The sequence below is a fragment of the Bifidobacterium lemurum genome, from assembly GCF_014898175.1.
Taxonomy (GTDB): Bacteria; Actinomycetota; Actinomycetes; order Actinomycetales; family Bifidobacteriaceae; genus Bifidobacterium; species Bifidobacterium lemurum.
The window spans coordinates 288,358-344,549 of the sequence record NZ_CP062948.1 but is presented as its reverse complement, the minus strand read 5'-3'; the positions used below and the strand labels follow the sequence as shown (position 1 = coordinate 344,549).

Sequence of the window (56,192 nt, the reverse complement as noted above, 5' to 3'; positions counted from 1 at the left end):
GGACGCCGATCCAGGGACGCAGCCTGCGGATAAGGCCGAACTGAACAAGGTCATCGAGCAGGCAAAACGTATTGATGCCGACGGGTATACCTCCGAATCGTATGCGGCGCTCAAGGATTCGTTGACCAAGGCGGAGGCGATCCTCGCCAAGGATGATGCCAGTCAAGATGAGGTGGATGCCGCCGTCGCTGCTCTGCGTGACGGTATCGGAGGTCTGAAGGAGATCGTCTCAGGCTACGACGGACAGAGCGGTTCCGACACGTCGGATCTGGAGCGAGACGATCGTCGGAATCTCGGCGATACGGGAACGGCCGTCGCTGGAATCCTGTCAGTCGCGGTGGTCCTTATCGCATCTGGGACTGTGATGCTGCTCTGGCGCAAGCGCAGTGTGTGAGGTCGTCTGATGACACGGCCGCGAGTGGCGGGGCTGGGACTCATACGGCTCTATGGCTCGCGGCCATGTTAGGCATCTCCGCTCGGCCGACGGCGTAAGGCTGTCGGCTAACGGGTCGGACGATGCCTGTTGTGGTGTGCGGCGTGGCGGCGTCGCTCTGGGCGGAGCGCGTCCTTTTCCTTCAGGATGCAACTTACAACGAACGAGGTCCGCACGCCGTTGTGCGGACCTCGTTCTATGGGGTGTAAGTTTCAGCTTAGGAAGCGCCTCTTGGAAAGCGCGCTCGCCGATCAGTACTGGTTGGCGCCGGTGCCCTCCCACTTGACGGTGAATCCGCGGTGGTAGTGCAGGAACATGTTGGCGCCGTAGCGGTCGACCTCGCGGTGGGTGAAGAGCATGCGGATCGCGAACGCGGTCTGCACGTCCTCGGGCAGGGCGAGGAAGGCCTGATGGGCGTCCCAGTACGGAGTCATGGTGATGGCGGCGTCCGGCACGTAGGCGTAACCGTAGCCGTCCTCGTTCACATAGCCCATGAACGGCAGACCCCATGCGTTGTGCTTGGTGAGTTCGGCCTTGAAATCCTCGACCTTGGCGAGCGCCTCGTCGCTGATGCCGAATTCCTTGGCCACCTTGTTCGCGGCGGCGGTTTTGGCGGCGGCGTCCTTGCCGAACATCTCCAGATTCACGGTGATGGTCTTGTTGTCTGCCATGTCTGTCCCTCCTCATTGGATGGTGAAAACGAACATATTTCATGTTCTTTATAGTTGGTCGATGATGTTCGTTTTTTAGCTGATTGTTCTCTTGTATTTTGACGTTGTCGGAACGCCTGCGTTACAGCCTACCATTGTTAAAGCGGTGAAAATGACGGAAAATCAAGTTTTCTGGTCTGATTTGCGAAGTTGTTCGCAAACTGGGGCGTATTGTTGGCCTGTTTGGTATTCTGTTCGTTTTTCTGTTAAAACAAACAAACGTTTTGTTGACTCTTAAGAAAAAACGAACATGAATGTTCGTTTTCCGGCGTGTCGCGAGCCTGGTGTCCTGAGCGCTGGGTCGTCGGCGCGCGCTATGATAGTTAAATCGTCTAACTATCAAACTCCGATGAAGGAGGCGTGCGCCATGACCGAAGATCTCGAACGTCTGATCGACGAGGATGAGGATGTCCGACGGCTGTTCTCCGGGCGTCCCATGCAGTACCGCAAATCGCAGACGCTGCCGCAATACACCGCACAGGCGATGCGGGCATGCGCCGCCATCAACCGCATCTACTTCGACGATCCCGACGAGGCGTATCGCCTGTTCCACGAGCTCATTCCCGGCGCGGGGGAGGGCGTGCAGTTCACTCCGCCGTTCAACGTGGATTACGGCATCGGTCTGACCATCGGCAAGGGCACCTTCATCAACAAGGACTTCCTGATCGTCGGCGGCGGGTATATCGATATCGGCGAGAACTGCCTGATCGGCCCTCGCTGCTCCATCGCGACTCCCAACCACGCGCTCGATGCCGCCACCCGGCTGGAGGGGTGGGAGCATACCGCCCGCGTGAGCATCGGCAATAATGTATGGTTCGGCGTCAACGTCACCGTCTGTCCTGGTGTGACCATCGGCGACAACTCGATTATCGGCGCCGGCTCCGTCGTCACGCATGACATCCCCGCCGATTCCGTCGCGGTCGGCAATCCGTGCCGCGTGGTCAAATCGATTCCCGATTACGATCCCGCGTTCGCCGAGGTGGAGGGTCCTGGACCTGACGTCGAGTGACGCGTCCTCGCATCCGATTTCCGTATTCCCGAGTGGCCCGTCGTGCCCGGTTTTCTGCCGATTATATAATTTGCGCACTGAACTAAAGGGGTGTGATTTCGCAAGAAAAGTCCATTTTTTGCGACACGCAGATTGTTAAATCAAAAAACTATGTGCTATATTTTCCTCAGGTTCGACAGAGACTGTCGAATCTGCAAGGAAGAGGAACACTATTCCTGTCAATGATGAAAGGAATGACAATGAACAAGTGGACCAAGGCTATCGGTGTTGTTGCGGCCGCCGCTCTTATGATCCCGCTGGCTGCCTGCGGCAGCACCCGTGGCGAAACCAGCGGGGGGGGGGCTTCCGATGATGAGGTGAACGTCGGCATCTCCATGCCCGAGCAGATGCTCGAGCGTTGGAAGATCGACGGCGAGAACCTCAAGGAACAGCTTGAGGGATACGGATACAACGTCACCCTGCAGTATGCGGACGGCAAGACCGACCAGCAGACCTCACAAATTCAGAACATGGCCAACAACGGCATGGATTACGTGGTCATCGCCTCCATCGATGGTACCGCGACCGGCGCCGCGGCCGAACAGGTGGCCGCCAACGGCGGCACCGTCATCGCCTACGACCGTCTGATCATGAACACGGACGCGGTCGACTATTACGCAACCTTCTCCCTGACCGATGTCGGACGTATGCAGGGCGAGTACATCGAAGAGAAGCTCGGACTCAAGGACGGGGCGACCGGTCCGTTCAACGTCGAACTGATGGCCGGCTCGCCGACCGACAACAACGCCCGCTACTACTTCGAAGGCGCTTGGGAAGTGCTCGGACCGTACTTCGAGTCCGGCGTGCTGCAGTCCCAGTCCGGCAAGGTTCCGGCCTCCGTCGACGATTGGCAGTCCATCGGCATCGACAACTGGGACCGCCAGAAGGCCCAGAACGAGATGGAGAACCGCATCAACTCCTTCTACAACGACGGCACCAAGCTCGACGCGGTGCTCGCCCAGAACGACGCCGAGGCCACTGGCACCTACAACACCATCGAAGCCGCCGGTTGGGACTACTATCCGATCATCACCGGCCAGGACGCCGAAAAGGCCAACGTGCAGGCCATCGTTCAGGGCAAGCAGTCCATGACCGTCTATAAGGACACCCGTGAGCTCGCCAAGGCGACCGCCGAGATGATCAAGGCTCTGGTCGACGGCGACACCCCCGAGGCGCCCGACACCTTCAACAACGGCAACAAGGACGTTCCGTCCCAGCTGCTCACCCCGGTCACGGTTGATAAGGACAACATCCAGGAAGTCCTCATCGACGGTGGCTACATCTCCGCCGAAGACGCGGGTCTGTGATCCCGAATCTGACGACGTAGTCGATCGAGGGCGCCGCTCCGCCACAACCAGCGGTGCGGCGCCCTCGCCATGCACAGTGACATACAGACGGAGGAGGCAACTGTGGCTACCAACGATGACGTGATTCTTGAAATGCGTCATATCATCAAACGCTTCGGCCCGGTCACCGCATTGAACGATGTGAATATCACGGTCAAACGAGGCCAGATATTCTCGATCTGCGGTGAGAACGGAGCCGGCAAATCCACACTGATGAACGTGCTGTCGGGCGTTTATCCGTACGGCACCTACGAAGGCGACATCGTCTACAACGGCGACGTCAGCCAGTTCAAAACCATTCGTGATTCCGAGAGCCAAGGCATCGTGATTATCCATCAGGAGCTGGCGCTTGTGCCCTATATGTCCATCGAGGAGAACATCTTCCTGGGCAACCAGCACAGGAAAGGCATCGCCATCGACGCCGACGCGCAGCGCAAAATCGCTCTTGAGGTGATGAAGAAGGTCGGACTGGAGGAAAGCCCCGACACACTGATCGCCAACATCGGCGTCGGCAAGCAGCAACTCGTCGAAATCGCCAAGGCGCTGACCAAGAACGTGAAGCTGCTCATCCTCGACGAGCCCACCGCCGCTCTGAACGACGAGGACTCGTTCAAGCTGCTCAAGCTGGTCGACGACCTGCGCAGGAACGAAGGCGTCACCGCCATCATCATCTCGCACAAGCTCAACGAGATCGCCGCCTCCGCCGACGCGGTGCAGGTGATCCGCGACGGCCAGACCATCAGCCATATCGACATCGACGCCGAACATCCGCTCGATCAGGACGCGTTGATCAGGGATATGGTCGGCCGTCCGCTGACCAACCGCTATCCGGAGCATGAGTCCAACATCGGCAAGGAGATGTTCCGCATCGAGGATTGGAAGATGCACCATCCGCTCGACGAGTCCCGTCTCGTCGCCAAGAGCGTGAGCATCAACGTGCGCGCCGGCGAAATCGTCGGTCTGGCCGGCCTGATCGGCGCGGGCCGCACGGAAACCGCGATGAGCGTGTTCGGACGCCAGTACGGCACCCACGCCACCGGCAAGGTGTATATGGAGGGCAAGGAGGTCCAGTTCCCGACGGTCCGTGCCGCCATCGACCATGGCGTCGCCTACGCCACCGAGGATCGCAAGGTCTACGGCCTGAACCTGATGAAAACCATTCGGGAGAACACCTCGATGGCCAACCTCAAAGGCATGAGCAACCATGGCGTGATCGACGAGGCCAAGGAACGCAAAATCGCGGAGCAGTACCGCAAGGACTTCCGCACCAAGGCGCCGACCATCGAAATGCCCGCCGGCAACCTCTCCGGAGGCAACCAGCAGAAGGTCGTGCTCGCCAAGTGGATGGCCACCGATCCGAAGGTCCTGATTCTCGATGAACCCACCCGAGGCATCGATGTCGGCGCGAAATACGACATCTACGAGATCATCGACCAGCTGGCCGATTCCGGATCCGCGGTGATCGTGATCAGCTCCGAGCTGCCCGAGCTGCTCGGCATCTGCGATCGCATCTACACGATGAGCAACGGCGTCATCACCGCGAACCTCAACGCCAAGGAAACCAACCAGGAGGAGCTCATGCGCTACATGACCTCCGACGTCCCGCTCGCCGCCGACCAGGTCTACGCCTGAGTGCGGGCGACCCAAACCCTGTTTGTGAAAGGATAATCCAAAATGTCTACTGCAACCGCAACCCCCGCCGCCAAGAAGGGCGACGAGCAGAGTCTGAAGGACCTGCTGCTCGGCAACATGCGCTCCTACGGCATCTACCTCGCGTTGGTGCTGGTGATCGTCGTCTTCCAGATCCTGACCAGCGGCCGCTTGCTCAACCCCAATAACGTGGTCGCCCTGTTCCAGCAGAACGCCTACGTGCTGGTTGCCGCCATCGGCATGCTGATGGTCATCATCGCCACCCACATCGATCTGTCCGTGGGCTCCGTGGTCGCCTTCATCGGCGGCGTGGGCGCGTTGGCGATGAAAAGCGGGCTTCCGTGGTTCGCCGCGATCGCCATCATGATCGTCCTCGGCCTGCTCATCGGCGCATGGCATGGCTTCTGGGTCGCCTACGTCGGCGTCCCCGGCTTCGTGACCACGCTGGGCGGCATGCTGATCTTCCGCGGTCTGGCCACCGTGGTCGCCGGCGAATCCATCCCCGTGTCCGATTCCGCGTTCCGTGCGATCTCCGTGAACTACCTGCCCACCGTCTTCGTCGGCCCGTTCGCGCTCACCGCACTGGTGGTGGGCATCGTCGCCATCGTGTTGGTGATCTGGTCGCAGCTCAACAAGCGCGCCAAGGCCGTCAAGAACGGTCTGCAGGCCCAGCCGATGAGCTTCGTGATTCTGAAGTGCGTCGTCGCCACCCTTGCCATCGGCTACATCACCTACCTGCTGGCCTCCTCCGGCAACGCCACCCAGGGCGGCATTCCGATCGTGCTGGTCATCATCGGCGTGCTTGTCGGCGTGTACTACTTCGTGCTCAACCGCATGGTGTTCGGCCGTAACGTCTACGCCGTCGGCGGCAACCGCAAGGCCGCCATCCTCTCCGGTATCGACACCAAGAAGGTCGACTTCCAGATCTTCCTGAACATGGGCTTCCTGACCTCGGTCGCCGCCATCATCACCCTGTCCCGTCTGGCCTCCGCCTCGGCGCAGACCGGTATGGAGTTCGAGATGGACGCCATCGCCGCCTGCTTCATCGGCGGCACGGCCGTCACCGGCGGCGTCGGCACCATCCCCGGCGCCATGGTCGGCGCTCTGATCATGGGCGTGCTGAACCAGGGCCTGTCCATCATGGGTGTGGATGCCGCTTGGGTCAAGACCATCAAGGGTCTGGTCGTGATCGCAGCCGTCGCCTACGATCTGCTTTCCAAGCGCAAGAAGGGCTGATGCTCCACAACGTATCAGGCGGGTTCCGGCTGTCATCAAAGTGGTGATTCGATTTCCGCTTTCTTTGAAAGGGACGTCTCTTATGAGGCGTCCCTTTTTGTACTCGAGCGGATTCGCCGGTGTGCTGAATAAGTGGTATCGATGGCGGCTGGGGTTGGAATGCCTTGTGTGTCAGACAAGTGATGACCGCTGGCTCGTCTTTGTCGTCCGAGTGAAAGGTAAAACGGAAAAAATATCGTCAAAAGGATTTATTTCAAGAAAAAAAACTTGAAAAACCTATTAGTAACATGACATTAACTAAAAAAGCGGATTGAGAACACATATTCATCGTTCACTATATGAGTGACGCATCCAAATGATGGACTTTCCAGTCGGGAAAGGTGTCATGTCGGATGGGAGCGTACTGATCGTATGAAAGGTGAATGATGGTTAACGGCATTCGCAAGAAAGCTTTTTTGTGTGAGAAATACGTGTCGGGCAAAAGCATGGATCAGGTCATGGCCGATTATGGTCTGACCAGCGTTGTCAAACTTGGGTCAAACGAGAACATGTATGCCCCGTATCCGAACGCGCTCAAGGCCATGCGTGATCAAATAGACATGGTCAACATCTATCCAGAACGTGATTACATCCGGCTCAAGGAGCTGCTTGCCACGAAGTTCGGTGTTGCTGGCCCTGAATGGATTAGCTTGGGACATGGCGCGGGAAACGTGCTGGACTCGGTCGCCAAGACGCTGTTGGAGGAAGGCGATGAGGTGATTGTCCCCGAGCAGTCCTATCGCCTGTATCCGGAGATTTCCAAAATCATGGGTGCCAAGGTCGTCGAAGTGCCTCTGGACGCGACCTACACGATCAGCCTCAAGGCATTCGCCAAAGCGATGAACGACAAGACGAAGATTGTGTGGCTGTGCAATCCGAACAATCCCACTGGCACCGTTGTCAGCAAAGAGGACTTCGACTGGTTCGTGGATCAGATGCCCCAAAACTGCTGGCTTGTGGTGGATGAAGCTTATGCTGAATTCGCCGATGAAGGAGCTTTGCCCGATGTGGTCAGTTACATCAAGGCGGGGAAGCAAGTCATCGACATTCGCACTTTCTCGAAATACTATGGGCTGGCCGGTCAGCGTATCGGCTATCTGATCGCCGATCCAGATTTTATTAACTGGTATGACACCGTTTCCGAACCCTTCAATTCAAATCGACTTGGTCTGGCCGCCGCATGTGCCCTTCTTGAGCAAGATGCCGAGGAATGTGAACGCTGCAAGGCTCTGATGGTCAACGATCGCGAACGTATGAACAAGGAACTTGAGGCCATAGGCTGCGTTCCGGTGCATTCCGACGCGAATTTCGTGTTCTTCGAAATGCCGTACGACGCGGTTGAAGTGAGTGAATCGCTGTTGCGCCGTGGTGTAATCGTACGTCCGTGTGCAGGTTGGGGATATCGACGCCACATGCGCGTTTCAATCGGCACCACCGAGCAGAATAACGAATTCCTCAAACAGATACGCGCTGTTTTCGGTGAACTTGCAGCGAAATGACCCCCTCACCTTATCGCACGTAGCGAGCGCCGGATCGCCCAGTCGATGCGGTATCCAATCCAATCAGGCCGATAAGGCCACTGACAAGGAGAACATCATGAATTCCACAGCACGCAAATACTTGAGTCTGATTGTGCTCGGCTTTTCCGCCGGCGCGATTTACTGTCTGCCGTACATCAAGTATGTGTTCTATGACGCCATGCTCGACGTCATGCACATCACTAATGCGCAGTCCGGATTCCTGTTGTCGATGTACGCGTTCGTATGCATGTTCCTGTACATTCCAGGCGGCGTCCTAGCGGACAAGGTTTCGTCGAAGAAGGCGATCATCCTGTCTCTGCTGGGCACCGCGCTGGTCACTGTGATCTTCATGTTCACCTTCAGCTACCCAGTGGCGCTCGCCGTGTGGTTCCTGTTCGCCTTCGGCTCCGGCTTCGTGTTCTGGTCCGCGATTCTCAAGGCCGTGCGCATGATCGGCACCGAGAAGGAACAAGGGTCCATGTATGGCATTTACTATGCGGCCAACGGCACCGGTGGCGCGGTCACCAACGCAATCGCTCTGAAGGTCTTTGACGGGTTCGGCGATGACGTGCGATCTGGTATGTTCTGGGCGCTGGCCGTGATGATTGCCGCCATGGTTATTTCCGCAGCCTTGTTGCAGGTGCTGCTCAAGGAGCCGAGTCGCGAGGAATTGGTGACCACACCCGAGGAAGAGAAATTCCATTTCTCCGATCTGGGTACTGTGCTGAAGAATCCGGCGATCTGGCTGATTTCGGTGGTGTTCTTCTGCGTGTATGGCGTGTACAGCTGCAACTCCTTCTTCACTCCGTATCTGACCGATGTGATTGGCTTTGACTCCACCACCTCCGGATACCTTCAGATTGTGCGTTCCTATGTGGTCATGCTGGTGGCCGCGCCTCTGGGTGGTTTCATCGCGGACAAAGTGTGCAAATCGACTTTGAAGTGGTTCGTGGTCGGTGGATTGGTGCTTGGACTGTCCATTCTTGCGGTCATTCTCGTCGGCCCCGACGCCAACGGTTGGCTAGTCGCCATCCTTACCTTGATTCCCGGTTTGTTCGCCATGTGCCTGTATGGCGTGATGTTCTCTTCCATGCATGAGATCAACATCCCCGTGAAGGTTGCCGGCACCGCCATCGGCATCGCCTCGATCATCGGATACCTGCCCGATGTGATTCTTCAGCCGTTCTTCGGTGGTCTGATTGATACTGACGGCAACGCCGGATACCCGAAGATCTTCTGGTTCCTTGCGGCTTTCTGCCTGATCACCGTTGTGTTGAGCTTCCTGCTTTACCGGCGCTTCGCGACCAAGCAGGTTACGGCCGAAGCTGCTTCCGAGCAGGCTTGACCGCAGCGTTCGCTGTCTGCAATCTCGAAAGGGGGCCGTCATGGCTACTGTGTATCAAAATCTACTGGATGCCATCGTTGCATTGCGCGACGAGGCCTTCACCGTAACCGAATATCTGACGGCCCACCCCGAGACGGGCGGACGCGAGGAGCTTTCCAGCCGCTTCGTAACTGAGTTCCTTGAACGCCACGGCTACACCGTGGAGCATGATTACAAGGCCTACCGGTATGCCTTTCGCGCATACGATACCGACGATGATAGGCCGAAAGCCGCCATCATGTGTGAATACGATGCGCTGCCTGAAATCGGTCATGGATGTGGGCATTCTCTGAGTTGCGGCATCAGTGTATTAACCGCATTGTCGCTACGCGAAGCCTTTCCGGATTTCCCCTGGCAAATCGAATTGATTGGTACGCCGGCTGAGGAAACTGACGGTGCCAAGTGTCCTTTGGCGGTGAACGGCGCTTTCGATTGCTATGATTTCGCGGCCATGTGCCACATGGATCATCTGAATGCTCCTATCATGTGGAATTTGGCGTGCAACGACATGACGATCACGTTGCATGGCAAAACCGCGCATGCTTCGGCATCTCCATGGGAAGGCATCAACGCGATGGAGGCTGCCGAACTCATCATGCATGGAGTGTCCCTTCTTCGCGCCCGGTTCAAACCGTTCATGCAGGTGCATGGCATCGTGGAGGAAGGCGGGACGCTGCCTAACATTGTTCCAGACAAGGCGGTGCTCAACTACTACACCCGTGCGTTGAACCTTACTGAGTTAGCGGAACTTCGCCGTTGGGTGCGCCAGATTGTGCGCGGCGTGTCTGTTGCCACCGGTGTGACATATGAGATCACCCAGAAATATCCTACGTTTGCCGAACTGTATCGCAATCCCGTCGAACTGTCTGCGATTGAGGAAACCTTTGAAGATCTCGGCCGGCCGTACGGCAGATACGAGACGCCTGGTGCTTCGACTGACGCGGGTAACGTCGACATGCTCATTCCTACGATTCACATGGAGATTCAGGCTTCGGATCCGGACATCAGCTTGCATACGGCGGCGTTCGAATCCTTCATGCATGGCGATCGCGCCAAAGAGACGTTGCAGAACGGCGCCTCGGCGCTGGCCACGGTACTTGCTCGGCTGGGATATGAGGATGGTCTGTTCGACTCAATCAAAACTGAACATGATCGGTACAGGGACGAACAACGTGTGAAGTTGCGAATCGATACAGGATTGGTCGAATCCGGAGGACCCGAGGGGACGACCATGTCTCGCGATGAATAACGCGATGTCTTACGTCATAAGAAAGGAAAACAGAAATCATGAAAATCGCCATTTGTGATTATCCGGAACCGTTGAACCGTGACCTTGATATCGAGAGAGGCATCTTTCGCAAAGGGCTCGGCGATGATGTTGAGATTGACGTCTATGAACACCATGGCGACGTGGATGCGTTGAAGGCCGCCATCTCCGATGCGGATGGCGTGCTCACCTCGTATCTCGAGTTTCCAGCCGATGTGATTGAAAGCGCGCCGAAGCTCAAAGGTATCTCCATTGAGGCCACCGGCTACAACTTCGTGGATGCCGTCGCGGCTGAACGGCAGGGAACGGCGGTTGCGGTGATTGGCGAGTACTGTACGCAGGAGGTTGCCGACCATACGATGGCTCTTGCCTTGGGCATTTCAAAAAGTCTCAAACACTATGACCGCGAAATCGAAGTAAAACACCGGTATGACTGGAATTCCACTTCCGGTATGAAGCGGCTTGAGGAGTCCACCATCGGCATTATGGGGTTAGGTAAGATCGGCAAGGCTGTGGCTCGTCGCGCCCAAGGCTTCGGACTGACCGTCGTTGCCTACGATCCGTACTGCCCGCCCGAGGCCGCGGCGGCGGTGGATGTGCGACTTGTCGACAAGGAGGAATTGTTCCGCATCGCCGACATCATCACGCTCAATATGCTGCTTACCCCGGAAACCGAGCATATTCTCAACCGGGAGGCGTTTGCCATGATGGAACGTAAACCGGTTATCGTCAACGTGTCGCGCGGAGGCCTTATTGATGAAACCGCCCTGGTTGAAGCTCTGGATTCAGGCAGAGTATTTGGCGCTGGTCTTGACGTGCTCGTCGACGAAACGAATGAGGGAACGCTCGCCAATCCCCTTGTCGGCAGGGAGAACGTGATTCTTACTCCGCACAGCGCGTTCTATTCCGACAAGGCGCTGTACGAATGTCAGCGCATCGCCTCGGAAAACCTCGTACATATATTGCGTGGCGAACAGGCGGACGTGTTTCGCATGGTCAACAAGGTGAAAGTGGCCGGCGGCGGGGCATAAGACGACATGCCGGGCGTGTGACGTCAATCGGCAGGAATGAGCAACGGTGTGAGGAGTTCTGCAATGCATGTTCAGGTGAATGTTCCGTACAGTACCAGGCCGGCCATTCGTGAGAATCCGGCCCAGATTCTGGTGCGCGACGTGAGTAAATCCTATTCGGGAATCCGAGTGCTCGATGGTGTGAGTCTGGAGATTGAAAAAGGTGAGTTTGTCGTGCTCATTGGCCCATCCGGAGGCGGAAAGACCACACTGCTCAAACTGCTCAACAAGCTCATCCTCCCTGATTCAGGCAGCATCTACCTTGACGGCCATCTCACCGCGCCCGTGTCTGGAGACAAGCTGCGGCGCGGTATCGGATATGTCATTCAGGGCGGCGGGTTGTTTCCCCACATGACGGTCGCCGACAACATCTCGATTATGATGAAGGTTAAGGGAGCATCCGTGGCCGACATCGATGACCGGGTACGCGCAATGCTTTCCATGGTCGACCTCCCCATGTCCGTGATGGACGAATACCCCTGTCAGCTGTCTGGCGGACAACAGCAGCGGGTCGGCGTGGCACGGGCCTTCGCCACTGATCCCTCAATCATCCTTATGGATGAGCCGTTCAGTGCTCTTGATCCGCTAACCAGACAGGATTTGCAGGATCAGATTCTCGCGTTGCACCGCCAATCAGGTAAAACCATAGTGTTCGTCACGCACGATATGGACGAGGCGATCAAGCTTGCCGATCGTATCGCCATCATTCAGCATGGCAAGGTTATACAATACGACACCCCGGCCAATATTCTGGCCACTCCCGCCTCCGATTTCGTCACCCGATTCATCGGCCGGGCACAACGGGTTTCCGCGACTCTTGAGGCCGGCAGGCAGCAGATGGAAGAAGGGGGAGCGTCATGATGGATGTTATTCAATCCTTTGTCGTTGTTTTCTTGGAACGACGTGAGGAACTCGCATCGTTGCTTCTCGAACACATGCAGATGACTTCGTCGGCGGTGTTGCTTTCTCTGATCATCGGTGTGCCGTTGGGGTTGGCCATCACCGGTTCCAAAGGTTGGAGTACTTTTGTGATTGGGTTGGCCAACATCACCCAATCGATACCGAGTCTAGGTCTGCTTGCCTTTCTTGTGCCGATTGTCGGTATCGGCAAGCCCTCGGCTGTGCTGATGGTGATTGTCTATGCGTTACTACCCATCGTTAAGAACACTTACATCGGCATCACGTCCATTGACCAGTCCACCATCGAATCGGCCAGAGGCATTGGCTTGTCCGATGGGCGAATCATGCTCAAAATCAAACTGCCGCTGGCCATCGCCACCATTATGGGAGGCGTGCGTATTTCCGCTGTCACCGCCGTGGGAACCGTCACCATTGGAGCTTTCGCCGGTGCCGGTGGACTGGGCTGGATGATCAACCTTGGACTAAACGCCAATGACGTGAATCTGGTATTGCTCGGTGCCATTCCCGCTTGCATGCTTGCACTTGCTGTGGACGCTGTGCTTGCGATGGTCGAGCGCATACTAACGCCTGAGGGACTCAAATCTCCGGATAAAATCGTGCATCTTTCCAAGCCTCATCGCGTTCTGCGTACGGCGGCGGCCGCCATTGCCGCGTTTGCGGTGTTGGTCGCTCCGCTGCTATCGATGATACCGGAGGCTGTCGGTCATGATGATGAAATCGTCGTTGGCTCGGAGAACTTCACCGAGGCGCTGATTCTTGGCAATATCTACAGCCAGCTCATCCAGCGCAACACGAACCTGAAAGTCGACGAGAAATTCAATCTCGACGGCACCTTGGTGACTATGAACGCTTTCGATTCGGGCGATATCGACATGTTCACTGACTATACGGGCGTTTTGGCTCCTAACGTGCTTGACCTTGACGTTTCCACTGATGTGGATCAGGTGTATGAAGAGGTCAGGGATGGCATGGCGCAGAATCATGGGGCCAAGGTCTCGTTGCCGTTGGGATTCTCGAACACGTATGTGTTGGCGATGAGTCGTGAAGCCTCCGAGCGTACTGGCATCACCACGCTTTCCGAATTGGTGGAGCAATCTGGGACACTTCGCCTCGGTTGTACTGTCGCGTTCTCGCAGCGGCCGGATTTGCTGCCCAAGATGGAATCCGAATTAGGGGTTGCGTTCCTCTCTGTGGAAGGACTTGAGGGCAATATCCGATATCAGGCAATTGCCTCGGGACAGATTGACGTGACTGATGCCTATGAAACTGACGCGATGGTCAAGAAGATGGACCTTGTGGAGCTCGAGGATGATATCGCATTCTTCCCGCCTTACCAAGCAATTTCGATTGCGCGCAGTGATACTCTTGCGACGTATCCCGAACTCGAGCCGTTGATGGCCAAACTCGAAGGTGCGATTAGCGGTGAGGATATGATGGAAATGAACTATCAGGTGGATATCGAAGGGCGTACGCCGCGCGACGTGGCGGTAGAGTTCCTTCAATCGAAAGGTCTGGCGTGACGGAAACGGTGCAATCTACGGTGAAGGTGCAGGGCGGGGCTCCCAATGACGGGCGTGCTGCCATGATTGCCGCGGGCATGGATGAGACCGATGCGACGATTGTTTCGGCACTGCGCATAAACGGTCGGGCCACCTTGTCGAAGCTTTCTTGCTTGACGGGGATGTCGGCTTCGGCGGTGCAGTCGCGCATTCAAAAACTGGAACGCAGGGGAGTGATCACCGCGTACCGGGCTGAAGTGGATTATGAGCATGTAGGACTGCCGATCTCTGCGTTCATCTCCGTTATTCCACTTGAATATTCACAGGAAATGGACATGCCTGAACGACTCAAACAGCTTGAGGGAGTCGTGTCTTGTTATTCGGTGACCGGGGAGGCGAGCTACATGCTGTTGGTGCGCGTCGCTTCGCCTGCCGCATTGGAGGATTTGATCGGTAAGATTCATCAGGCGGTGCCTGTTTCCACGCGCAGCCAGGTGATTCTAAAACCTTATTTTGAAAATCTGTTCTGAAACTATGCAGAACGGCATAAGTGCCGCTCCATCCACGCCTGGCATCGTGATGAGTCGCAGCCGACGGCCGTGGCGCTTAAGAGGAGATGGGAATGCGGGAAGGTCAGCGACGCTTGGCGCGTTTGGACTCCGCCTTGGGTTCGAAGAACGGCCATGTGCGCATGGCCCATGCGTGGATGGTGGGGATCTTGCCGAGCCCGAAGCCGATGACCAGTCCGATGACGATGGCGTAGGTCGGCATATCGTAGCCCGCAAGCAGCAGTCCGATGAACACCAGCGCGATGATGAAGGTCAGCATCTGCGAGGCCTTGGACTGCTTGCTGGTCATATTGTCGGCCTTCATCGGCACGAAGGCGAGGAACGAGCCGGCGGGGACGCAGACGAGTCCCAGAATGATGGAAATAACGAGCAGTACGGTGTCGGCGTTCATTGATGTGATCCTTGTGGTATGGGCGGTGGACTGTGCGCGAATGGGTGGTCCGCTTCATCGTAGACGATGGCGCGGGCTAGGGCGGGAGCCGCCGGCGGCGACTTTATTCCTATCTTTCCTCATGCATTCAATGCGCGTATACGTTTTATATGTCTTAAGCGTGGAGTTCGGCGGAATCATCTGGTTCGTTCCCGGCCGAGACCTCGCCGTCGGAGGCTGTTTCGATTTCAGTCTTGTCGGTCTCGATGTTGGTTTTGGTCTTGCCATCGGTGTCGAGGCCAGTCTCGGCATCGTCGCCGGCCCTGACGTCGGAGTGGGCCCCAACGGAGGTTTCATCGGCTTTGCCGGTACCGGCTTCCTCATTGTCATCCTGCCTCCACCACAGCATCAGCGCGTTGCCGGCGCAGTAGATAGCGGCGATGCCGATGCAGACCAGGAAGATGATGGTGGGGGCGCTGGCCAGCGTGCCGTCCTGCATGGACTCGCGCACGGATTGCCAGATCCACACCACGCATGCGAGTGCGGTCAGTGTGTACAGCGTCATACGGGAACGATTGTTCATCGGAGTCTCCAAACGAGGGGCGGCATGGGGAAGCTGCGAGCGGGTCGATTATATCGGCGATGCCGATACATCCCAGTGGGGTGGCGGATAGGATGAGGCAAGGCCGCCAGACTGAACCTCCGAGAGGAATCAATCTGGCGGCCGCTGCGTTAGATTACGGAAGCATCATCGAACGACGTCGCTTGATTCGCGGAACAAACGGCTTTCATGAACATGATGCCTCCGATGGGGCTTTCGCGGTCGGCTGTGATCAGCCGCGCGCCGCCGCATAGGCCTCATACACCGCGGGCGTGGGCTCGGCGGTGTCGGTGCCTTCGATGTTGAGCTGCCACGCCGGCGGTTCCATTTCGCCGGAGAGCACCCACGCCGCCTGTCGGGCGGCGCCGATGGCCACATACTCGTCGGTTTCGGGGCGGGTCACATCCATGCCGAGAATCGCCGGGGCGAGTGTGCGGATGGCCACGGACTTCGCGCCGCCGCCGATGAGCAGGATGCGGTTGATTTCGGCGCCGAGCGCGCGGATCAGCTCGAGGCAGTCGCGCTGCGAGCACAGCAGGCCTTCGACGAAGGCGCGGGCCAGATTCGCCTTGGTGGTGTTCTTCAGGGTCAGTCCGGTGAGGGATGCGGTCGCGTCCGGGCGGTTCGGCGTGCGCTCGCCGTCGAAATACGGCACCAGCGTGATGCCGCCGGCGCCCGGCTCGGCCTGGAACGCCAGTTCGGCCAGCTCGTCGTAATCCACGCCGAGCGCGGCGCGGCCCGCGTCGAGGATGCGCGATCCGTTGATGGTGCAGGCGAGCGGCAGGTAATGGCCGGTGCAGTCGGCGAATCCGGAGATCGCGCCGGTCAGGTCGTAGACGGGGTTCTGGGCGATCGCGGCGGCCACGCCGGAGGTGCCCAGCGAGACGGACACGTCGCCGACGGCCATGCCCAGGCCCAGCGCGGCCATCGCATTGTCTCCGCCGCCGGGGCCGAGGAGACATCCGCCTTCGATGTTCTTGCCGGCGACGGTGGGGGAGGCCTTCACCGCGGCCGCGTCGCGCGGTCCCAGCACGGTGGGCAGCACGATCGATTCGGCGGCGGTCTTCGCGGCGGCCGCGTCTCCCCAAGCCGCCTCGAGCACCATGGCGATCAGATCGCGACGGTAGGTGTCGGTGGCGGCGTCGTAGTAGATGGTGCCGGAGGCGTCGGAACGGTCGGTGAACAGCGCTTCCAGATGGGCGTCCTCACCTTCGGCCACGGGGCCGTAGCCGGCGATGCGCCAGCTCAGCCAGTCGTGGGGCAGGCAGACGGCGGCGATCCTCTTGGCGTTCTCGGGCTCGTTCTCGGCCACCCAGGCCACCTTGGTCAGTGTGAAGGAGGCGACGGGGGAGGATCCGACGGCCTTGACCCAGCGCTGCTTGCCGCGCACGGTCGCATCCTCGCTTTCGCCGTCCTGGGCGGGCGCCTCGCCGAGCTTGTCGATCAGGGCGGCGGCCTGCGGGGCGGAGCTGACGTCGTTCCACAACATGGCGTCGCGGATCACATTGCCCTGCTTGTCGAGGATCACCATGCCATGCTGCTGGCCGCCGACGGCCAGTGCGGCGACGTCGTCAAGACCGCCGGCCTGCGCCGCGGCCTCCTGGAAGGCGGTCCACCAGAATTCGGGGTTCACGCTGGTGCCGTCGGGATGTTTGGCCTGTCCGAAACGGACCGTTTCGCCGGTTGCGGCGTCGGTGACACGCACTTTTGTTGATTGGGTTGACGTATCGATGCCAGCCACGAGAATTCTCGCCATGTGTTCCTCCTCGGTGAGGGCCCGCCGCTGTGCCTCGGCGCGCCGCGAGCAATATAGTTAGACGAATAAACTATACTGTATTCCAACGGCAAAACGCAACCGAAACGCGTCGATGGAGCGCGTCGAATTGTCGAGGGAGCCGGTCAAGGTGGACGAATTGACCGCTGGAAGCGTTCACTGAGCGGAAGGAGGCCAGCGATATGGGTGTTTTACGCAGGATCAATCAGGACGATCTACGCAACCACAATCTGTCCGTCACGCTGGACACGCTGCTGCGCGCTCAGGAACCGATGAGCCGGGCGGATCTGGCCAAGACCACGGGCCTGACCAAGGCGACCATGTCGCTGCTGGTCTCCATGCTGCTTGAGCACGGCGTCATCGAAGAGGGGACGCCCGCGGCGTCGGCCGCCTTCGGCCGCCCCAGCACGCCGCTGGTGGTGCGGGGCGGACGGTTCTGCGGCATCGGCCTGCAGATCAACACCGATGGATACGGCTGTCTGGCGTTGGATCTGAACGGCGACACCCTCGGCCGGGAATGGGTGAGCGCCGACATGACCGGCACCGATCCCTACGACATCTTCGCCAAGCTCGACGCGATGACCTTTCCTCTCGAAAGCCGGTTGAAACGACGCGGCTGCACGGTGGTCGGCTCCGGGCTCGCCCTGCCCGGCCTCGTCACCGAGGATATGCGGCTGCTGGTGGCCCGCAACCTCGACTGGGAGAACATCGACCTCACCCGCTTCAATGTGGTGCGTCGTCTTGACGCGATGGGCGGCAACGAGGCGAAGATGGCCGCGCTGGCGCAGATCCCCGGATACGCCACCGAGCGCGCGAACTTCCTGAACGTCGTGAACCGCACGGATTCCTTCATCTACCTGTCCACCGACATCGGCATCGGCGGCGCCGTGGTGCGCGACGGTGAGGTCGTGTCCGGAGTGCAGGGATTCGCCGGTGAGGTCGGCCATATATCGGTGTCGATGGATGGCCCGGTATGCGGCTGCGGGCGGCATGGCTGCCTTGAATGCTTCGCCGGACGGCGCGCCATGATCGAAGCCGCGGGTCTGGCCGAAGGGGACGCGGTCACCGGAAGCGAGGCTCTCGAACGGTTCCTGCAGGGTTGGCGCGGCGGCGACCCCGTGGTGGCGGGCGTGGTGGACCGCGCCGTGGACGCGCTGGTGTCGGCCATCGCCTCGGCCATCAACCTGTGCGATATCGACACCGTGCTGCTGGGCGGACTGTGGACGTATTTCGGCGACGAGCTCGCCAGCGTGCTCGGCGGCCGTCTGCGCTCCGAAGTGCTGGGTTCTCCCGAACGGCAGGTGCGCGTGTTCGTGCCGCCGGTCGCCGAACATCCCGCCTTGTATGGTGCCGCGGAAATGGGTTTGCGCCGTTTCATCGACGACCCGCTGCATTTCATGCCCGAAGCCTGACGCACGCCTCTCGGCGTGTCCCATGTGTTATTCCGGGCACGGACGGGGAATTCACGCACGGACATGACAGGGTTCCCTCCGAGAGGATTATGTGGAACCCATAATCCGCCGGTCCAGGGTCCAAGGCCGCCGGTCCGTGCGTCTCGCCGTGTCTGTCTGGGCGGCTGATACACTAGGCGAGTTGGCTGTTTCACACGGCCGACGTGGGGCTGTAGCTCAGTCGGTTAGAGCATCGGACTCATAATCCGCCGGTCCCGGGTTCAAGCCCCGGTGGCCCCACAAACCATCCGCAACGAGACCGTTCGGCTCCAGGAACTTAGCCGGCGCAATTCCAAGGAATTGCCCGGCTTTTTCCATATCCGCGATGGTCCAGGATGTGACACCGCGCATCTTCTGCGATATGAGCGTGCGCGACACGCCGAATGCGCGAGATAAGTCAGATTGATTTTTGTTGCGTAGTGCAAGTGCAATTCGCATGTTTACGCTGATTACGTCTTCGAGTGAAACCGTTGTGGCTGTTGTGCTTATCGTTTGTGTAGTCATGCTTCACAGTATACAGCATGTAAAGCGTGACTACTCATATTCCGTCTATTTGAGCTCATAGAGTGTAAAGGCTAGCTTCTCAATGTGTATTATGTGAAGCATGACTTCTCAAATTGTCGCAAATGGTGCATGTGAAGCGGTAGACCTTCTGTGCCGTGAAAACAACGTGAGCCGTGCTGAGCTTGCCCGTGAGCTGCATATCACCAGATCGGCCATGTCTCAGAAGATGACCGGCAGAACCGTTTTTACGTTGCATCAAATCAGAAAGATTGCCGACTACTTCGGCGTGTCCGTGGACTCCCTGCTCGGCCGCGAGCCGTTGGAGGTGGCGTGATGGATTGGTCGGTTCTGCTTGTGGCCCCGTTAGCGTTGTGCGTCATAGTGGCCCTGCTGTTCGGGATTATCGACGGGCTTTACTCGATGATCGAGTCGTTTTTTGACTTCGATTGGTTTGGCCTGTTGCTGGGGAGCCTACTGTTTCTGTTTTCGCTGGGTGTTCCACTCGCTTTGTTGTACGGGTGGTTGCATCAATGAGATCATTAGCATATCCCGTTTCGGATGGCGCGGTATCCGTTTTTGCTGAGCCATCTTTCGGCGTTGTCCATTCCGTCTCCGTCTTTGGGGCGATTGGTTGTTTTGACTGTGCGTCGCTGTGGCGCTATGTCAGTGAATTTGCCGAACAGTTCGCCGCTTTTGTACTGCATTCGCTTACGAGTTTTGCGGTCGGGCTTGACGTAGGTTCTGATCCGGTTGGCGACCACGCCGAGCGCGTCGATACGGAATCGTTCGATGTGCCGGACATTGACGTTGTTGTGGGTCGTGTAGGACACCACGACGTCCTCGGCCCCGGTCAGGTAGAGGTTGAAGCTCTCGCCGGGCATGAGCACGTTGCTGGGTGTTTCAGAGCCGGTTGGAATCATTTTCGCCGATGCCGGCGGTTTGATGAACACGAATTGTATGAGCAGGCCGCATCCGCCGACGTTCTGGAACCGCACCATGCTGGTACCGTCCACGTCGCAGACCTTGCCGACGTTGAGCAGGCCATCCATGACGCGGGAGCGGTTGAGGTTCCAGGACGCTACCGCTGCAGCAAACGATATGCACGTGACCACGGACGCGGCGAGACCAATCCAATCCATCACTTCGTTCATGCCAATAAATCTACCAATGGAGGTGCTGATGCCGTATTTGAGTCCTGAGTCGAATCGCGACACGTTCGACGTGTCCTGCAACCTGGCCGGCCGCGCCGGCAACCCCTACAGGTTCCGTGTCGTCGCTTTTGTGCGCGGCCAGTTGTGGGATGTGGATGGGTTGTCGATGGGTGAGTTGGTGACGATCAACCGCGAGATCGCGCGGTCCATCAGGGAGGCCAGGCATGCGTGCGCTTTATAAGGGGTTCATGTGTTTCTGTGCCATATTCTGCGCTCTGATCCTCGCAGCTGTCGGCTTCTGGAGCGTCATGGGTGTGGCGCTGCTGTGTGGCGCGATGGTGGTCGCTGATGTGCCCGAGCGCGTGTCCGCCCGTGTGAATCAGGGTCGCGAATGAGGGGCGTGCGCAGGGTGTGCCAGTTTCTGGCGTTGCTGGTGGTGTCGCCGCTGGTGTTGCTGGCGTTCGGTGTCGCCATCGTGTTCGTTGGTTTGGATGATTTTCTGGGATGGAGCGACTGATGAGCGATGATAAGCCGCATTACGAGTTCGCGTCGGCCAAGACCTCGGCCGGCGCGCTGGCCCTGTTCATCACGCCCGTCATTGGACGGCGCCGGTTGCATACGCGGTCTTACGTTCTGCTGCCTGACGAGGTGCGCGCCCTGATCGCCTGCCTCGACATCCTGCCCGACCCAGACCCCGTGCCCGAGTAGGGCGAATCATGCCCGGTAATGGGCGAACGGCTGTGATGGGGCGTATCGGCTACCCCTAGCCATGCGAATTGCCCGGTTGAGCACGGGAAGTCGAGCCGCCTTACCTCGGCGGTATCTGCGAGACGAAAATGAGGTCACCGACCCAGCGAGTCGCCGGTTAAGGCGGAATCGGGCGGCATATCCGCGCTTTGAGTGTGTGCGTGGGGCTCGTTTGGGGACCATTCCCGGCGGCTTCGGCCGCTCTTGCGTTTCGATGGCTCGGCTCCGACCGAAACATGTGCGAGACCCGACCATGAGGCTTCTAGACCGAGACTGATTCCCTCGCGCCCCGGTCTGGAGGCTTCTTGGGTCTTGACCTCTCCAGCTCTCACCAACCGAAACCTACAAGAGAAACCAAGGAAGGACAAAGGATATGACGGGTGAGAACGCACAGCAACGCTACGAACACATGATGCGCACCGCCATCGCCAGGAACCTGCACAAGCTCTCGGCGTTCGTTGAATCGGGCGGCAAATGGGTCAGCCGTGAGGTGATGTGCAACTGGTGCGGCATGCAGGATCGTGAATTGCAGTACTGCTTCACCGCCGCGAACGTGCCCCGTTACGACCACAAACAGTTCCGCACCAAGATGTACGACGCTTCGGCCGCGTTGAAGGCACTGGCGTTGTGGTCGGGCATGAGGCAGTGGGCCTAATCATGGCTTCGCGCGTCAAACCCGGCATCGAGGAGGCGTTGAGCGTGTGGGCCGACCCATACGACGCCATGACCCTGCTGACGGACATCGCCGGCAGGGTCAAGGCCATGAGCGCGCAGGTCGGTTTGCAGGTCCTCCAACCGCAGGAGGCGCTCAAACCGTTGGGCCTTAAACGAGCCGTCGAGCTGGCCGCGCTGGCCGCCCAGTGGCCGGATATGGGCGTGGTCAAGTCCGGCGGCGCATGGTGTCTGGACGCGCGACAGTTTGGTTTGTGGGCCGAGGCTCGCGTGTCGGTGTTGAGGCGCAGGTGCGGCGGCCAGCCGTCCGCGCCGGCACCGCAGTCGCGGGCGTTGTATTAGGGAGGATTGCATGGCATCGAGTTACCTGACCCGTGCCGAGGTCGCCAGATTGCTGAATGTGAGCGTGGCGACGTTTGACCGCATGAGGGCGGATGGGCGGTTCGACGTGCATCCGGCCATGTGGGGCGGCGTGAGGTTGTACTACCTCAAGAGCGACGTGATCGGCTGGATGGGGAGGAATCGCAAATGAGCACCAGACGCAGGCAGATACCCGCCTCGGTCAGGGAGACGGTATTCAGGGCATACGGATCATCGTGCTGGCTGCGGTTTCCCGGATGCGACATAAGGGCCGACACGCTCGACCACATCTATCCCGACCGGTTGGACGGATCGGACATGCCGCGCAACCTGCGTCCCGCATGCCGGCACTGCAACTCGGCGCGCCACGACCGCCTGATCCAGGGGCGAGGCATCATGGCCGCCATCCACCTCACCACGCCATACGAGGACGGTGTGGCCGTGCCCGACGGCGCGCTGTTGCTGGACTGGAGGGACTGCTGGAGGATGGTCGGCGTGGACGGCAACACGGGCTGGATATTGATGCAGGGCATGTGGAGAGGCCTGGTCTACGAGGCGTTGCGCACGCCGAACATGATGCCGCTCGTGCTCGCGCCGCCGCCGGACACGACGGCATCGCAGGTGCGCGAATGGATACGACTCGGCTACCAGGTCGAGTGCGGGCCTATCGGCAAGCACACCGTGCGGGCCAGCTCGTGCGAGGCCGAGGCGAGGGCGTGGCAGTCGTGGCGGCGCTCGTGGCTCGGCCAGACCACCATCGACCGGCTCATGATCGAGCGCGAGGCCGACTGGCGTCGCTTCGGGCTGGTTTTTTAGAGACGCGCGCGCATCGAAATTAGCCCGCGCCTCTTTCGGTATCTCTCCGAACGGAGACAAAAAAATTCCGCGAACCGGCAAAGCACGCGGAATCATTGGGTTTGTTCACGATTGACTATCACATGATCGGAGGACAACCATGCCTGTTTTCGATGGGATGGAGGACGCCGGACGCGTCGTCGGCTACCAGGAACGGGCGATCGACGAGTTCACGGCCAAGTTCAGGGACGAACACGACGAGCTCGACGGCTATTCCAAGCTCCTGCTCTCTTCACTGAAATCAATCGCGCAGAATATCGACGTGCAGAACCGCAAGGGCCGTGAGATAAGCCGCAACGTCGCGAGCATGCTCGACCTGATCCGCCAACTGCACGAATGGGACGCCAAGGCCGCGACGGAGACAGGAGAGCTGCCCGACGAGACCAAGCGGCTGCTGGAGGCCATGAGCCTATGAGACACGAGGCCGAACCGAGATATCTGACGCCGCGGGACGAGTCGTTGGACACGGACGGCGGCGCGGTCGCGGCGGTGTCCGAGGCGTTGGGACACCCGCTGTTGCCGTGGCAGCGGCTCGTCGCGGACATCGCCGGCGAGTACCGCGTCGAGGACGGCAGGAAGATACTCACGCATCCGCGCGTGATCGTGACCGTGCCCCGCCAGGCGGGCAAGACCACGCTCGACGAGGCTAGGCATATACGCTCCCTGCTCATGGGCCCGAACCGCATGGGCTGGTACATCGCCCAGCGCGGCATGGACGCGACCGCGAGGTTCAAGCAGGTCGTGAAGGACATCCAGAAATCGCCCGCGCTGGCACCCTTGTTGGCCGATGTGAAATACTCGGCCGGCGACATGGGCCTGACGTTGGCCAACGGCAGCGTGTTCCGCCCCTCTCCGCCGACCGACAGCGCCGGCCATGGCTTCCAGGGCGACATGATCACGTTGGACGAGGCGTGGGCGTTCGACGCCAAGACGGGTCAGGCGCTGCTCCAGGCGTTCGTTCCGACCACCATCACCCGTCTACAGCTCATGGGACAGCAGCCGCAGCTGGTCATCATGAGCACCGAGGGCACGGCCGACAGCACGTTTCTGAACCCCATGCTGACGGAATGCCGTCGCGGCCTTGCCCCGAAAAGCTGGGCGTTCATCGACTACGGGCTCGGACTGGACGACGACCCCGAGGACTTGGACGCGGTGTGGCGCAGCCATCCGGGGGCCGGCCACCTGTTCAACCGCCGGCAATTGCAGGGGTTCCGCGACGAGTTCAAGGGCTCCCCGACCGGTTGGCGGCGAGCGTTCTGCAACATCCGCGACGACGGCAGCAATGAGCGCGTGTACACGCAGGACCTCTGGGACATCTCCTCGTGCGAGCCCATAGACCTTGACGGTTTGGAGCCGGGGACGTTCGCGTTCGGCGTCGCTGTGGACATCGACCAGTCCGCCACCAGCGTCGCCGTCGCCCACAACGGCAAGGACGGACTGCGCGCCGGCATGGTGCGCGTCCTGCCCGGCACGGCCGGCGCGCTCGAACTGCTGGCCGACCTGTCCGACCGCTACCACGCGCCCATAGCGCTCGACCCCAAGGGGCCCACAGCGCCGCTGGCCGACCGTCTGCGCCATGACGGCGTCTGCCGACTGGCCGACCTGCCCGCGACTGAACTGGGTATGACCGGCCTGACCTATCTCGAGATGCTGCGCCAGGGCACCGCGTTCCACGCGCCCGACGAGCGGCTCGACCAGAGCGTGGCCGTGGCCGTGCGCCGCTGGGCGGGCGACACCTGGTACCTCGACCGCCGCCAGTCGCCCGGCGACGTGAGTCCCATCGAGGCCGTCCAGCTCGCCGCTTGGGCGGCGCTGCACCCGCCCAAGCGCGTCCGTATGATGCTGTTCTGACGTGAGGACGTTTGAGGACGTTTGATGAGCTTTGAGGACGTTTGAGGACAGCCGGTTTGCCTCGGCGGCGCGCGGGCGCGCATCATGCGTGGCATGGGATTCAGAGACCGTTTCGCCAGCCTCATGGCCAGAAGCATGCCGGCCGTGACCGCCGCGCGGCGGGAAACGCCCGCGCCTCCGTCGCTCCCGGCCCGCATGCCCGCCGACCATGAGCCGACCGGCCTTATCCAGGTGTTCCGCGCCGTGCAGGTCCTCGAGACCGCCGTGAGCGCCCTGCCGATCGTGCAGCTCGACCGCGCCGGCCGCCAATCCATAGCCGACGGCATCGTCAACTCGCCCTCGCTGGATATGACGCGCCGCGAACTGGTGTCCTACCTCGTCGCCTGTCTCGCGACCGACGGCAACCTGTTCCTGCTCAAACGCCGCGTGGGCGACAAGGTCATCGACGTTATGCCGCTTCCGCCGCGCGAGGTAGCCGTCACCGACATGTCGGCCGACCCCCGACGCTCCGACATCCGCTACTCGTGGCGCGGTCTCACGTTCGGCCGCGAGGACGTGATCCACAAGCGGCTCGTGGCCGTCCCCGGCCGTCTGCGAGGGCTCGGCCCGATCGGCTCGTGCCGCGTCGAGCTGGAGGGCATGGCCGACACGCGCGATTTCGCCGCGAACTGGCGTGAGGAGGCTGGCGTGCCGTCCGGCATCTACACGACCGAGGTCGAAATCAGCGACGAGGAGGCCGACGACGCCAAACGGCGCATCATGTCTGCTAAAAGCGGCCAGCCGCTGGTCCTGGGAAAGAACGTGCGCTACGCGCGCACCCTGCTCAGCCCCGAGGACATGCAGTTCGTGCAATCGCGCCAGTTCGACGGCGTCCAGGTGGCCCGACTGTTCGGCATCCCCGCCAACCTCATGCTCACCGGCACCGACGGCTCCAGCCTGACCTACACCAACATCGAACAATCTTGGATCGAGTTCAGCTCGTACACGCTCGCCGCGTACGCCGACCCGATCTGCGAGGCCCTGGGCGAGCTCCTGCCCGGACGGCGCGCGGTCGCCATGGACTGGGACAGCTCCCGCCGCTCGGACACCGGCACCCGGTACGCCGCCTACAAGACCGCGCTCGAGGCCGGATTCCTGACCGTCGGCGAGGTGCGCGCCCGCGAGGGCCTCGCCCCGCTCGAAACCCAACCAGACAAGGAGACCAGCAATGCCCAATGACCTCATGGCCCGCCGCGAGCTCACCATAGGAGGCCTGTCCCTACGCGCATCCGATGCGAGCGGCGACGGACGCACCATCGAGGGCGTGGCCGTGCCGTTCAACACGCGCTACAAGCTTTGGGGCGACTACGCCGAGGTGTTCGATCCCGACACCGACTTCGGCTCGCGCCAGAGCGTCAAAATCAGCCGAGGACACGGCGACCTCATCGGCAAGGTGACCGACATGCGCGCCGAACCCGACGGACTGCACATCACCGCCCGCCTGTCCGACACCCCGAGCGCACGCGAGACGGCCCAGCTCATCCGCGACGGCGTCTACGACGGCCTATCTGTAGGCTTCGCCCCGGTCGAGAACCGCACGGAATACACCGACGACGGCATCACCGAGGTTCACCGGCGCAAGGTCGACCTATTCGAGGTCGCCGTGACCGGCATCCCCGCCTACCCCGACGCGGCCATCACCGGCCAGCGCGACGCGACCAACACGCAAACCACAACCACCACCACTGAAAGGAACACCACCATGAACATCGAGGACATCCTCGAGAAAATCCAGACCATGGACGAGCAGACGCGCTCGGCATTGGCCGACCTGTCCGCCCGCGTCGACAGGCCCGCGCCGTCCGCGCTCGGCTCCCAGTGGCGCTCGGCCGGCGACTACCTCAAAGCCCTTGAGGCGGGCGACGAGCAGGCCGTCGAATTCCAGCGCGACGCGCGCGACCTCATCACCAGCCCCGACGCGCACAACGCGAACGTGTGGGTCGCCGACCAGATCAGGCTCGTGCAGTCCCGCCGCAGCGTGGCCAACATGTTCGTCCACCAGGCGCTCCCCGCAAGCGGCATGACCGTGGAATACCTGACCCTGGGCACCGACACCATGAAGGTCGCCAAGCAGGCAACCGAAGGCGACGCCCTCGCGTTCGGCAAGGTCACGCTCAGCTCGCAGACCTCCAACGTCGAGACCTACGGCGGCTACACCACGCTGAGCCGCCAGGTCATCGAACGCTCGACCGCGCCCGCCCTGTCAACCGCGTTGCGCGCCATGACCATCGCCTACGCGACCGCGACCGAGACCGCCGCACGCGACTACCTCGCCTCCGCGATCGCCGGGGCCACGGCCAACCAGATCACCACCCCCGCCGCGCCGTCCTCACTGACGGCCGACCAGTGGATAGGCGTCATCATAGACGCGGCCGAGGCCGTCGACGCGCGAGGCGCGCAGATTGGCACACTCGCAGTCGGCAAGGACGTGTTCACCGCCATGGCCAAGCTCACCCGCTCAGGAAACGCCCTCATGGACGTGTCCGGCCGCGGCTCGGACACCATCGGCACCATGGACCTGAGCGACGTGACCGGCCAGGTGTTCCGCGTCGGCGTGCGCATGCTCCCCGGAGCCGCAGCGGACACCGCCGCGTTCATCGACCCCGAGGCATTGACCATGTGGGAGGCCGGCGGCCCCTTCCAGCTCCAGCAGATGAACGCGCGCGCCCTGACCGACGACTACGCCGTGTACGGCTACGCCGCGTTCGGCACCACGTTCCCCGGCGGCATCGCCCCGCTCGCCTCCGCCTGATCGCGAGACCGACCATGGCCGACGAACAGCAGAAGGACGAGCTGACCGAACGCCTCACGGCGTTCGTCGACGCCACCGACTTCGACGCGGACGCCATCGCGGACAGCCTCGAGACGGCCCGCGCCTACCTCGTCGCACGGTTCCCCACACGGTTCGAACAACTCGCCAAGCCCATCCGCGACGACATCGTCGTCACCGTCGCCGCGGACCTGTACGGGCAGAAGGACGCGAGAAGCGGCGTGATGGCCGTCGCCAGCACGGACAGCGTCCAACCGTTCCGCGTCAGCGGCGACCCCCTGCGCGCCGCGTGGCCGAAACTTCGGGCGGCCGGGCTCGCCGTCGGACTGGGGATCGCATGATCGCGGACGAAATCAGGGCACTGGCCGCCCAGCTCGAACACGCGGACATCATCGACCGCGCGGTGACCGACGCCGCGCAGGTCAAACCCGCGCAGGGCAGGGTCACCGCGCTCATCGGCCCGCCATCCATCCAATGGGAGCAATGGGACGAGCACGCCACGAGCTTCGACGTGTGGCTCATCGCCGGCACCATGGGCTCGCAGGCCGACGCGCTCGACTCCATCTACACAGCCATCGACCAGCTCGAAACCCTCCAGGAGGCGAACCTAATCCAAGCCGAGCCCGCCGGCTTCAAACGACCCAACGGCGACACGCTCGCCGCATACAAACTCCAAATCAACCGAGAGGAATAGATTATGCCAACCAAGAACAGGACGCTCGGCCCCGGCTCGCTCACCATCGGCGACACCGGCACCCCCAAGGACTTCAGCGGCGACTGCACCAACGTCACCGTGACCCCCGACACGAGCACCGACGACGACATCACCTACCTCGACGGCGGCACCGAAGGAGGCGCGCAGACCACCAGCTGGAAACTCGAGGGCACCCTCAAGGAGGACTACAGCGCCGACGGCCTCCAGGCATGGTGCCTCGAACACGCCGGAGAGACCCTGCCGTTCGTGTTCGTCCCCTCCGACAAGGGCACGCTCGAAATCAACGGCAACACCACCATCGCGCCCGTCGCGTTCGGCGGCGACGTGAAGTCCAAGAACGACATCGACTTCAGCTTCGCCGCGACCGATATCGCCACGGCGGCCAAGGCCTGACATGGGCGACTTCCGGCTCAGCCTGGACGCGCGAGGCCTCTCACGCCTCGCCCGCACCCTCAAACAGGCCGGCGCGGACATGCAGGACCTCAAGGCCGCCTACAAGCGGGCCAGCGACGCCGTCAAGCCACGCATCCAACAGGCCTCGCCATCACGGTCGGGCCGTCTGCGCTCCAGCATCCGCTCGGGAGCGACCCAACGGGCCGGCGTGGTGCGCGCCGGATCGAAACGCGTCCCCTACGCGGGACCAATCAACTTCGGCTGGCCGGGACACAACATCACCGGACAGCACTTCATGGGCGAGGGACTCGACGCCTCACGCGACGAGGTCGACGACATCTTCGCCCAGGCCATCGAAAAGGCGTTGAGCCAAGTGAAAGGAGAATAGCCATGGCCAAGACACGACCCATGACCATCACCATGGACGACGGCACCGAACACAAGGTGCCCATCACCGCGTTCGCGCAGATGAAAGCCGAGGACAAGGCCCAACGCGAGGGCTGGGCCGGAGGCTTCCAGAGCCTCAGGGCCACCATGTACGCCGCCTACTGGATGCTGCGGTCACGCCACCAGGTCACGGACGGCTTCGAGCGTTGGGCGTCGCACGTCGACGGCATCGCCGCACCCGCACCGGACGACGACACCGACGCCAACGACGACGGCGAGGACGACGACCCAAAATCCTAGACGCATGGCCCCAGGGGAGCCTGTGCGAGCTGAGCTGCGTGCTCGCGGCGCGCTTCGGCGGCACCCCATGGCAATGGCGCGCCCATGCCGACGAACGCGACTGGGGCACCGCCATGGCCCTCCTGGAAACAGAACAGGAACAGCTCGAGGAAACGGAACGCAAGACGGGGAGGTGAACGATTGGCATCGAAAAGCACGACCATCAAGGTCAACATCACCGGCGACGCGAGGGACGCGCTCAAGGCCATCAACCAGACCACCGGCGAGATGATGACCATGCAGCAGAAGACCAGCACAGCCGTCTCCGGCATGGCCAACGCCATCGCCTCGTCGGCCGTGGTCGGCAAGATCACCGAGATCGGCAAAGCCGCCATCGACGCGGCGGCCGACCTCGAACAGAGCATCGGCGGCGTGGACACCGTGTTCAAGGACGTGTCCGCGCAGGTGCACGCCTGGGCCGAGGACGCCGCCCAGACCCTCGGCCTGAGCCAGAACAGCTACAACGAGCTCGCCACCGTCATCGGCTCGCAGCTCAAGAACGCCGGCATGAGCATGGACGATGTCGCCGGCAAGACCAACGACCTCATCACCCTCGGCGCCGACCTCAGCTCGATGTTCGGTGGCACGACCACACAGGCCGTCGAGGCGTTGAGCTCCGCGCTCAAGGGAGAGATGGACCCCATCGAGGCGTACGGTGTGAGCCTCAACGACGCCACATTGAAGGCGCAGGCCGCCTCGATGGGACTGGGAGACCTGTACGCGGCAGGCGACCGCAACGCCAAAATGCAGGCCACCCTGGCCGCGATCACCCAGCAGACCGGCGACGCTACCGGCAACTTCGGCAAAGAGGCCGACACCGCCCAAGGCCAGCAGCAGCGGCTCAACGCCATGTGGGAGAACGCGCAGGCCGCGCTCGGCCAACAGCTCCTGCCCGTCGTGACCGCAGTCACCCAGAAACTCACCGAAATGGTCTCATGGGTGCAACAGAACAGCGCATGGCTCACCCCATTGGCGGTCGTGGTCGGCGTGGTCGCCGCCGCGATCATCGGAGTCAACGCCGCCATGAGCGCATACGCGGCCGTCGCCGCCATCGTCGCCGTCGCCCAGGGAGCCGTCAACGTGGCGTTCCTGCCCGTCGCTGCCATCATCGCTGCCATAGTCGCGGCGATCGTCCTGCTCGCCGCCAACTGGGAGACCGTCAAGAGCGTGGCCATGAGGTGCGCGCAGGCCATCAGCGACAAATGGAACGAGTTCAAAACATGGTTCGGCGGCATCGTGGACAGCATCGCCAACACGGGCAAGGCCGTGTGGGACAAGATAGCCGCGCCGGCCAAGACCGCCGTCGACAGGATCGGAGGATTCTTCAACGGCCTCAAGGATTCCGTGCTCGGAGTGTTCGACGACATCGTGGGAGCCATCAAGGGCGCATGGGACTGGGTCACCGGCCTATGGGACAAAATCACCGGCGCGTCCAACGCCGCAGCGTCCGTGTCCGCGCAGGCATCGGGCGCGAGCATGGAGCCCGTCGCGTACGCCGCCTACCAGCCCGCAAGGGCGGTCAGCCTCATGTCACGCACGCGCCCCGCCGGCGTCGCCTCGCGCGCCGTGGCCGCATGGTCAGCAAGCTCGCAAACCCGGCCGACCGTCCGCGAGGACCATGTGACCATCAACGTGCGGTTCGACGGACTCGTGACCGACCCCGAGGCCGTCGCCAGGGAAATCAGGAAAATCACCCGCGACTACGACCGCAAGCGAGGCAACCGATAATGCAGCTTCCCTACATGTATCTCGAAATAGGCGGCGTGCTGACCGACATCACCGACCACGACAACGCCATCGCGTCGCTCGCCTCGTTTTCCGTCGATTGGGGCACGGACTCGCCCGACAGCCAGCCCGAACCGAGCGTGCTGACCTTCAGCCTGCGTGACCGGACCGGCGCGCTGGCGGGCCGTGCGACCGAGCTCATGGGCTCGCGCGTGGTGCTCTACCTGACCGCGCCTCCCACCTGGGCGGACATGACGCGGATGGGCGCGTGGGCCGACCAAGGCACGGCCACGTTGGCCACGCTGCACCAGCGGTACCGTCCCATGTCCGCCGTCCAGCCGGACCCGCTCATGCCGGTCGTGTTCGCCGGCGAGATCCAATCCGGCGGCACCGTCACCCAACGCGCCGACGACAAGGGCTGGCTTATCGAATTGAGCGCGTCGAGCCAGCTGATCACATGGAAACGCATGCAGAAGCAGGGGCCGGTATCCTCGGCGGCGAAATACGAGGGCCAGCATTGGGTCGGCACGCCCGCCAGCCGGTTGGAGACCCTCAACACGAGGGCCTCCGAGGCTGGAGCGCCGACCGCCAGCACAGGGGACCTCTCCCTGCCCAACGCCGTCGCCGCGTACGAGACGAACAGCAGTCCGAGCCAGCTCGACCTCCTGCACAGGCTGTTCGCGCACGACCACCGTCTGCCCCTGTGGTATGAGCGTCCCCGGTGGACGCGCTCGACCATCGAGCCGACGGACCTAACTACGCCGGTCACGCTCACGGCGACATCGGACGGGCGCATGCTCGCCGTCCGGGGCGACCGGACGGGCGTGTGCCTCGACGCGGGCAAGGTCACCGCCGACGCGAGCCTGGAGATCAGCGAGCCCGTCACTCAGGTCACCGTCACCGCCAAAGCGGCCAAAGCGTCGGACGGCAAGCTCGAATGGGAGGAATCGGAATTAATCTACGGCGGCCGAGGCCGCCTGCCCGATAATCTGACCCGCCTGCAATCCAGCGTCACCAAGGAGTCGGACGCGGTGGTGGCGGACGAATCGGGCGGACTGCTCGACGGGGGTACGACCGCGCTCACCGACGCGCAACGCGAGCAGGCGGCCGCGTGGCTCGCCGCCTGGGACACCCGCCTGAAACCTGAGACCGTGACCATCGACGCGCTCGACATCGACCCAGCCAACCAGCCCGACCTCTACCGGTGCTATCCGCCCCCGCCCATCACGTTCGACGGCAGTCGATTCCACCGGCTCTCCGCCGGCGACGGCCAGCCTGCCTTCTCGGCCGCGTGGCTCGCCATCGGCGGACTGCTCGGCTTCGACTGGGTGGGCGGCCGTCCCCGCCTGCGCCACGAACTGACCATCATCCCCCTGCCCCACGCGGCGGCCACCAGTCCGATCCCATGGTCCGGGCTCGACGGCTGGACCGCCCAATGGCAGTCGGTCCGCTACTCGTGGACCGAGCTCGCCGCCATCAGCACCGTCACCAAAACCAAGGAAGGATAAATCATGTCCACCACGTCACTCTATGGCCTCTACTCGCCCGACCCCAGCGACCTCGTGTCCGAAGCGCCCGAGCAATTCGCGCAGATGTGCCAAAGCATCGAAACCGCATTGCACGAGATCGACCAGCGGGCCACGCCCGAAGGGACCGCGCCCGTGATTGCGCAGACCTACGAGGCGCTGGCCGGCATGACCGGCGTGATCGGGCAGACGGGCTACGTCACCGCCGACGCGACCGAGTCGCTCAACGGCCCCTACGTGTGGTCCGGGAGTGTGTGGACCCGTGTGTGGACGCGCGCGGACGCGGACACCGACATGTCTCCCGTGGACTGCGTGCCCTCGAACCTCGCGTCGTACGGCACCTGCACCGTCGTGAAGAAGCAGGGATGGGTGCATATGGCGCTCAACTGGAAATCGAGCGCGTCCGCCTCGTGGGGGTCGGGCGACATCGGGACCGTGCCCGAGGGGTACCGGCCGCCGTGGCGCGTCGAGTTCTCGCCCGTGGTGTCGAACGAGGTCAACAACAAGATGGTCTACATCACCACGGACGGCAAGATCGGCTACTCGAACCGCGGCGGCGCGCAGGACAGCACCGGGTTCAGCGGCAACTTCAGCTGGCCTCTCGCATAACCAATACAGGAGAAAGGAAACCCATCATGGACAAGACGGAGATCGCGGCGCTGGCCGTGGTCGGCGTGCTCATCTGCCTCGACTACCTCACCGGTCTGATGAAGGCCGCCATGCGGCACGACATCTCATCGGAGAAGATGCGCGAGGGCCTGTGGCACAAGAGCGGGCTCGTGCTGGTCATGGTATTGGCCATGGTCATCGAGCACGCCCAGCAGGTCATCGACCTCGGCTTCGCCGTGCCTTTGGTCGTGCCGGCCGGCGTGTACATCGCCCTGACCGAGACGGCCAGCATCCTCGAGAACCTCGCGACCATCAACCCCGAACTCGCCGACAGTCCCGTGCTGAAACTGTTCCGGTCCAGCAAGGAGGCGGAATGAGCGTCATCAAGAAGGCAATCGTCAGCCAGGGCAGCGGGCCGCTGAACCCGTCCTACTTCTGCGTCCACTCGACCGCGAACCCCGGGGCCACGGCCGCGAACCACGTCACCTACTGGTCGCGCAACCCGACCATCCCCATGGCCCACCTCGTGTCTGACTGGACCGAGGCGTACCACACCGTGCCCTACGACCGGCTCGTGGCCCACGTGGGCAACGGCAACAGCCTGTGCGAGGGCCTCGAGATATGCGAGGCGACCAACGAGACGGACTTCCAGCGCGGCATCCAGATCGCCGCGCAGGTCGTGCGCGAACGGCTCGCCGCGCGCGGCTGGGACACGGGCCGGCTCATCTGCCACGACGAGGCCTGCCGCATGTGGGGCGGCACCGACCACACAGACCCTATTCCCTACTTCACCAAGTGGGGATACTCATGGGACCAATTCAAACAACTAGTGCAAGGAGGAACCGACATGGCAATCACCACCGACGAGGCCAAGCAGATCGCGGCCGAGGTCTGGAGCTACCAATACGACCCCAACCAACCCAACATGTACAACGCCGTCCAATACGAGATGGGCGGCAAAATCTGGGGCTACGACTACAAGAAGAGCGCCCCGGGCGGCAACGTGTACAACACGCTCGTGTACGAGACACAGGGCCAGCTCAAGGAGCTCAAGACCATGGTCACCGCCCAGACCGCCGCCATCGAGGCCCTGTCCAAAAGCATGGGAGCCGATCCCCAGCAGATCGCCAAGGCCGTCCAGGACGCCGTCAAGGCCAAACTCGACGCGCTGGAGATCACCGTCACCGCCACCGACGGCGACTAACCAGCCAGCGTGACCGCACCCAGGGCGGCACGCAACCGTGAGTCGGGCATGGCCACGTACGCCATCGTCGTCTTGACGCTCGCATGCCCCAGCAAGCGAGAGACAAGATAGATGTCGTGCGTGGCCTCGTACGTTGTGGTCGCGTACCGATGTCGCAGGCTGTGCGCGGTCCATGGCCCGCCCAGCAGTCGCGTCAAATGATTGCTGACATAGCTGACCTCGACGTGGCCTTGCCAGCGTCCCGGCAGCAACCATCCGTCGCGCGACGCGATTTCGCGGGCGAGGTCGTCGGCTATGGGCACGATGCGTTGCACGTCGCCTTTGCCGCGCACAATCAATGATTTGCCGATTAGGTCGTCCATCACGTCATCGCTATGCACGCGCGCGATTTCGCATCGCCTTAGACCGCATTCCGCGCCCAACCGCAGCATAATCACTTCGTCCGGTGTCGCTCTGCCGAGTGCAGCCAGGATGACCTTATCGGGACATGGATGTGGGTGTGGGCGCGGTTGTTTGATGTGGGGGAGCGACGTTGTCGGATCCTCGGAGATGATGCCTCGACCGGCCGCCCATTGGAAATAGCCGGCCAGCGTTGCTCTGATTCCTTTGCGGGTCTCGGCCGCCAAGCCGTCCCGCCCCAACCACATCTCGCAATCCTCGACCGTCACGCGGGCCGGCGGCTTGCCCACCCAAGCCGCGAAACTCCTAAGTTTGCGCCGCCTTGTACTGATAGTCGACTCGGCCCGTCCCGCCGCCCTCAGCGACACCAGCCATGCCTCGGCCGAAACCGTCCAGTCGGACGGGAACTTGAATTGTTTCATTGCCATAATGACCACCTCCTTGTGGTCATGTCCTAATTAGGCGGCGAGTGTGAGATAGTCAATAATGCGGGAGCGCAGGGGCTTGGACCCTGGACCCGCCGGTCCAGGGTCCAAGCCCCTGCAGCCCCACTCGTTCCTTCGCGCCTCGCGTAAATCTTGAGGTGGGCGTACAATCCCATAGGTTCCGGTTCACGCCTGCCACAGGGGCATGGCGACCCGGGTCCCCCGAATCCCTTAGGAGACACACCATGAAGCAGGGTATCCATCCCGATTATCATGCCGTCGAGGTTCTGTGCTCGTGCGGCAACACCTTCGTCACCCGTTCCACCGCCAATGGCGATCATATGACGGCCGACGTGTGCTCGAAGTGCCACCCCTTCTACACCGGCAAGCAGAAGATCCTCGACACCGGCGGCCGCGTCGCCCGTTTCGAGAAGCGCTACGGCAAGAAGACCAAGTAGCATACTTCACGCCAGTCCGCTCGGTAAGGCGCGCGTCCGCGCGTCTGGACAGCCGAACAACGGACTGGCGTTTTTGTATATTCAAGACCTCATCCGACAATCCCGCCAAGCCCCGCGCATCGGGGCGGAAAGAACAACGGCATGGCAAACGAACAGTTTCCCGCGGCGCTGACCGCTTTGGAGGAATACCGTTCCATCGAACAACAGATGGCCGACCCGCAGATCGTGTCCGATCCGGACCAGCTGCGCAAACTCGGACGGCGCCACGCCGAACTGGGCTCCATCGTCGCCGCGTACACGGCCTACACGCAGGTGCGCGACGACCTTGAGGCGGCCCGGGAGATGGCCGCCGACGATCCCGACTTCGCCGACGAGGCCAAGCGCCTGGAAGCCGAGCTGCCGGGGGTGGAAGAGAAGCTGCGCACCGCGCTGATCCCGCGCGATCCGGACGACGCGCGCGACACGATCATGGAGATCAAGGCCGGCACCGGCGGCGAGGAGGCGGCGCTGTTCGCCGGCGACCTGCTGCGCATGTACACGCGCTACGCCGAAAAGCGTGGATGGACCGTCAACATCCAATCCGAGAACACCACCGAGCTTGGCGGCGTCAAGGACGTGCAGGTGGCGATCCGCGCCAAGGGCACTCCCGCTCCCGAGGACGGCGTGTGGGCGAGCCTGAAATACGAGGGCGGCGTGCACCGCGTGCAGCGCGTGCCCGTCACCGAATCGCAGGGTCGCATCCAGACCTCCGCGGCCGGCGTGATCGTGTTCCCCGAAGCCGATGAGGACGACGATGAGATCGAGATCGACGCCAAAGACCTCAAAATCGACATCTTCATGAGCTCCGGCCCGGGCGGCCAGTCCGTGAACACCACGTATTCCGCGGTTCGTATGACGCATATCCCCACCGGCATCGTGGTGAGCATGCAGGACGAGAAGTCGCAGATCCAGAACCGCGCGGCCGCGCTGCGTGTGCTCAAAAGCCGCCTGCTGGCCATGAAGCATGAGCAGGAGGCCGCCGAGGCCGCCGACATGCGCCACTCCCAGGTGCGCTCCCTCGACCGCTCCGAACGCATCCGCACCTACAACTTCCCGGAGAACCGCATCGTCGACCATCGCACGAACTACAAGGCGTACAACCTCGACGCCGTGCTCGACGGCGACCTGCAGGCCGTGATCGACTCCGACATCCAGGCCGATGAGGCCGAGCGTCTCGCCAGCCAGCAATGATCGATCCGACCAATACGTCGCGGCCGGTCGCCGACACCATCCGCGGAGCCGCGCGAACCTTGGATGAGGCGGGAATCGAAACCGCCGAGCATGACGCCAAACTCCTGCTGGCCGAAGCCTACGGACGCGAACCGCGCGACGTGGACAAAGCCAGGCTGATGGGGGAGCGCTGGAACGACGCCGCCGCCGACCGGCGTTTCGCGTCGTTCGTCGCCAGACGCGCCGCGCGCGAACCCCTGCAGCACATCACGGGGCACGCGCCGTTCCGCTATCTCGACCTGAAAGTCGGGCCGGGCGTGTTCATCCCGCGTCCGGAAACCGAAACCGTGGTGCAGGCCGGCCTCGACTGGATCACCCAGCAGGGGTTGTACAGCCCCCGCGTGGTGGACCTGTGCGCGGGCAGCGGCGCCATCGGCCTGTCCGTCGTCACGGAAGTGCCCGGCAGCCAGGTATGGGCGGTGGAACTGAGCGATCGCACGGCCGAATGGACCCGGCGCAACCTCGCCGACACGGCGAAACAATACCCCTCCATCGCCTCCAACTATCAGCTGGAGGTCGCCGACGCCACCGACGCGACCACCCTCGCGCATCTCGACGGCACCATCGACCTCGTGATCACCAATCCGCCGTACGTGCCGTTGTCGGCGGTCCCCGAACAGCCCGAAGTGCGCGACCACGATCCGCATCTGGCGCTGTACGGCGGTTCGGCGGACGGCACGCTGATTCCCGAGCGCATCATCGAACGCTCCTGGCGGCTGCTGCGCGAGGGCGGCGCGCTGGTGATGGAGCATGACGTCAGCCAAGGCGACCAGCTGGCCGGATACGCACGCTCCGTGGGATTCGGCGAATCCCACACCGAACGTGACTGGACCGGGCGGGATCGGTATCTTTTCGCGATTCGCTAGCGGCGCGTGTCGGGAGAGAATGGACCGTGTTTCCCGCCGCATGTGCCGTTTTCGGGGAGTGTCGCACGCATGCGCGGCCCCACGCTGGTAGGTTGGATAAATGGATTCGCCGCGTCCGGCGCGACGGCCGGACGGACGGCAGGCGGATATGACTGATATCGACGGACAACAGAGGTAAGGAGCGGGCAGGAATGACGAGCGAACCCCGCATTCGAGGAATCGACGACGACTCGCTCGCCCTGGCGGCCGACCTGGTGCGCGCGGGCGAACTCATCGTGATGCCGACCGACACGGTATACGGCGTGGCCTGCGATCCACGCAATCCGGAGGCCATCGCACGCATCTTCGCCATCAAACAGCGCCCCCGCTTCAAATCCCTGCAAGTGCTGCTGCATTCCATCGACCAGCTTGACGGGCTCGGGCTGGAGCTGCCCGCCCCGCTCAACCGACTCGCCGCGCAGTTCCTGCCCGGCGCGTTCTCTCCGATCGCTCTGGCCCGTGAGGACTGCACCCTGAGCACATTGGCGCGCACCTCGACCGGCGCGTCCACACAAGGCATCCGCATCCCCAATTCCGCGGCGGCGCTCGCCATCCTGCGGGCGACCGGCCCGCTGGCGGCATCCAGCGCGAACCTGTCCGGCCAAGACAGCGCTCAGAGCGTGCGGGAGGCCGTGGGCGCGCTGGGCGATCAGGTGGCGCTGTATCTGGACGGCGGCCCGACCCAAGGGCATGTGGCCAGCACGGTGGTCGCCGCCGATCCGCATGGACGCGACGGCATCGAGATCCTGCGCGAGGGCGTGATCGCCTCGCATGTGATCCGCAAAGCGTTGCACATGAACGGCGGGGGGCTCGGCGCATGAGAATCTATCTGCTGCTTGCGGCCATCGCCGGAGGCGTGACCTATCTGGTGACGCCGCTGATTCGGCATATCGCCATCGAGATCGGCGCGGTGGGTGAGGTGCGCGCCCGTGACGTGCACACCATCCCCACGCCCCGACTGGGCGGTTTGGGCATGCTGATCGGCTTCGCGGCTGCGATGGTGTTCGCCAGCCATCTGCCGTTCCTGTCGGGACTGTTCACGAACAACCACCAACCGTGGGTGGTGCTCGCCGGCGCGGTGATGATCAGTCTGCTCGGCATGGCCGACGACCTGTGGGATCTCGACTGGATGCTCAAACTCGCGGGGCAGCTGCTCATCTCCGTGTTCGTGGCATGGGGCGGACTGCAGATCATCTCGCTGCCGTTGGGATCGCTGGTCACCGCCTCGCCCAGCCTGTCCATGGCGATCACCGCGATTCTGATCGTCGCCTCGATCAACGCGGTGAATTTCGTCGACGGACTGGACGGCCTGTCGTCGGGCATCGTGGCCATCGGCGGCATCGCATTCGCCATCTACTCGTACATCATCGCCCGTTCCTCGCCCAGCTACGCCTCCCTGGCCACGCTGATCGACGTGGCGCTGGTCGGCATCTGCGTGGGATTCCTGCTGCACAACTGGCATCCGGCGAAACTGTTCATGGGGGATTCCGGCTCCATGCTGCTCGGCTATCTCATCACCTGCGCTTCGATCGTGATGACCGGCCGCCTCGACCCAGCCACCATCCACGCCAGCATCTACCTGCCGGCCTTCATGCCGATCCTGCTGCCGATCCTCGTGCTGTTCCTGCCGGTGCTCGACATGTGCCTGGCGATTGTGCGGCGTTTGAGCCACGGACAATCGCCGATGCATCCGGACCGCATGCACCTGCACCACCGCATGCTCAAAATCGGTCATAGCGTGCGCGGCGCGGTGCTCATCCTGTGGGGATGGGCAGCGCTGATCGCCTTCGGGTCGCTGACGATTCTGTTTTTCCCGATCGGCTATGTGCTCGTCGGCATGGCGGTCGCGGTCGCGCTGCTGAGCGCGGCCACGCTGTTCCCGTATCTCAAACGCCGTCTGCCCGACATCCGGGAGGAGAACGCGCAGTTCGCCGCCGCCAAACGGCAGGGCAAAGGCGACGCGGAGGGCGATGACGGCTCGGCCGGCGTCTGATTCGCGGGGCGGCCGCGTGGACCGCGCATGATTGTTGCGTGATCGCCTCTTGATTCCGCCTGGTTCGGCATGATTCTCGCCTGACTCTCGTGTGGTCCGCGTATGGGCTGCGCCCGCCTCCGATGGCCGACGTGTGTCGCTCGTCAGGGCGCATTCATATAGTGGGTACATGGCTACAACTGATATGAATAATCAATCCGCGTATGCTCCCCTCCCTCCGATTTTCGCCCAGCTGGGCCTCGCCTATGACGATGTGCTGCTGCTGCCCAACGAGACGGATGTGATTCCGTCCGAAGTGGACACCACCACGCATCTGACCCGCGAGATCACGATGAAGGTGCCCGCCATCTCCGCCGCCATGGACACCGTCACCGAATCCGAAATGGCCATCGCCATGGCCCGCAACGGCGGCATCGGCGTGCTGCACCGCAACCTCTCCATCGACGACCAGGCCGCCCAGGTCGATATCGTCAAGCGTTCCGAGTCCGGCATGATCACCGACCCGCTCACCGTGAACCCCGAGGTGTCGCTGGCCGACCTCGACAAGCTGTGCGGCCGCTTCCACATCTCCGGCCTGCCGGTGGTCGACAAGGACAACAAGCTCGTCGGCATCATCACCAACCGCGACATGCGTTTCATCGCCTCCGAGGACTACGACCATCTGAAGGTCAAGGACGTGATGACCCGCGAGAACCTCATCACCGGCCCCTCCGACATCTCCAAGGAGGACGCCCACGACCTGCTGGCCAAGCATAAGGTCGAGAAGCTTCCGCTGGTCGATGGCGAAGGCCGACTGACCGGCCTGATCACCGTGAAGGACTTCGTCAAAACCGAGCAGTACCCGGACGCCACCAAGGACGAGCAGGGACGCCTGCGCGTGGCCGCCGGCGTGGGCTTCCTCGGCGACGCCTGGCAGCGCGCCTCCGCCCTGATGGAGGCCGGCGTGGACGTGCTCGTGGTCGACACCGCCAACGGCGAGGCCCGACTGGCGCTCGACATGATCAGCCGCATCAAGCACGACTCCGCCTTCAACGGCGTGCAGATCATCGGCGGCAACATCGCCACCCGTTCCGGCGCGCAGGCCATGATCGATGCCGGCGTCGACGCCGTCAAGGTCGGCGTGGGCCCCGGCTCCATCTGCACCACCCGTGTGGTCGCCGGCGTCGGCGTGCCGCAGCTCACCGCCGTGTACGAAGCCGCCCAGGCCTGCAAGGCCGCCGGCGTGCCGTGCATCGCCGACGGTGGCATCCACTACTCCGGCGACATCGCCAAGGCCCTGGTGGCCGGCGCCTCGTCCGTGATGCTCGGCGGCACGCTCGCCGGCTGCGAGGAGGCCCCGGGCGAGAAGGTGCTGCTGCACGGCAAGCAGTACAAGCTCTACCGCGGCATGGGCTCGCTGGGCGCGATGGCCCCGCGCGGCAAGAAGTCCTACTCCAAGGACCGCTACTTCCAGGCCGACGTGACCAGCAGCGACAAGGTCGTGCCGGAAGGCGTCGAAGGCGAAGTGCCGTATCGCGGTCCGCTCAACGCCGTGCTCTACCAGATGATCGGCGGCCTGCACCAGTCGATGTTCTACATCGGCGCGCACAACATCCCCGAGATGAGCGAGAAAGGCCGCTTCATCCGCATCACCGACGCCGGCCTGCGCGAATCGCATCCGCACGACATCGTGATGACCTCTGAGGCGCCGAACTACTCCGGTTTCCACGGCAACTAAACCATCGGCACTTCATTGAGGAGATCAGTCGCACTTCATTGAGGAACAAGGGCGCGCCGACCGCATCGCGGGGCGCGCCCTTTTCCGTTCCCGGGTCCTTCCGTCATGCAGGGCGTAGCGCGGCGACGATACCACCGCGGAGCGTGGGACCGGGGCGTTGTCATATCGGCGATATAGTCTGAACTGTTCGTCATACAAAGGAAACGAGGCAAACGATGGTGGACAGCCACGACGGGGAAACCTACACGGCGCAGGACTCGCGCCTGATCTGGATCGACTGCGAGATGACGGGACTCGACATCTTCGGCGGCGACGAACTGGTGGAGATCTCGGTGGTGCCGACCGACTTCGACCTCAATGTGCTTGACGAGGGAGTCGACTACGTGATCAAGCCCTCGGCCGCGGCGGTCGAGCATATGAACGACTTCGTGCGCGGCATGCACACCCGCTCCGGACTCATCAACGAGTGGGAGAACGGTCTGTCCCTTGAGGAGGCGCAGGCCAAGGTGATCGACTACGTCAAGCGTTTCACCCCGGAAGGCGTGCGGCCGCTGCTCGCCGGCAACTCCATCGGCTCCGACAAGAAATTCCTCGACCGCTACATGCCCGAACTGATGGAACACCTGCACTATCGCGTGGTCGACGTGAGCACCTTGAAGGAGCTGGCCCGCCGCTGGTATCCGGCGGTCTACGAGCATCGCCCGGCCAAGAACGGCGGCCACCGCGCGCTCGCCGACATCATCGAATCCTTGGACGAATTGCGTTATTATCGGGCGGCTTTCATGGCGCCCGCCCCCGGCCCGGATGCGGCCCAGGCCCAAGCGGTCGCCGCCGAAGTGGCGGCGACCAGCCTGCTTCGCACGAACTGACCGGAAGCGGTCGTCCGTGCGACCCTCAAACGGCCTGCAATCGAACATGAAAACGGCTGTTTCGTTGGAATCCCGCCAATCAGTCCGATGTGCGATTGTTGGATTCGTGTGCGGAAAAGTCGCACGGGCGGGCCTCGGGCATCCGTCCGTGCGAACCCGGAAGGAGACGACATGCGCCAATCCGAAGCCCTGGCGATTCTGAACGCCGGCGCGAACGTGTTCCTGACGGGCGCTCCCGGCGCGGGCAAGACTTACGTGCTCAACGAGTTCGTCCGCCAGGCGCGGGCGGACGGGGCGGATATCGCCGTCACCGCCTCCACCGGCATCGCATCCACACATATCAACGGACAGACGATCCATTCCTGGAGCGGCGTGGGCGTGGCCACCAGCCTGACCCCCAGTCTGCTGAAAACCATCAAAGCCCGACGCAAACGCCGCATCCAAGCCGCCGACATCCTCATCATCGACGAGGTGTCGATGATGCACGCCTGGTTGTTCGACATGGTCGACCAGGTATGCCGCGAGGTGCGTCGCGATCCACGCCCTTTCGGCGGCATCCAAGTGGTGCTGTCGGGTGATTTCTTCCAATTGCCGCCCGTGAGCGTGTCCGGGCGCAACAACGATATGATCGCCCCCACGCCGGAATTCCTGGAATCCCGCGAACGGTACGCGCGCGCCGGCAGGAATCCGGAAGGATTCGTCACCGAATCCCTGGTGTGGGAACGGCTTAATCCGGCCGTGTGCTACCTGACCGAACAGCACCGTCAGGACACCGGCGAACTGCTCACCGTGCTCACCGACATCCGCGAAGGGACCGTCACCCAGCGGGACCGCGACGTGCTCGTCACCCGGTTGGGACGCATCCCCGAACCTGGGCAGGTGGCCGTGCACCTGTTCCCCGTGAACCGTCAGGCCGATAATCTCAACGACCTGCGATTGGCCGAGATCATGGCCGAAACGCACGAATTCCACGCCGAAGCCGCGGGACAGGCGAATCTGGTGGACCGGCTGCGACGCAATATGCTCGCGCCGGAACGTCTGGTGCTCAAAACGGGCGCCGCCGTGATGGCGCTGCGCAACGACCCCGACCGCCAGTACGTCAACGGCTCGCTCGGCACGGTGCGCGGCTTCGCGCAGGAGAACAAGGGCGGCTGGCCGATCGTCGAGTTCGAAAACGGCAACATCGTCACCATGAAGCCGGCCTCATGGGAGATGATGGACGGCGACGCGGTGCTCGCCTCGGTCAAACAGGTGCCGTTGCGCTGCGCGTGGGGCATCACCATCCACAAATCCCAGGGCATGACGCTCGACCGCGCCGTGATGGACCTCAAACGCACCTTCGCGCCCGGCATGGGCTATGTGGCGCTGTCGCGTGTGGAATCCCTGAATGGACTGTACTTGGCGGGCGTCAACGAGCGGATGTTCCTCGTCTCGCCCGACGCGGTGCGGTTGGACGGCGATCTGCGCGCCGATTCCGCCGACGCCGCGGCCCGGCTCGCCGATGAAGGCGCGCAGGCGTTCGCTCGGTTCGCTTCGACCCAAGGCGCGCGGGGAGACGCGGGCGACGAGTTCGAGCAGGATGCGCTGTTCTGAACTGGTTGCGGCAAGCGGCGCGGGATGCGGCCGGGGCGCGAGCCGGAGGCGTAAGATGGTGGCACACAGGCGGACCCGCCTCATGCCCGCCGATGACGACGGCGCGAGGGGCCGCCCATCCGAAGGAGGATGCCATGAAGCACGTATGGTCGTATGTTGTATCCGCGGTGGGACTGTTGGTGTTGTTCGTCTCGTTTCTTCTGTTCACCAATCCGGCCGTTCCGGCGTTGGGGACGCTCAAACTGACGGATGTGCTCGCCATCGTCGGCGGAGTGCTGTTCATCGCGCCGATCTACCGTGATTCGGTGGCTCGCAAAACCGCCGATGACGCGCCGCATCGCGTGGTATGGGCGACGCTGCCGGTGATCGGCGTGGCCGTCGTGTGCGTGGGCATCGTGATTCCCAACGCGGTCACCTTCTTCACGCTGTTCCCGCTCGCGGACGTGTTCTATCTGGTCGGATGCCTGATGATCCTGCCGGTGTTCGTCTACCCGCCTGCCTCGCTGCGGCGCGATATGCTGGAGGACCTGGTTGAAGAGCAAGTCGAGGAGCAGGTCGAGGAGCAATCCAAAGGCTGATCGCGGTGCGGGCGTCCCGGATGGGTGCCCGTGGCAGGGTTGTCGATTGACGCGAATATCTTGGAGTCCATGAGTTCCAACACCCTTCGTATGTCAACACTGTTCCTGCGCACCCTGCGCGAAGACCCCGCCGACGCGGACGTCGACTCCGCCAAGCTGCTGCAGCGCGCCGGCTACATCCGCAAGGCCGCGCCCGGTATCTGGACCTGGCTGCCGCTGGGCCTGCGCGTGCTCAACAAGATCGAGGAGATCATCCGCGAGGAGATGGCCTCCATCGACGCGCAGGAGGTGCACTTCCCGGCGCTGCTGCCGCGCGAGCCCTATGAGGCCACGCACCGCTGGGAGGAGTACGGCGACAACATCTTCCGTGTGAAGGACCGCCATCAGGCCGACTATCTGCTTGCGCCCACGCATGAGGAGATGTTCACCCTGCTGGTCAAGGACATGTACTCCTCATACAAGGACCTGCCCGTCACGCTGTACCAGATCCAGACCAAGTACCGCGACGAGTTCCGCCCCCGCGCCGGTCTGATCCGCGGGCGCGAGTTCATCATGAAGGACGCCTACTCGTTCACCATCGACGAGGAGGGCATGCGCAAGGCCTATATGGACGAGCGCGGCGCCTACGAGCGCATCTTCAACCGCCTCGACCTGAAGTATGTGCCGGTGTTCGCCATGTCCGGCCCGATGGGCGGCTCCGCCTCCGAGGAGTTCCTCGCGCCGATGGCCATCGGCGAGGACACGTTCGCGCTCGCGCCCTCAGGCAAGGCATGGAACGTCGAGGCGCTGACCACTCCCGAGCCGGCCGAGATCGACTGCTCGGCCACGCCTGCCGCCACCAAGCGCCCCACGCCCGACGCGGGGACCATCGAGAGGATGGTCGAGTTCGCGAACGCGACGTATCCGCGCGAGGACGGTCGCGCGTGGGAGGCCGCCGACGTGTTGAAGAACGTGGTCGTCGCCGTCAAGCACGCCGAGGACGACGCGCATGACAAGCCGTGGCGCGAACTGGTCGTGGTGGGCGTGCCCGGCGACCGTACGGTGGATATGAAGCGTCTGGAGGCGCAGTTCGCTCCGGCCGAGATCGAAGAGGCCACCGAGGAGGATCTCAAGGCCCATCCCGAACTGGTCAAGGGGTATATCGGCCCGATGGCCCTCGGACCGCAGGCGCGCGGCGACGCCGAGATCGGCTCCGCCGAGGACACGGCGATCCGCTATTTCATCGACGCCCATGTGGCGAAGGGATCCGCATGGTACACCGGCGCCGACGAGGCCGGCGTGGACTATTACGATCTCGTCTACGGCCGCGACTTCGCCGCCGACGGCGTTGTGGAGGCCGTCGAGGTGCGCCATGGCGACATGAGTCCGGACGGATCCGGCCCGTTGAGCTTCGAACGCGGCGTGGAGATCGGCCAGGTGTTCCAGCTGGGATTGAAGTATTCCAAGGCGTTGGGACTGACCGTGCTCGACCAGAACGGCAAGGCCGTTCCGGTGTGGATGGGCTGCTACGGCATCGGCGTGAGCCGTGTGCTCGCCTGCATTGCCGAAACGCATCACGACGAGGCCGGCTTGGCCTGGCCGTCCGTGGTCGCTCCGGCGCAGGTGCATGTGGTCGCCACCGGCAAGGACGAGAAGGCCTTCGAAGGCGCGGAACGGTTGATCGCCGAACTCGAGGAGGCCGGCATCGAGGTCATCTACGACGACCGCAAGAAGGTGTCTCCGGGCGTCAAGTTCAAGGACGCGGAGCTGGTGGGCGTGCCGGTGATCGCCGTGCTCGGACGCGACTTCGTGAACGATGGCACCATCGAGATCCGCGACCGTGACGGCGGCAACATGGTGGCCGTGCCGGCCTCGGAGGCGCTTGCCGAACTCGCCAAGCGCGTCGCCTGACGGGGTTTCCCGGCCGGTTCGTTCTTGGATTTCTCAGCGTGGTATGAATGCCGGTATATGGCATCCATGCCACGCTGACGTGTTTTCAGCGTGGTGGGGTCGTCGGTATGTGGCGTTCCTGCCACGCTGAAGTGTCTTATCGTGGCGTGAATGTCGGTATGTGGCGTTTCTGTCACGTTGGGGGTGCGGTGAGCGTGGCAGGATTACCGGTATATGGCGTTTGAGGCACGCTGAGATCTTTGGCTGTGCTCCGGGCCATTTATGCCTATGAGGTTTACTAATGGTGGATAAGTGGGTGTCTGTCCACATGCTATCCACAACACGCCGAGTTTCCGTCTCTGGATGCACAATTCCCGATGCCGCTTGTCCGGCTCCGCTCGCATCGGGCACAGTGGTAATCACCGTTGGATCCGTGCAGGCAGGCCGAGATGACGTCCAAGCATCGACGTTGCTGTTTGGGTCGTGCCGCTCCCTGCCGCACGGCGCTCCGGCGGGCCACCGTATCCGTTAGGAAAGGAGCCATCATGGCGCAGAAACAAGGCAGCATCACCATCAGCGGCAATCTGGGGGCGGACCCGGTGATGTTCGGCAAAGACCCCAATCAGCAGGCCTGCTCATTCCGTGTGGGGTTCGCTCCCAGCTACTACAGCCAATCTTCGGGGGAGTGGAAGACTCGTGACACCACATGGGTGGCGGTCCGAGCGTTCCGTAAATTGGGGATGAACGCGTTTCAATCGCTGAGAAAAGGCAATCCCGTGGTGGTGACCGGCACGCTGCGCACGGAGCGATGGAGCAAAGACGGCGTCGACCACATCACTCCGGTGATCGAGGCGACGAATATCGGCCATGATCTGAATTTCGGCACCACCATATTCCGTCGCGTCGTCAACCCGCAGAACGGACAGGACATGCAGGGCGGGGCGTCGCAGGAGCCTGGCGTGCCGGCGTATCCGGCGGCCGGCATCGATCCCTTCGCCCAAAACCCCATGCGCAAAGAGCCTGTGGGAATGGTCGATCTTGCGGTGGTGCCGGATGGTCCATCCGACGCCGCAGCCGGCAATCCGTCCGAGATGCAAACCGTCGGCCAATATGCGGATGGATTCGCGCAGTCTCCGGAGATAGGCGAAGGGGAGGCCGAATTCTAACAACCTCCCCTTGGAATCGGAGGCGCGTATCCGTCTGGATGACTACCAGATGCGCACGCGTTGGTCGGGATCGAGCCACATGGCGTCGCCCTCATGCACGTCGAACGCTTCGGCGAAGAGATCCACGTTGCGGGCGATGCCGTTGGTACGGAATTCGGCCGGCGAGTGCGGGTCGATCTGCAGATACTGTTCGGCCAGCTCGTCGCGGTTCTTCGTGCGCCATATCGAGGCGTAGCTGAGGAAGAACCGCTGCGTTCCGGTGAAGCCGTCGAGCTCGGGGGCATGGCTCAGCGAGTCCTTGATGGCTTCGGCCGAGCCGTCGCCGGAGCGTCCCGAGGCCTTGTCGAGCGCCAGCGCGTACGCCTTGATCGCGATGTTCACGCCACCCAGATCGCCGATGTTCTCACCGATGGTCAACGCGCCGTTCACATGCGGCGCCTTGTCGGGTTCGTCGGCGTACTTGTCGAGCAGCTGCTGGGGTGTGAAGGCGTTGTACTGTTCGATCAAGGCTTGGGTGCGGGCCTCGAAATTCGCCTTGTCCTGAGCGGTCCACCAGTCGTTGAGCTTGCCGTCGCCGTCGTACTGCGCGCCTTGGTCGTCGAAGCCGTGGCCGATCTCGTGGCCGATCACCGCGCCGATGCCGCCGTAATTGGCGGCGTCCTCGGCGTTCGGGTCGAAGAACGGCGGTTGCAGAATGGCCGCGGGGAACACGATCACATTCATGGTCGGCTCATAGTAGGCGTTCACGGTCTGCGGGTTCATCAGCCATTCCTCGCGGTCCACCGGTTTGCCGGCCTTGGACAGCTGATAGCCCGTCTCATACAGATTGGCGGCGGCCATGTTGTCGATGAGACCGGCGTCCTCATGCACGTCGAGCGCCGTGTAGTCGCGCCAGTGGCTGGTGTAGCCGATCATCGGCTTGAACTTCGAGAGCTTCTCCAAGGCCTTGGCCTTGGTCTGCTCGCCCAGCCAGTCGGAATGGGTGATCGACACGCGGTAGGCTTCGATGAGATTGGCGACCAGCTCCTCCATGCGTCGCTTCGAGGTCTCGGGGAAATGCAGGCGGACGTACTCCTGTCCGACCTCCTCGCCGCAGATGCCGTTGACCAGGCTGACGGCGCGCTTCCAACGATCGCGCTGCTTTTTCGTGCCGGAAAGGGTTTTGCCGTAGAACTCGAAATTCGTCGTATCGAACTCCTCGCTCAGGAGGCTCGCCGAGCCGATGATCACATGCACACGCGCCCACAGCTTCAGGTCGTCAAGGGAAGCGGTCTGCCAGAAGGCGTCGAATCCGGTCAGGAAGCTCGGCTCATGCACGATCACGCGCGACAGCGCGCCCATCATATCGACCGGCTGCGCGGCCGCGGCGGGCGTCGCGTCGTAGGCCTGTTGCCAGGCGGCGGCCCAGGCGGCGATGTCGAAATGGGCCAGTGAGTCGGCCAGCGCGTTGAAATCGGTGGGATTGTAGGTTTTCACCGAATCGCGGGTGGCGACGTTGTCCCAATGATTGGCGGCGATGCGCGTTTCGACGTCGAGAAAACGCTTGGCCTGCTCCTCTGCGGCGTCCTCGTCGTTCGCGAGCTTGGCGTTCATCAGCTGGCGGGCGACCATCGCGGTGTAGGCCTCGCGGATCGGCGCGTAATGGTCCTCGCGGTAGTAGGCCTCGTCGGGAAGGGCCAGACCGCCCTGTTCGATATGCACGATATTCGTATCGGGATCGCCCGGGTCGCCGTAGACGCCCATGCCGAACAGGTCGGGACCTCCGGACGGGTTCATCGCGCCCAGCGTGCGGGTGAGGGAGGCCTTGTCCCCGGCCTGGTCGATGGCGTCGATCAGCGGACGGATCGGTTCGAATCCGGCCCGGTTGATGGCTTCGGTGTCGAGGAAGGAACGGTACAGCGCATGCGCCTTGGCGGCCGGGCAGTTTTCCTCTTCGAGGATGTCGCGAATCTGGTTCTCCGCGTTCTCGGCAAGACGGTCGAAGGAGCCATAGCGGGAGCGGTCATCGGGAAGACGGTAGGTGTCGATCCATGGTCCGTTGACGTAACGGAACAGGTCGGTGGCGGGGCTGATGACGGAAGAGAAGGATGCCGGATCGATGCCGGAGGTCAGGGAATCACTCATAGGCTCCAGCCTAATCGCATGAGGCGAGAATCGTTGGCGTTTCGGCGCGGGTCTATGCCGGCGGCGGGCATGGGGCGCGCATATCCCGACATTTCGGCCATATCTGCCGAATGGATTCGTCAGGTTGCGCTTCGGGCGAGAATTAGACACAGTGTCTAAACTCAAAGTAGGCACCATGCCGAATTGGAACCTAAGGAGCGATCATGACCGAGAACAACCCGTACGCAAACCCCGACCCCAACGGAGGGTCGCAGCAGCCGCAATACGGCGCCTACGCCCCGCAGGGGCAGAACCAAGGGAACGGACAGCAGTACTACGGTCCGTACGCCGACAATCCGAACGGCCAGCAGAACCCCTACGGCAATGGACAGCAGAACCCCTACGACAACGGTCCGCAATGGCAACCCGGCTGGCAGCCGCAGTTCAACCCGTTCAAGCTCATCGAGGAGAACCTGCCCCACCGCGCCGTCACCCTGATCCGCACCATCTACGGCGTGGCCGGCATCGCCGCCATCATCATCGGCGTCGCGCTGCTGCTCGTGCCGGGCAAGACGCTCGCCCTGCTGGCCGTGGCGCTGGGCGTGTACTTCATCGTCTCCGGTCTGGTGCGCGTCGTCACCGCGCTCGTCGAACCGGGATTGCCCGGCGGATGGCGCGTGCTCGACGTGATCGTCGGCGCCCTGCTGGCTTTGGGCGGCGCGATGGTGGTGAAGAACTCCGTGCTGACCGGACAGACGCTTGCGTTGATGATCACCCTGTTCGTCGGCTTCGGATGGATCCTCGAAGGCGTGATGTCGCTGGTGGAGTCCTGGCGTCTGCCGCGTTCCGGATGGGCGGTGCTGTATGCGATCGTCTCCATCATCGCCGGCATGATCGTGCTGTTCTCCCCGCTGAGCGCCACCGCCTGGCTGATGATTTTCGGAGCGTGCGCGCTTGTGGTCATCGGCATCAGCGCCATCATCAGAGCGTTCACCTTCGGCCGTCGCGCCAAGTGACGCACGGGTTTGTTGAGCCGACGCGATAGGGTGGAGCCATGATTGAACTGAAAACACCCTCGGAGATTCAGGCGATGAAGCCCGCCGGCAAGTTTGTCGGCGGCATTCTCAAAGACCTCAAAGCCATGACGCATGTCGGCACCAACCTGCTGGAGATCGACGAATTCGTGCATAAGAGGATCGTCGACCGCAAGGGGGCCGAATCCTGCTACGTGGATTACGCCCCCGACTTCGGCACCGGCCCCTTCGCCCACTACATCTGCACCTCCGTCAACGACGCGGTGCTGCATGGCGTGCCCTACGACTACAACCTCAAGGAAGGCGATCTGGTCAGTCTCGACCTGGCCATCAGCGTCGACGGATGGGTGGCGGACTCCGCCATCAGCTTCGTGGTCGGAGACAATCCCGATCCCGAGGACCTGCGCATCATCGCATGCACGGAGGAGGCGCTCGCCGCCGCCATCGACGCGGCCCAGCCCGGCAACCGCCTCGGCGACATCTCCAACACCATCGGCGAGGTGGCGCGCTCCTACGGATATCCGATCAATCTGGAATTCGGCGGCCATGGCGTGGGGCATATCATGCACGGCGACCCGCATGTGCCCAACGACGGCCGCGCCCGCCACGGCTACAAGCTGCGTCCGGGGCTGGTCATCGCCATCGAGCCGTGGTTCCTGAAAACCACCGACGAGATCTACCAGGATCCCGGCGACGGCTGGACGCTGCGCTCCTCGGACGGCTCGCGTGGCGCGCATAGCGAGCACACCATCGCCATCACCGACAACGGTCCGATCATCCTGACCGACCGCGGCGAGTGAGGCGCAATGGGCGAGGCTGTAGGCACAGGCCGATTGTAACGGATTGCGTAAGTTATAATTCATGGAGGAACGCGATGTTGAAGAATATGCTCCGTGCGCCTGATACTGCATAGTTTCATGAAACGGAGCATGCTTCGCCGCAAGCTGAATGATATTCAAGTGGAAGGTGTGTAGCGATGAGCGGTCATGCCCGGTCCGGGTCACTGTCTTCGTTACGTCACGCGAATGTCAGCCAAGTTCTTTCTGTTTTGCAGCGATTTGGCGGAATGACGCAGATTGAATTGGCTGATGCCACTAATCTTTCCACTGCAACGATTTCCAGTATCGTTCGTGAGCTCACGGAAAAAGGGAAAGTCGAAACGCAGTCGGTCAGTCGTAATGGTCGACACGCTTTATACGTGTCTTTAGCTCAGCAAGGCGGAATCGTAGCGGGAATTTCCATCGGGCGACTTGATTTATGCATTATCTTGGGTGACTCTTCAGGAGAGATTCTCTGCGCGAAGCAGATGCCGTTGCCGCCGCGGCATCAGCCGGATACTACGGTTATTCGCGCTTTGGAACTTCTGCGTGAGATGCTTGATCTGGTCGGTTTCCCGATTACACAGCTCAAGCAAATCACCCTTGCTCTGCCAGCTCCGATTGATCTGCTCGGAAACATTGCAGTGCCTGAGGTTATGCCAGGTTGGGATTGCGGTGAAGTGGCGAATCGTTTTGAGCGCGGAACAGGCGTTCGTCCGGTGATTGAGAATGACGCCAACATGGCCTGCCTGTCTCAAATGCGGGATTCCGAGTTGAACAAACAGGATATCGTCTATGTGCATGCTGATTATGAGATAGGCGGAGCAATATATATTGCTGGAAAGATTTACCGGGGATGCTCGGGGTTGGCTGGTGAGATTGGCCATGTGCAAGTCGACGCTAATGGAGCCGTTTGCACATGTGGGCGGCGCGGTTGCCTGAACACTGTTGCTTCGGCGGCTCATCTGACAAGTCTGCTTCGCCCGTCCAGGGGGGAGATGAGCCTGCGAGATATTGTGTCGGAGGCCAAACACGGTGATTTGGTTTGTATGAGGTTGATTGAGGATGCGGCGGTTCAGGTGGCTTTGGCTGTTGAACCGACAATTGCCTCGGTTGATCCCGGCGCTATCGTGGTCGGAGGCAAACTTGCCCAAGCAGGTGATGGTTTTCTTGTTGCATTCAGTCAGGCCCTTAATAAGGTGATGTTTCCGGTAATGGCCAATCGCAGCATTGTTCTTGGTCAGCACGGCGATGATGCTGTCGCCAGAGGCGCTATGCTGTCGGCGGCGAATCGCATTATCATGGGGAACTAATCGACAGTCGTGGTGCGTGAAGCTATTACGGAAGGCGGAAAGATGACGGCTCAGGTTTTGCGGTCACATAACGCATATAAACAACGTGATTTTTCTCGCCGTGCGGTTTTTGGCGCTCGAGGGCTTCGTAAGTCTTATGGATCTGTGGATGCTCTCGATGGTGTTGATATCGATGTGTACGAGCACGAGATCATGGCGGTCGTGGGGGACAATGGTGCTGGCAAATCCACGTTGGTGAAAATTTTAAGTGGCTTGGAACAGCCTGATGATGGATATCTCTTGCGCGAAGGGGAAGAAGTATCTTTTCAAGGCATCAAAGAAGCCAATGACAGCGGTGTGTGCACTATCTTTCAAAATCCTGCGATGTGTCCCGCGATGGATGTGAGCGACAATGTGTTCATGGGCAGAGAATGTATGCGTGGCCCATTTGTGGATAAGCGACGCATGGTGGAAGGCACCCGCAATGTCCTGAAAAAACTTGGTTCCCCGTTGTCTCCGACTCGCGAAGTTCGTGGTTTGAGCGAAGGGGAGCGGAAGACTCTTACATTCGCTCAAGCGATGCTCAAGGAACCTGAGGTGCTGATTCTGGATGAGCCTACGAGTTCTTTGTCTGTGATACAGACGGGAGAAGTGCTCAATCAAATGTTGAGTATGCGTGAGGACGGAAAGAGTCTGATAGTTGTCTGCCATAATCTGACGGATGTGTTTGCTGTTTCCGATCGCATTTGTGTGATGCGGCACGGTTGCGTAGTTGCCGTGCTGAATACTCGCGAAACTACGTATGAAACTGTTGTTGGCTATATGGCCGGGGTTCCTCAACGGCGATAGATGCCCTGCTGTTGGATTTGGGCTGTAAATTAATATACCGTCGCGGGTGGTATCTCTACACTCGAGCGCCTCGTGCTCTTGAGAAGCAGGATGTGCACTTGGTCGGCTGATGTCTTATTTAAGCCCCTGTTTTCGCGGTGCATGTCCATCAAATTGACTCGAACTTCTGCCGAATATCGCCCGTGCGTGGCTCAACTTTCCTAGATTTCAGCGATTTCGGCACCCTGTTGTGTCGGCGTGTCGTAGATTTGCATATATGCTCTTGAATATGTACTCTAAATCCAAGAATGATGAAGTAGTCAGTGGTGATGGTGGTGTAATCATCGTTGATGATGAACTACTACCGCCATTATTGCTGAAATTTCAACGTTCTGACAGCTTGCGGAAACAAAGAACGGTTTCTTGGGGCTGTGGTCTATAAATAAGGAATGCAAATCGAAAAGGTGAGTGAAGATGAGTATCTCCAAAAAAGCCGTTGCGATGTTTGCCGCGGTGGCATTCGCTGTTGCTGGTCTGTCCGGATGCGGTACTTCCGCTGATACGTCCGCGGAAGGCACGACAGGTGCCTCCGATGCTGAGATCAAACTTGGCTACGTCCCGTCCACGATGAACAATCCGTTCTGGCAGGCGATTCTTGATGGCATCAACGAGGAAATCGACGGGCAGAGTGTTTCAGTGCAGACCGTTGATCCTCAGGCGGATCAGTCTAAGATGAACGACATGGTCGGAGACCTGATCGCGTCGGGCGTCAACGCGATTATTCTGGGCCCCTATGACACCACTGGCGTACAGCCTGCCCTGCAGGCGGCTGCCGATGCCGGCATCCCCGTCATCAACATCGATACCCCGGTGGACGATTTGGATCTGGTGGAGACCGTCGTCGCTTCCGATAACAAGAAGGCGGGTGCTTTGGTGGCCGAGGATATGATGTCGAGACTTGATGAAGGCTCTGATATCGCCGTTATCAACTGCCCGTCCGGACAGGCGTGTATTCAGCGTTTGGAGGGATTCAAGGAAGAAGCCGGCGATTATTTCAATATCGTGCAGGAACTTGACGGTAAGGGCGAACTTGCGACATCGCTGACGCTTGCTGAGGATATTCTGCAGTCCAATCCGGATCTCAAGGCCATTTTCGGTGTGAATGATCCGATGGCACTGGGTGCTGTTCAGGCCTTGGCCGCGCATCCGGAAATGAGTGATGTGCTGGTGTATGGCGTTGATGGTTCTCCGGACGGCAAGGCGGCCATCAAGGATGGCACGATGGCGGGCACAGGTGCTCAGTCTCCGAACAAGATTGGACATGAGGCTGCCAAGGCCGCCCTTGATGTGCTTGACGGCAAGGAAGTCGAGAAGGACATCGTCGTTGATACGTTCTTGGTGACCAAGGACAACGTCGACGAGTATGGTACCGACGGCTGGCAGTGAGGCCAACGGCGAGGCGAAGAGACTCTTGCTAATTCACTTGGGTGCGGATTGCGCATGGGCAAATGTCCACTGCAACCTCTTCCTCGGGACGGCCTGTGGCGCTATCCGTACCCTCTTTCAATCAATCAAAGGATGAGCAATGGTAGAACAGATGGTAGAAGACGAACTGCTCGTCGAGCCGGTGAGGACTACTGAGCCCGTCTCCCCAATGTCAGCAAAAACCAGTAGGGTCATCGTCGAAATGCGGGACATCGTTAAGACGTTCCCCGGCGTAAAAGCGTTGACCAACGTGCATTTGACGCTGCATTCGGGCGAGGTGCTCGGCCTGCTTGGAGAAAACGGCGCAGGGAAGTCGACGTTGATGAACGTCCTTGGAGGCGTGTTCAAACCGGATAGTGGCACTATTCGTATCGACGGTGAAGAAGTGCAATTCAACGGTGTTTTGGATTCACAGTCCAAGGGCATCGCGTTTGTGCATCAGGAACTTGCCCTCGAGCCGTTCCTGACCGTGGCGGAAAACGTGTTTATTGGGCGAGAGCTTAAGAACGGTGTCGGATTCGTTAGTCAGCGCGAAATGGTTGCGCAATCCAAGCAATATCTTGACATGGTAGGCCTTGAGGTCAGTCCTAACCAGCTGGTGAATTCGCTCAGCATGGGTCAACAGCAGATGATTGAAATTGCAAAGGCGCTTTCGC

60 protein-coding genes and 1 tRNA gene (2 of these 61 only partly in view) are annotated in these 56,192 nt (G+C 61.7%); 54 read left to right on the top strand and 7 right to left on the bottom strand.

Annotated features, from left to right (window positions below):
* Positions 1–394: the 3' end of a carbohydrate-binding protein gene (locus BL8807_RS01445; RefSeq protein WP_072725688.1), read on the top strand. Its footprint begins 2,156 nt before the window's first position; 394 of the gene's 2,550 nt are visible here — the last part of the coding sequence; its start codon lies beyond the left edge, outside the window; it ends in the stop codon at positions 392–394.
* A 290-nt stretch (positions 395–684) separates the two neighbouring features.
* On the opposite strand, the gene BL8807_RS01440 is transcribed toward BL8807_RS01445, so the two are convergent.
* Entirely contained in the window at positions 685–1,104 is a 420-nt protein-coding gene (locus BL8807_RS01440) for a glycerophosphodiester phosphodiesterase (protein WP_072725690.1), read from the bottom strand.
* A gap of 406 nt (positions 1,105–1,510) precedes the next feature.
* Here BL8807_RS01440 and BL8807_RS01435 point away from each other — a divergent pair, with 406 nt between their 5' ends.
* From BL8807_RS01435 to BL8807_RS01385, 11 genes are all read left to right on the top strand, one after another.
* Complete coding sequence (locus tag BL8807_RS01435; protein WP_072725692.1) at positions 1,511–2,152, top strand: sugar O-acetyltransferase; 642 nt, start codon at positions 1,511–1,513, stop codon at positions 2,150–2,152.
* Positions 2,153–2,391: 239 nt separating this feature from the next.
* Positions 2,392–3,498, top strand: coding sequence for a substrate-binding domain-containing protein (locus BL8807_RS01430; protein ID WP_193057480.1), 1,107 nt, complete (start codon positions 2,392–2,394; stop codon positions 3,496–3,498).
* Positions 3,499–3,630: 132 nt separating this feature from the next.
* Positions 3,631–5,169, top strand: coding sequence for a sugar ABC transporter ATP-binding protein (locus BL8807_RS01425; RefSeq protein WP_226847498.1), 1,539 nt, complete (start codon positions 3,631–3,633; stop codon positions 5,167–5,169).
* A 42-nt stretch (positions 5,170–5,211) separates the two neighbouring features.
* A complete protein-coding gene (gene mmsB, locus BL8807_RS01420; protein WP_072725696.1) occupies positions 5,212–6,423 on the top strand; it encodes a multiple monosaccharide ABC transporter permease in 1,212 nt (403 codons plus the stop codon).
* A gap of 422 nt (positions 6,424–6,845) precedes the next feature.
* A complete protein-coding gene (hisC, locus tag BL8807_RS01415) occupies positions 6,846–7,961 on the top strand; it encodes a histidinol-phosphate transaminase (RefSeq protein ID WP_072725698.1) in 1,116 nt (371 codons plus the stop codon).
* Between the two features lie 97 nt (positions 7,962–8,058).
* Positions 8,059–9,327 carry an MFS transporter gene (locus tag BL8807_RS01410; RefSeq protein WP_072725701.1) on the top strand — a complete coding sequence of 423 codons (1,269 nt, stop codon included), beginning with the start codon at positions 8,059–8,061 and terminating at the stop codon, positions 9,325–9,327.
* Positions 9,328–9,367: 40 nt separating this feature from the next.
* On the top strand, positions 9,368–10,615 hold the full coding sequence (locus BL8807_RS01405) for a M20/M25/M40 family metallo-hydrolase (RefSeq protein WP_072725703.1): 1,248 nt from the start codon (positions 9,368–9,370) through the stop codon (positions 10,613–10,615).
* Positions 10,616–10,653: 38 nt separating this feature from the next.
* A complete protein-coding gene (locus BL8807_RS01400; protein ID WP_072725705.1) occupies positions 10,654–11,664 on the top strand; it encodes an NAD(P)-dependent oxidoreductase in 1,011 nt (336 codons plus the stop codon).
* A gap of 63 nt (positions 11,665–11,727) precedes the next feature.
* Complete coding sequence (locus BL8807_RS01395; protein WP_072725707.1) at positions 11,728–12,564, top strand: ATP-binding cassette domain-containing protein; 837 nt, start codon at positions 11,728–11,730, stop codon at positions 12,562–12,564.
* On the top strand, positions 12,561–14,144 hold the full coding sequence (locus tag BL8807_RS01390) for an ABC transporter permease/substrate-binding protein (RefSeq protein ID WP_205408859.1): 1,584 nt from the start codon (positions 12,561–12,563) through the stop codon (positions 14,142–14,144). The genes BL8807_RS01395 and BL8807_RS01390 overlap by 4 nt, the downstream gene beginning before the upstream one ends.
* Positions 14,145–14,206: 62 nt before the next feature.
* The gene (locus BL8807_RS01385) at positions 14,207–14,653 is read left to right on the top strand and encodes an Lrp/AsnC family transcriptional regulator (RefSeq protein ID WP_072725775.1); all 447 of its coding nucleotides are present in this window, start codon (positions 14,207–14,209) and stop codon (positions 14,651–14,653) included.
* A gap of 103 nt (positions 14,654–14,756) precedes the next feature.
* Here BL8807_RS01385 and BL8807_RS01380 read toward each other — a convergent pair whose 3' ends face one another.
* The 3 genes from BL8807_RS01380 to BL8807_RS01370 all read right to left on the bottom strand — a co-directional run bounded on the left by BL8807_RS01380 (position 14,757) and on the right by BL8807_RS01370 (position 17,419).
* Positions 14,757–15,083, bottom strand: coding sequence for a hypothetical protein (locus BL8807_RS01380; protein ID WP_072725709.1), 327 nt, complete (start codon positions 15,081–15,083; stop codon positions 14,757–14,759).
* Positions 15,084–15,237: 154 nt separating this feature from the next.
* Positions 15,238–15,645, bottom strand: a complete 408-nt coding sequence (locus BL8807_RS11895) for a hypothetical protein (protein ID WP_072725711.1) — start codon at positions 15,643–15,645, stop codon at positions 15,238–15,240.
* 250 nt (positions 15,646–15,895) lie between these two features.
* Positions 15,896–17,419, bottom strand: coding sequence for a xylulokinase (locus tag BL8807_RS01370; protein ID WP_072725713.1), 1,524 nt, complete (start codon positions 17,417–17,419; stop codon positions 15,896–15,898).
* 200 nt (positions 17,420–17,619) lie between these two features.
* On the opposite strand from BL8807_RS01370, the gene BL8807_RS01365 reads away from it, so the two are divergent.
* From BL8807_RS01365 to BL8807_RS01350, 4 genes are all read left to right on the top strand, one after another.
* Positions 17,620–18,849: an ROK family protein gene (locus BL8807_RS01365; protein ID WP_072725715.1), complete on the top strand. Its 1,230-nt coding sequence runs from the start codon at positions 17,620–17,622 to the stop codon at positions 18,847–18,849.
* Positions 18,850–19,054: 205 nt separating this feature from the next.
* Positions 19,055–19,128 (top strand) — tRNA-Ile (locus BL8807_RS01360).
* A gap of 364 nt (positions 19,129–19,492) precedes the next feature.
* Positions 19,493–19,726, top strand: a complete 234-nt coding sequence (locus tag BL8807_RS01355) for a helix-turn-helix domain-containing protein (protein ID WP_072725717.1) — start codon at positions 19,493–19,495, stop codon at positions 19,724–19,726.
* Positions 19,723–19,926 (top strand): hypothetical protein, encoded by a 204-nt coding sequence (locus BL8807_RS01350; protein ID WP_143147985.1) that lies wholly within the window; start codon positions 19,723–19,725, stop codon positions 19,924–19,926. Before BL8807_RS01355 ends, BL8807_RS01350 begins: the two co-directional genes overlap by 4 nt.
* 5 nt (positions 19,927–19,931) lie before the next feature.
* Here the strand turns inward: BL8807_RS01350 and BL8807_RS01345 are convergent, their stop codons facing one another.
* Positions 19,932–20,543 carry a hypothetical protein gene (locus BL8807_RS01345; RefSeq protein WP_143147986.1) on the bottom strand — a complete coding sequence of 204 codons (612 nt, stop codon included), beginning with the start codon at positions 20,541–20,543 and terminating at the stop codon, positions 19,932–19,934.
* Between the two features lie 16 nt (positions 20,544–20,559).
* Between BL8807_RS01345 and BL8807_RS01340 the strand changes: the two genes are divergently transcribed.
* The 21 genes from BL8807_RS01340 (at position 20,560) to BL8807_RS01240 (ending at position 34,735) form a co-directional block, all read left to right on the top strand.
* The gene (locus BL8807_RS01340; protein WP_143147987.1) at positions 20,560–20,784 is read left to right on the top strand and encodes a hypothetical protein; all 225 of its coding nucleotides are present in this window, start codon (positions 20,560–20,562) and stop codon (positions 20,782–20,784) included.
* 7 nt (positions 20,785–20,791) lie between these two features.
* Positions 20,792–20,938: a hypothetical protein gene (locus BL8807_RS01335; protein ID WP_162493613.1), complete on the top strand. Its 147-nt coding sequence runs from the start codon at positions 20,792–20,794 to the stop codon at positions 20,936–20,938.
* Between the two features lie 121 nt (positions 20,939–21,059).
* Positions 21,060–21,251 carry a hypothetical protein gene (locus tag BL8807_RS01330; protein ID WP_072725727.1) on the top strand — a complete coding sequence of 64 codons (192 nt, stop codon included), beginning with the start codon at positions 21,060–21,062 and terminating at the stop codon, positions 21,249–21,251.
* Positions 21,252–21,663: 412 nt separating this feature from the next.
* The gene (locus tag BL8807_RS01325) at positions 21,664–21,945 is read left to right on the top strand and encodes a hypothetical protein (protein ID WP_072725729.1); all 282 of its coding nucleotides are present in this window, start codon (positions 21,664–21,666) and stop codon (positions 21,943–21,945) included.
* A gap of 2 nt (positions 21,946–21,947) precedes the next feature.
* Positions 21,948–22,304: a hypothetical protein gene (locus BL8807_RS01320; RefSeq protein ID WP_072725731.1), complete on the top strand. Its 357-nt coding sequence runs from the start codon at positions 21,948–21,950 to the stop codon at positions 22,302–22,304.
* Between the two features lie 10 nt (positions 22,305–22,314).
* Positions 22,315–22,494 carry a helix-turn-helix domain-containing protein gene (locus BL8807_RS01315; protein WP_072725733.1) on the top strand — a complete coding sequence of 60 codons (180 nt, stop codon included), beginning with the start codon at positions 22,315–22,317 and terminating at the stop codon, positions 22,492–22,494.
* Positions 22,491–23,138: an HNH endonuclease gene (locus BL8807_RS01310; protein WP_072725735.1), complete on the top strand. Its 648-nt coding sequence runs from the start codon at positions 22,491–22,493 to the stop codon at positions 23,136–23,138. Before BL8807_RS01315 ends, BL8807_RS01310 begins: the two co-directional genes overlap by 4 nt.
* Before the next feature lie 139 nt (positions 23,139–23,277).
* Positions 23,278–23,592 (top strand): hypothetical protein, encoded by a 315-nt coding sequence (locus BL8807_RS01305; RefSeq protein WP_143147988.1) that lies wholly within the window; start codon positions 23,278–23,280, stop codon positions 23,590–23,592.
* Complete coding sequence (locus tag BL8807_RS01300; protein ID WP_072725739.1) at positions 23,589–25,028, top strand: hypothetical protein; 1,440 nt, start codon at positions 23,589–23,591, stop codon at positions 25,026–25,028. The genes BL8807_RS01305 and BL8807_RS01300 overlap by 4 nt, the downstream gene beginning before the upstream one ends.
* A 93-nt stretch (positions 25,029–25,121) precedes the next feature.
* On the top strand, positions 25,122–26,246 hold the full coding sequence (locus BL8807_RS01295) for a phage portal protein (protein ID WP_072725742.1): 1,125 nt from the start codon (positions 25,122–25,124) through the stop codon (positions 26,244–26,246).
* Positions 26,236–27,819: an HK97 family phage prohead protease gene (locus BL8807_RS01290; RefSeq protein ID WP_072725744.1), complete on the top strand. Its 1,584-nt coding sequence runs from the start codon at positions 26,236–26,238 to the stop codon at positions 27,817–27,819. Before BL8807_RS01295 ends, BL8807_RS01290 begins: the two co-directional genes overlap by 11 nt.
* Positions 27,820–27,833: 14 nt before the next feature.
* Positions 27,834–28,178 carry a hypothetical protein gene (locus BL8807_RS01285; protein WP_072725746.1) on the top strand — a complete coding sequence of 115 codons (345 nt, stop codon included), beginning with the start codon at positions 27,834–27,836 and terminating at the stop codon, positions 28,176–28,178.
* Complete coding sequence (locus BL8807_RS01280; protein WP_072725748.1) at positions 28,175–28,531, top strand: hypothetical protein; 357 nt, start codon at positions 28,175–28,177, stop codon at positions 28,529–28,531. The genes BL8807_RS01285 and BL8807_RS01280 overlap by 4 nt, the downstream gene beginning before the upstream one ends.
* A 3-nt stretch (positions 28,532–28,534) precedes the next feature.
* On the top strand, positions 28,535–28,945 hold the full coding sequence (locus tag BL8807_RS01275; protein ID WP_072725750.1) for a hypothetical protein: 411 nt from the start codon (positions 28,535–28,537) through the stop codon (positions 28,943–28,945).
* A gap of 1 nt (position 28,946) precedes the next feature.
* On the top strand, positions 28,947–29,333 hold the full coding sequence (locus BL8807_RS01270; protein ID WP_072725752.1) for an HK97-gp10 family putative phage morphogenesis protein: 387 nt from the start codon (positions 28,947–28,949) through the stop codon (positions 29,331–29,333).
* A 2-nt stretch (positions 29,334–29,335) separates the two neighbouring features.
* Positions 29,336–29,632, top strand: coding sequence for a hypothetical protein (locus tag BL8807_RS01265; RefSeq protein ID WP_072725754.1), 297 nt, complete (start codon positions 29,336–29,338; stop codon positions 29,630–29,632).
* 180 nt (positions 29,633–29,812) lie between these two features.
* Complete coding sequence (locus BL8807_RS01260; protein ID WP_072725756.1) at positions 29,813–31,399, top strand: phage tail tape measure protein; 1,587 nt, start codon at positions 29,813–29,815, stop codon at positions 31,397–31,399.
* The gene (locus BL8807_RS01255; RefSeq protein WP_072725758.1) at positions 31,399–32,904 is read left to right on the top strand and encodes a hypothetical protein; all 1,506 of its coding nucleotides are present in this window, start codon (positions 31,399–31,401) and stop codon (positions 32,902–32,904) included. The genes BL8807_RS01260 and BL8807_RS01255 overlap by 1 nt, the downstream gene beginning before the upstream one ends.
* A gap of 3 nt (positions 32,905–32,907) precedes the next feature.
* Positions 32,908–33,531 (top strand): hypothetical protein, encoded by a 624-nt coding sequence (locus tag BL8807_RS01250; RefSeq protein ID WP_083570210.1) that lies wholly within the window; start codon positions 32,908–32,910, stop codon positions 33,529–33,531.
* Between the two features lie 26 nt (positions 33,532–33,557).
* Positions 33,558–33,908, top strand: a complete 351-nt coding sequence (locus tag BL8807_RS01245; RefSeq protein ID WP_072725760.1) for a phage holin family protein — start codon at positions 33,558–33,560, stop codon at positions 33,906–33,908.
* Positions 33,905–34,735, top strand: coding sequence for a peptidoglycan recognition protein family protein (locus tag BL8807_RS01240; RefSeq protein WP_072725762.1), 831 nt, complete (start codon positions 33,905–33,907; stop codon positions 34,733–34,735). Before BL8807_RS01245 ends, BL8807_RS01240 begins: the two co-directional genes overlap by 4 nt.
* On the opposite strand, the gene BL8807_RS01235 is transcribed toward BL8807_RS01240, so the two are convergent.
* On the bottom strand, positions 34,732–35,562 hold the full coding sequence (locus tag BL8807_RS01235) for a tyrosine-type recombinase/integrase (RefSeq protein WP_072725765.1): 831 nt from the start codon (positions 35,560–35,562) through the stop codon (positions 34,732–34,734). The genes BL8807_RS01240 and BL8807_RS01235 overlap by 4 nt on opposite strands.
* Positions 35,563–35,804: 242 nt before the next feature.
* On the opposite strand from BL8807_RS01235, the gene rpmE reads away from it, so the two are divergent.
* From rpmE to BL8807_RS01180, 11 genes are all read left to right on the top strand, one after another.
* Positions 35,805–36,017: a 50S ribosomal protein L31 gene (rpmE, locus tag BL8807_RS01230; RefSeq protein WP_072725782.1), complete on the top strand. Its 213-nt coding sequence runs from the start codon at positions 35,805–35,807 to the stop codon at positions 36,015–36,017.
* Between the two features lie 141 nt (positions 36,018–36,158).
* On the top strand, positions 36,159–37,247 hold the full coding sequence (gene prfA / locus BL8807_RS01225; RefSeq protein WP_072725784.1) for a peptide chain release factor 1: 1,089 nt from the start codon (positions 36,159–36,161) through the stop codon (positions 37,245–37,247).
* The gene (gene prmC / locus BL8807_RS01220; RefSeq protein WP_072725787.1) at positions 37,244–38,152 is read left to right on the top strand and encodes a peptide chain release factor N(5)-glutamine methyltransferase; all 909 of its coding nucleotides are present in this window, start codon (positions 37,244–37,246) and stop codon (positions 38,150–38,152) included. Before prfA ends, prmC begins: the two co-directional genes overlap by 4 nt.
* Before the next feature lie 191 nt (positions 38,153–38,343).
* Positions 38,344–39,012, top strand: coding sequence for an L-threonylcarbamoyladenylate synthase (locus tag BL8807_RS01215; protein ID WP_072725789.1), 669 nt, complete (start codon positions 38,344–38,346; stop codon positions 39,010–39,012).
* Positions 39,009–40,184: an MraY family glycosyltransferase gene (locus BL8807_RS01210; RefSeq protein ID WP_072725791.1), complete on the top strand. Its 1,176-nt coding sequence runs from the start codon at positions 39,009–39,011 to the stop codon at positions 40,182–40,184. Before BL8807_RS01215 ends, BL8807_RS01210 begins: the two co-directional genes overlap by 4 nt.
* Positions 40,185–40,353: 169 nt before the next feature.
* On the top strand, positions 40,354–41,901 hold the full coding sequence (gene guaB, locus BL8807_RS01205) for an IMP dehydrogenase (RefSeq protein WP_072725792.1): 1,548 nt from the start codon (positions 40,354–40,356) through the stop codon (positions 41,899–41,901).
* A gap of 215 nt (positions 41,902–42,116) precedes the next feature.
* On the top strand, positions 42,117–42,770 hold the full coding sequence (gene orn, locus BL8807_RS01200; protein WP_072725793.1) for an oligoribonuclease: 654 nt from the start codon (positions 42,117–42,119) through the stop codon (positions 42,768–42,770).
* A gap of 171 nt (positions 42,771–42,941) precedes the next feature.
* Positions 42,942–44,363 carry a DEAD/DEAH box helicase gene (locus BL8807_RS01195; RefSeq protein WP_072725794.1) on the top strand — a complete coding sequence of 474 codons (1,422 nt, stop codon included), beginning with the start codon at positions 42,942–42,944 and terminating at the stop codon, positions 44,361–44,363.
* Between the two features lie 134 nt (positions 44,364–44,497).
* Positions 44,498–44,941 (top strand): hypothetical protein, encoded by a 444-nt coding sequence (locus tag BL8807_RS01190; RefSeq protein ID WP_072725796.1) that lies wholly within the window; start codon positions 44,498–44,500, stop codon positions 44,939–44,941.
* 69 nt (positions 44,942–45,010) lie between these two features.
* Positions 45,011–46,831: a proline--tRNA ligase gene (locus tag BL8807_RS01185; protein WP_072725798.1), complete on the top strand. Its 1,821-nt coding sequence runs from the start codon at positions 45,011–45,013 to the stop codon at positions 46,829–46,831.
* Between the two features lie 524 nt (positions 46,832–47,355).
* The gene (locus tag BL8807_RS01180) at positions 47,356–47,976 is read left to right on the top strand and encodes a single-stranded DNA-binding protein (protein WP_072725800.1); all 621 of its coding nucleotides are present in this window, start codon (positions 47,356–47,358) and stop codon (positions 47,974–47,976) included.
* Positions 47,977–48,018: 42 nt separating this feature from the next.
* Here the strand turns inward: BL8807_RS01180 and BL8807_RS01175 are convergent, their stop codons facing one another.
* Positions 48,019–50,100, bottom strand: coding sequence for a M13 family metallopeptidase (locus tag BL8807_RS01175; protein ID WP_072725803.1), 2,082 nt, complete (start codon positions 50,098–50,100; stop codon positions 48,019–48,021).
* Between the two features lie 203 nt (positions 50,101–50,303).
* Between BL8807_RS01175 and BL8807_RS01170 the strand changes: the two genes are divergently transcribed.
* The 6 genes from BL8807_RS01170 to BL8807_RS01145 form a co-directional block, all read left to right on the top strand.
* Entirely contained in the window at positions 50,304–51,095 is a 792-nt protein-coding gene (locus tag BL8807_RS01170) for an HdeD family acid-resistance protein (protein WP_072725805.1), read from the top strand.
* Between the two features lie 38 nt (positions 51,096–51,133).
* Positions 51,134–51,913, top strand: a complete 780-nt coding sequence (gene map / locus BL8807_RS01165) for a type I methionyl aminopeptidase (protein WP_072725807.1) — start codon at positions 51,134–51,136, stop codon at positions 51,911–51,913.
* A gap of 176 nt (positions 51,914–52,089) precedes the next feature.
* Entirely contained in the window at positions 52,090–53,244 is a 1,155-nt protein-coding gene (locus BL8807_RS01160) for an ROK family transcriptional regulator (protein WP_072725809.1), read from the top strand.
* A gap of 42 nt (positions 53,245–53,286) precedes the next feature.
* The gene (locus BL8807_RS01155) at positions 53,287–54,072 is read left to right on the top strand and encodes an ATP-binding cassette domain-containing protein (protein ID WP_083570214.1); all 786 of its coding nucleotides are present in this window, start codon (positions 53,287–53,289) and stop codon (positions 54,070–54,072) included.
* Between the two features lie 453 nt (positions 54,073–54,525).
* Entirely contained in the window at positions 54,526–55,497 is a 972-nt protein-coding gene (locus BL8807_RS01150) for a sugar ABC transporter substrate-binding protein (RefSeq protein ID WP_072725811.1), read from the top strand.
* Between the two features lie 139 nt (positions 55,498–55,636).
* Positions 55,637–56,192 carry the 5' portion of a sugar ABC transporter ATP-binding protein gene (locus BL8807_RS01145; RefSeq protein WP_205408860.1) on the top strand. 1,013 nt of this gene lie beyond the right edge of the window, so 556 of the gene's 1,569 nt are visible here — the first part of the coding sequence; its start codon is at positions 55,637–55,639; the stop codon falls past the right edge of the window.

Bases quoted from the DNA above. Each gene is read 5' to 3' on its own strand.
- BL8807_RS01440 (WP_072725690.1), bottom strand. From the start codon at position 1,104: ATGGCAGACAACAAGACCATCACCGTGAATCTGGAGATGTTCGGCAAG.
- BL8807_RS01435 (WP_072725692.1), top strand. From the start codon at position 1,511: ATGACCGAAGATCTCGAACGTCTGATCGACGAGGATGAGGATGTCCGA.
- BL8807_RS01430 (WP_193057480.1), top strand. From the start codon at position 2,392: ATGAACAAGTGGACCAAGGCTATCGGTGTTGTTGCGGCCGCCGCTCTT.
- BL8807_RS01425 (WP_226847498.1), top strand. From the start codon at position 3,631: ATGCGTCATATCATCAAACGCTTCGGCCCGGTCACCGCATTGAACGAT.
- mmsB (WP_072725696.1), top strand. From the start codon at position 5,212: ATGTCTACTGCAACCGCAACCCCCGCCGCCAAGAAGGGCGACGAGCAG.
- hisC (WP_072725698.1), top strand. From the start codon at position 6,846: ATGATGGTTAACGGCATTCGCAAGAAAGCTTTTTTGTGTGAGAAATAC.
- BL8807_RS01410 (WP_072725701.1), top strand. From the start codon at position 8,059: ATGAATTCCACAGCACGCAAATACTTGAGTCTGATTGTGCTCGGCTTT.
- BL8807_RS01405 (WP_072725703.1), top strand. From the start codon at position 9,368: ATGGCTACTGTGTATCAAAATCTACTGGATGCCATCGTTGCATTGCGC.
- BL8807_RS01400 (WP_072725705.1), top strand. From the start codon at position 10,654: ATGAAAATCGCCATTTGTGATTATCCGGAACCGTTGAACCGTGACCTT.
- BL8807_RS01395 (WP_072725707.1), top strand. From the start codon at position 11,728: ATGCATGTTCAGGTGAATGTTCCGTACAGTACCAGGCCGGCCATTCGT.
- BL8807_RS01390 (WP_205408859.1), top strand. From the start codon at position 12,561: ATGATGGATGTTATTCAATCCTTTGTCGTTGTTTTCTTGGAACGACGT.
- BL8807_RS01385 (WP_072725775.1), top strand. From the start codon at position 14,207: ATGATTGCCGCGGGCATGGATGAGACCGATGCGACGATTGTTTCGGCA.
- BL8807_RS01380 (WP_072725709.1), bottom strand. From the start codon at position 15,083: ATGAACGCCGACACCGTACTGCTCGTTATTTCCATCATTCTGGGACTC.
- BL8807_RS11895 (WP_072725711.1), bottom strand. From the start codon at position 15,645: ATGAACAATCGTTCCCGTATGACGCTGTACACACTGACCGCACTCGCA.
- BL8807_RS01370 (WP_072725713.1), bottom strand. From the start codon at position 17,419: ATGGCGAGAATTCTCGTGGCTGGCATCGATACGTCAACCCAATCAACA.
- BL8807_RS01365 (WP_072725715.1), top strand. From the start codon at position 17,620: ATGGGTGTTTTACGCAGGATCAATCAGGACGATCTACGCAACCACAAT.
- BL8807_RS01355 (WP_072725717.1), top strand. From the start codon at position 19,493: ATGACTTCTCAAATTGTCGCAAATGGTGCATGTGAAGCGGTAGACCTT.
- BL8807_RS01345 (WP_143147986.1), bottom strand. From the start codon at position 20,543: ATGAACGAAGTGATGGATTGGATTGGTCTCGCCGCGTCCGTGGTCACG.
- BL8807_RS01340 (WP_143147987.1), top strand. From the start codon at position 20,560: ATGGAGGTGCTGATGCCGTATTTGAGTCCTGAGTCGAATCGCGACACG.
- BL8807_RS01335 (WP_162493613.1), top strand. From the start codon at position 20,792: ATGTGTTTCTGTGCCATATTCTGCGCTCTGATCCTCGCAGCTGTCGGC.
- BL8807_RS01330 (WP_072725727.1), top strand. From the start codon at position 21,060: ATGAGCGATGATAAGCCGCATTACGAGTTCGCGTCGGCCAAGACCTCG.
- BL8807_RS01325 (WP_072725729.1), top strand. From the start codon at position 21,664: ATGACGGGTGAGAACGCACAGCAACGCTACGAACACATGATGCGCACC.
- BL8807_RS01320 (WP_072725731.1), top strand. From the start codon at position 21,948: ATGGCTTCGCGCGTCAAACCCGGCATCGAGGAGGCGTTGAGCGTGTGG.
- BL8807_RS01315 (WP_072725733.1), top strand. From the start codon at position 22,315: ATGGCATCGAGTTACCTGACCCGTGCCGAGGTCGCCAGATTGCTGAAT.
- BL8807_RS01310 (WP_072725735.1), top strand. From the start codon at position 22,491: ATGAGCACCAGACGCAGGCAGATACCCGCCTCGGTCAGGGAGACGGTA.
- BL8807_RS01305 (WP_143147988.1), top strand. From the start codon at position 23,278: ATGCCTGTTTTCGATGGGATGGAGGACGCCGGACGCGTCGTCGGCTAC.
- BL8807_RS01300 (WP_072725739.1), top strand. From the start codon at position 23,589: ATGAGACACGAGGCCGAACCGAGATATCTGACGCCGCGGGACGAGTCG.
- BL8807_RS01295 (WP_072725742.1), top strand. From the start codon at position 25,122: ATGGGATTCAGAGACCGTTTCGCCAGCCTCATGGCCAGAAGCATGCCG.
- BL8807_RS01290 (WP_072725744.1), top strand. From the start codon at position 26,236: ATGCCCAATGACCTCATGGCCCGCCGCGAGCTCACCATAGGAGGCCTG.
- BL8807_RS01285 (WP_072725746.1), top strand. From the start codon at position 27,834: ATGGCCGACGAACAGCAGAAGGACGAGCTGACCGAACGCCTCACGGCG.
- BL8807_RS01280 (WP_072725748.1), top strand. From the start codon at position 28,175: ATGATCGCGGACGAAATCAGGGCACTGGCCGCCCAGCTCGAACACGCG.
- BL8807_RS01275 (WP_072725750.1), top strand. From the start codon at position 28,535: ATGCCAACCAAGAACAGGACGCTCGGCCCCGGCTCGCTCACCATCGGC.
- BL8807_RS01270 (WP_072725752.1), top strand. From the start codon at position 28,947: ATGGGCGACTTCCGGCTCAGCCTGGACGCGCGAGGCCTCTCACGCCTC.
- BL8807_RS01265 (WP_072725754.1), top strand. From the start codon at position 29,336: ATGGCCAAGACACGACCCATGACCATCACCATGGACGACGGCACCGAA.
- BL8807_RS01255 (WP_072725758.1), top strand. From the start codon at position 31,399: ATGCAGCTTCCCTACATGTATCTCGAAATAGGCGGCGTGCTGACCGAC.
- BL8807_RS01250 (WP_083570210.1), top strand. From the start codon at position 32,908: ATGTCCACCACGTCACTCTATGGCCTCTACTCGCCCGACCCCAGCGAC.
- BL8807_RS01245 (WP_072725760.1), top strand. From the start codon at position 33,558: ATGGACAAGACGGAGATCGCGGCGCTGGCCGTGGTCGGCGTGCTCATC.
- BL8807_RS01240 (WP_072725762.1), top strand. From the start codon at position 33,905: ATGAGCGTCATCAAGAAGGCAATCGTCAGCCAGGGCAGCGGGCCGCTG.
- BL8807_RS01235 (WP_072725765.1), bottom strand. From the start codon at position 35,562: ATGGCAATGAAACAATTCAAGTTCCCGTCCGACTGGACGGTTTCGGCC.
- rpmE (WP_072725782.1), top strand. From the start codon at position 35,805: ATGAAGCAGGGTATCCATCCCGATTATCATGCCGTCGAGGTTCTGTGC.
- prfA (WP_072725784.1), top strand. From the start codon at position 36,159: ATGGCAAACGAACAGTTTCCCGCGGCGCTGACCGCTTTGGAGGAATAC.
- prmC (WP_072725787.1), top strand. From the start codon at position 37,244: ATGATCGATCCGACCAATACGTCGCGGCCGGTCGCCGACACCATCCGC.
- BL8807_RS01215 (WP_072725789.1), top strand. From the start codon at position 38,344: ATGACGAGCGAACCCCGCATTCGAGGAATCGACGACGACTCGCTCGCC.
- BL8807_RS01210 (WP_072725791.1), top strand. From the start codon at position 39,009: ATGAGAATCTATCTGCTGCTTGCGGCCATCGCCGGAGGCGTGACCTAT.
- guaB (WP_072725792.1), top strand. From the start codon at position 40,354: ATGGCTACAACTGATATGAATAATCAATCCGCGTATGCTCCCCTCCCT.
- orn (WP_072725793.1), top strand. From the start codon at position 42,117: ATGGTGGACAGCCACGACGGGGAAACCTACACGGCGCAGGACTCGCGC.
- BL8807_RS01195 (WP_072725794.1), top strand. From the start codon at position 42,942: ATGCGCCAATCCGAAGCCCTGGCGATTCTGAACGCCGGCGCGAACGTG.
- BL8807_RS01190 (WP_072725796.1), top strand. From the start codon at position 44,498: ATGAAGCACGTATGGTCGTATGTTGTATCCGCGGTGGGACTGTTGGTG.
- BL8807_RS01185 (WP_072725798.1), top strand. From the start codon at position 45,011: ATGAGTTCCAACACCCTTCGTATGTCAACACTGTTCCTGCGCACCCTG.
- BL8807_RS01180 (WP_072725800.1), top strand. From the start codon at position 47,356: ATGGCGCAGAAACAAGGCAGCATCACCATCAGCGGCAATCTGGGGGCG.
- BL8807_RS01175 (WP_072725803.1), bottom strand. From the start codon at position 50,100: ATGAGTGATTCCCTGACCTCCGGCATCGATCCGGCATCCTTCTCTTCC.
- BL8807_RS01170 (WP_072725805.1), top strand. From the start codon at position 50,304: ATGACCGAGAACAACCCGTACGCAAACCCCGACCCCAACGGAGGGTCG.
- map (WP_072725807.1), top strand. From the start codon at position 51,134: ATGATTGAACTGAAAACACCCTCGGAGATTCAGGCGATGAAGCCCGCC.
- BL8807_RS01160 (WP_072725809.1), top strand. From the start codon at position 52,090: ATGAGCGGTCATGCCCGGTCCGGGTCACTGTCTTCGTTACGTCACGCG.
- BL8807_RS01155 (WP_083570214.1), top strand. From the start codon at position 53,287: ATGACGGCTCAGGTTTTGCGGTCACATAACGCATATAAACAACGTGAT.
- BL8807_RS01150 (WP_072725811.1), top strand. From the start codon at position 54,526: ATGAGTATCTCCAAAAAAGCCGTTGCGATGTTTGCCGCGGTGGCATTC.